The sequence below is a fragment of the Caulobacter sp. HMWF025 genome, from assembly GCF_003060965.1.
Classification (GTDB): Bacteria; Pseudomonadota; Alphaproteobacteria; order Caulobacterales; family Caulobacteraceae; genus Caulobacter.
The window spans coordinates 3,917-58,989 of record NZ_QAII01000029.1; the positions used below are offsets into that span (position 1 = coordinate 3,917).

The following is a 55,073-nucleotide window of genomic DNA, read 5'->3' on the forward strand; positions in this document are numbered from 1 at the left end:
TCCCTGAAGGCCGAAGTCCTGGGTCTTCAGCAGGAGAAGTGGCTGCTGGACGGCCTTTCGGCCTCAAAGGCCCGCTGGAACGTCCTGGCTCAGCAGATCATGGTCATGGATCTGGATCGCGATCCCAGTGAGAAGTCGGCCGTCAATCCTGACTCCTGGGCCGGTTACCGTTCACCCCGCAACCGGCTGCTCAAGCAGATCCGTGACCGCAAGATCGCAAACCCTGTCGTTCTGACGGGGGACGAGCATCAGAACTATGCCGGGGATCTATATCTGGATGGCGCGCATCCCACAGGTGCTCCCATCGGAACCGAGTTCGTCGTCACCTCGATTTCCTCGGGCGGGGACGGGGTCGATCAGCGCGATGACATGGCGAAGATTCAGGCGGTCAATCCGCAGCTGAAGTTCAACAACAGCCAGCGTGGCTATGCCATCTGCGATGTCACGCCCGAGCGCTGGCAGACCGAGTTCCGGGTCCTCGATGCCATCACCCGGCGCGACGGAAAGCTGACCACCCGGGCGAAGCTGGTGACTGAGGCCGGAAAACCGGGGATCGTCGCCGCCTAAGGCGTCGAATCGGCGCGCGGGTTTCTGCTAGGGTGAGGTTCACGCGTAACGAATCTCCCCATGAACAAACCTGTCCTACCTCCCGGCGGTCCTGGCGATCGCATTCTTGACGAGCCGCTGACCGAGGCCCTGTCGCGACGCTATCTGGCCTATGCGCTGTCGACGATCAGCTCGCGGGCCCTGCCGGACGTGCGCGACGGCCTGAAGCCGGTTCACCGTCGCGTGCTCTACGCGATGAACAACATGCGTCTGAACCCGGAATCCGCAGCGCGAAAGTGCGCCAAGGTGGTCGGGGAGGTGATGGGTAACTTCCACCCGCACGGCGACCAGTCGATCTATGACGCCCTGGTGCGCCTGGCCCAGGACTTCGCCCAGCGCATCCCGCTGGTCGAAGGGCAGGGGAACTTCGGCAATATCGACGGCGATAACGCGGCGGCCATGCGTTACACCGAGTGCCGGATGACGGAAGCAGCGACCCTGCTTCTCGACGGCATCGACGAAGACGCGGTCGACTTTCGCCCCACCTATGATGGTCAGGACGAAGAGCCGGTGGTCCTGCCAGCGGGCTTCCCCAATCTTCTGGCCAACGGTTCATCCGGCATTGCCGTCGGCATGGCGACCTCGATCCCACCGCATAATGCGGCCGAACTGATCGATGCCTGCCAGTTGTTGCTCGCGCGTCCGGATGCCACGACCGAGGACTTGCTCGAGCGCGTGCCGGGGCCGGACTTCCCGACCGGTGGCGTGATTGTCGAGCCGCGTTCCAGCCTGCTGGAGGTCTATGAAACCGGACGCGGCGGCGTCCGCGTGCGGGCCAAGTGGGAGAAGGAAGACACCGGGCGCGGCACCTACCAGATCGTCGTCACCGAGATTCCCTATCAGGTGAAGAAGTCTGATCTGGTCGAGCAACTGGCTGACCTGATCGAAAACAAGAAGGCTGCCCTCCTGGGCGACGTGCGCGACGAGAGCGCCGAGGATATCCGGCTGGTGCTGGAGCCGAAGTCCAAGAACGTCGAACCCGAAGTGCTGATGGAGAGCCTGTTCAAGCTTTCGGCGCTTGAGAGCCGGTTCCCGGTCAACATGAATGTTCTGGATGCCCGTGGCACGCCGGGCGTTATGGGGCTGAAACAGGCCCTGATGGCGTTCCTGGTGCACCGCCGCGAGGTTCTGACCCGCCGGGCCCGCCATCGCCTGGCCAAGATTGAAGCCCGTCTGCATATCCTGGACGGCCTGCTGATCGCCTACCTCAATCTCGATGAGGTCATTCGGATCGTCCGCTACGAGGACAAGCCGAAAGAGAAGCTGATCGAGACCTTCAAGCTCTCGGACATCCAGGCAGACGCGATCCTCAATACCCGCCTGCGCCAACTGGCCAAGCTGGAAGAGATGGAGATCCGCCGCGAGCATGCGGAACTCATGGAGGAGCGCGACGGCATTCTCGCCATGCTGGCCAGTGATACGCTGCAATGGAAGCTGGTCGGCGAGGGCCTGGCCCATGTCCGCGCCGCCCTGTTGAAGATCAAGCACCCGCTCGACAAGGGCGGGCGTCCGACCGGCGTCATGGGCCGTTCGATCTTCGCGGACGCGCCTCTGGTTGATGCCGATGCGGCGATGGAAGCGCTGATTGTTCGCGAGCCGATCACGATCATCCTGTCGGACCGGGGCTGGATCCGGGCCGCCAAGGGCAAGGTCGAGGATCCGTCCGAACTGAAGTTCAAGGAAGGCGACAAGCTCGGCTTCCTGGTCCCGGCAGAGACCACAGACAAGCTGCTGATCTTCTCCAGCGACGGCCGCTTCTTCACGATCGGATGTGACAAGCTGCCGAGTGCGCGGGGCCATGGGGAACCCCTGCGGATGATGATCGAGCTGGACGACAAGGTTAAGATCCTCGACGTCTTCCCGTTCAAGGCCGGCCGCAAGCGCATTCTGGCCTCGAAGCTGGGCTATGGCTTCCTGATGCCGGAAGAGGAAGCGCTGGCCAACCGCAAGGCCGGCAAGCAGGTTCTGACCGTTGACGAGGCTGGAGCCGCATTCTGTCTGGAAGCGACGGGTGATCAGCTTGCCGTGATCGGTGACAACGGCAAGATCCTGATCTTCCCGCTGGAGGAGCTCCCGGAAATGCCCCGAGGCAAGGGCGTGAAGCTGCAGGCCTATCGCGAGGGCGGTCTGCGCGATGCGCTATCCTTCAACGCTGAGACCGGCGGGTTCTGGATTGACCCTGCGGGCCGTCGTCGCGACTGGACCGACTGGCAAACCTTCGTCGGCAAGCGCGCCGGCGCTGGCAAGATGGTCCCGCGCGGCTTCCCCACCTCGAAGCGGTTCAGGCCCAAATGAGGACGGGACGGCTGAGGCGTCGGGCGATCGCATTTGTCGCCAGCCTGCTGGGCTGCGCCGCCGCCGGAGCCGCCTCGGCCGCGCCGTTTCCTCGGGTCCAGCCCGAGGCGGTGGGGTTCTCGAGCGAGAAGCTCCGCAAGCTGGATGAGGCGATGCAGGCCATGGTCGATCAGGGCCAGGTCGCCGGTGCGGTGACGGTGCTCGCGCGCCATGGTCAGGTCGTTCAGGCTGCGGCCTTTGGCAAACGCGGGCTGGAAGCCGGCGATCCTATGCCCATGGATGCGATCTTCCGGATCCGGTCCGAGACCAAGCCGGTCACGGGCGTGGCCATGATGATCCTCTATGAGGAGGGGCGCTGGAAACTGGACGACCCGGTCAGCAAGTATGTGCCCGAGTTCGCCAATCTTCGGGTCGCCAAGATGGACGCCGAGGGCCGGCCGGTGCTGTCGCCGATCTCGCGTCCGCCGACCATGCGCGAACTGATGACCCACACGGCGGGCTTTGCCTACGGCATCGCCGATGATCCCTCCAGCCCGGCCGACCAGGCCTACTACCGGGCCTCGGTCCTGCAGTCAGAGTCGCTCGACCAGATGGTTCGCAAGGTCTCGGACCTGCCGATGTTCGCAGAGCCGGGCACGCTTTGGCGCTACAGCATCGCCGCCGATATCCAGGGCTATATCGTCGAGAAGCTTTCCGGGAAGACGCTGCCGGTCTTTATGCAGGAGCGGATCTTTGCGCCGCTCGGCATGACGGATACGGCCTTCTATGTGCCGGCCGAGAAGGTGGGGCGTCTCGCAGCGCTCTATGATTCCGATGCCGCCGGTCGCCTGACACCGGTCCATGAGGCCGGATGGCGAGATGTGACACGGCCGCCGCTCGCCCCTTCCGGTGGCGGCGGGCTCGTCTCGACGGCCCATGATTTTGCCCGGTTTGCCCAGATGCTCCTCAATGGTGGTGACCTGGACGGGGTGAGGATACTCCAGCCTGAAACCGTGGCGCTGATGCGCCTCAACCAGTTGCCGGCGAGCTTTACGGTCACGACCAACGGGACGGCCAATGTCCTGACGACGGGCCAGAAAGCCTTCCCGTTTGCTGCAGGTATGGGCTACGGGCTCGACGTTGCCGTGGCGGTCGACCCTGCCGCTTCCGGCGCGCCCGTGGGCGTCGGGACCTTCAGTTGGGGCGGAAGTGCCGGAACCTGGTTCTGGATTGACCCGACCAACGATCTCTTTTTCATCGGCATGATTCAGCGCCTCGGCGGGGTGGGTTCAGGCCTTGATGCCACGACGAGGACTCTGGTCTACCAGGCCCTGGAACATCCGGATCAATAGGACGTCATGGCCATGGGCAAGGGACGCTTGGAAGCCTTCAGTGATGGTGTCCTGGCCATCGCGATCACGATCATGGTCCTCGAGCTGAAGGTTCCGCACCAGGCGGATCTGGCAGCTCTGTGGCCGATCCTACCTGTGTTCCTGAGCTACGTCCTCAGCTTCATCTATGTCGGCATCTACTGGAATAACCACCACCACATGCTGCATGCGGTGAGGTCGGTTTCGGGGCCGATCCTCTGGGCCAACCTCAACCTGCTGTTCTGGCTCTCCCTGGTTCCCTTCGTCACCGCGTGGATGGGCGAGAACCATCTGGCCCCCCTACCGGTCGCGCTTTATGGCGGTGTGATGCTGCTGGCAGCTTGCTCCTATACCCTGCTGACCCGGTTGATCATCCGGCATGAGGGCAAGGACTCGCCACTCGCCCTTGCGACGGGCGGCGATCTCAAGGGCAAGGTTTCCCTGCTTCTCTATGTTGTCGCCATACCGGTTGCCTTTGTGAGTGTCTGGCCGGCCATCGCCGCCTATGTGGCGGTTGCCGTAATCTGGTTCATCCCCGATCGACGCATCGAGCGCGTTCTCAAGGTCCAGTAGGCACGGTTCCGACACCTCAAACAGGTGTTTGCATCGTGCGGCCGAGCCAGTCATTCTGCCTTCCAAAATCAAGGGAGGGGCGCATGAACCCGGCGGCCGAATTCGACATTATCGTCTATGGCGCGAGCGGCTTTACCGGCCGGCTGGTGGCCGAGTATCTGGCCCGCCAGTATGGCGTCGGCGGGTCCGTACGCTGGGCGATGGCCGGCCGCAGCCTGGAAAAGCTGGCGGAGGTTCGCGACGAAATCGGGGCTCCGGGCGAAACGCCGCTGGTCGTGGCCGACGCCGGTGACGAGGCTTCGCTGGCGGCGATGGTTTCGCGGACCAAGGCTGTGCTGACGACGGTCGGTCCCTACCAACTCTATGGATCAGCCCTGGTCGCGGCCTGTGCGGCCGCCGGGACGGACTATCTCGATCTCTGTGGCGAGCCCGCGTGGATGCGTCACATGATCGATGCGCATCAGGCGACGGCCCAGCGGACCGGCGCGCGCATCGTCTTTTCGTGCGGCTTCGACTCCATTCCGTTCGAACTGGGCGTCTGGTTCGTCCAGGAGGCCGCCAGGCAGAAGCTCGGCGGACCCGTGCCCCGCGTGAAGGGCCGCGTGCGCGGCATGAAGGGCGGTTTTTCGGGCGGCACGGCCGCCAGTCTCAAGGCGACCATGGCTGCTGCGGCCAGAGACCCGTCGATCATTGCCCTGCTCAAGAATCCCTTCTCCCTCGTCCCGGGCTTTGAAGGCCCGGAGCAGCCTTCCGGAGCCAAGCCCCTGTTTGAAGAGGATCTGGGGTCGTGGTCGGCCCCGTTCGTCATGGCGGCGATCAACACCCGCAATGTCCATCGCTCCAATGCGCTGCTGGGCCAGAGCTATGCGGCCGATTTCGTCTATGACGAGATGATGCTGACCGGGCCCGGTGATCAGGGACAGCAGATCGCCGAGGCGATCGCGGGCGGTGCAGGCGGTCTGGGCGGAGAGGGCGGCCCCAAGCCCGGCGAAGGGCCCAGCAAGGAAGAGCGCGAGACGGGCTTTTATGATGTCCTCTTTGTCGGTATCGCGGCGGACGGCCAGCGTGTCATGGCATCGGTCAAGGGCGACAAGGACCCCGGCTATGGCTCGACGAGCAAAATGATCGCCGAAAGCGCGATTTGCCTCGTGACGGAGGCCGGTGAGGTTCCCGGTGGGATCTGGACCCCGGGCGCGGCGATGCAGGGAAAGCTGGTTGCGCGACTTGAGGCCAATGCCGGTCTCAAATTCACAGTGGAATAGGCCCCGTCAGCCCAAAGCCGACGGGGCAGAAAAACTGGCTGCGCAAGCGCCGTAAATCGACCTAAGGTCGCTTCAAACAAACGTTCGGGAGGGCGGTTATGGCTGTGCGTCAGTGGATGGGAGCCGCATTGGCGGTCGGGTTGCTGGCGGCAGCGCCGGCGTTTGCGGCACCGCGCAGTGGGCCGGCGGTCACCCTGGCGACAGCGGCACCCGAGAGCGTTGGCTTTTCGACCGAGCGGCTGAAGCGCCTCGATTCAGCCATGCAGGCCCTTGTGGACCAGGGACACCTGCCAGGCGTTACGACTCTCGTTGCCCGCCACGGCAAGATCGTCAGCTTCCAGGTTCACGGCAAGAAAGGCTTCGGCGGCCCCGCGATGACCCGGGACACCGTGTTCCGGATCTACTCCCAGACCAAACCTGTGACCGGCGTGGCCATGATGATGCTCTTTGAAGAGGGCAAATGGCGGCTGGACGATCCGGTCAGCAAATATATCCCGGAGTTCGCAAATCTGCGGGTCTTCAAGGGGCAGAACCCTGATGGCAGCTTCATCACCGAAGCGGCGGATCGACCGCCGACCATGCGCGAAATCATGAGCCATTCGGCGGGCTTTGCTTATGGCCTTGTTCCGGACAATCCCATCGACAAAGCCTATGTCTCAACCGGCGTTTTGGGTAGCCGCAGTGGCCAGGAGTTCATCGAGAAGGTCGCTGCGCTCCCCCTGGTGGGCCAGCCCGGCAAGCAGTGGAAATACAGCGCCTCGGTCGATATCCAGGGCTTCATCATTGAAAAGCTGTCGGGAATGTCTCTGCCCGATTTCATGCGTACACGGATTTTTGAGCCGCTGAAGATGGTCGATACCGGCTTCCATCTGCCGGTCGAGAAGTCCGACCGCCTGGCGTCTCTCTACCTGTGGAGCCCCAAGGACAAGAAGCTGGTGTCCGCCTCCGGCTTCATGGTCCTGGACATCACCAAGCCGCCGGCTGTCGCTTCCGGCGGCGGGGGTCTGGTCTCGACCAATGCCGACTATGCCCGTTTCGCCCAGATGATCCTGAACGGTGGCACCCTCGACGGAGCCCGGATCCTCTCGCCGAGCACCATTGCCCTGATGGGCTCCAATCACCTGTCCGATGACATCATGACCGGGCAGGAGGGCTCTTTCACAAATCGCCGCGGTCAGGGCTTCGGCCTTGATTTCATGGTCATCACCGATCCGGCCCGCGCCGGAACGCCGGCCGGCAAGGGGACAATCAGCTGGGGCGGAGCGGCCGGAACCTGGTTCTGGATCGACCCGGAGAATGATCTCTTCGTGCTGGGGATGATCCACGTGCTGAACAAGGACGGCGATCCGGCCCTGCGCAATCTCGATGATCTCAGCCAGCAGCTCATCTATTCGGCCCTGGTCGACCCTTCGAAATAACCGAACGAAAACAATAAGAAAATCAGGGAGCGAGCGCCATGAAGGCCGCCGTCTACTATGAAACCGGGAAGCCGGACGTCCTGCGCTACGAGGACGTCGAAGATCCAAAGTGCCATGCCTCCGGCGTGCTGATCCGGGTCGAGGCTGTCAGTATCGAGGGCGGCGACACTCTCAATCGCGGGGGCGGCGCGATGGCGGGTTCCCCCCACATCGTCGGCTACCAGGCTGCCGGTGAGATCGTCGAGGTCGGGGCCGATGTCACCCACCTGAAGGTGGGACAGAAGGTCGTCACCGTGAACGCCTTCGGCTCCCATGCCGAACTGCGCTCTGTTCCCGCCCGCAATGCCTGGCCGATCCCTGACGGCTTTGATCTGCTCAAGGCCTCGGCCATTCCCGTGCCGTTCGGCACGGCTCACGAGTGCCTGTTCGGCCATGGACTGCTGAAGTCCGGCGAGACGGTCCTGATCCAGGCCGGCGCCAGCGCGCTCGGCATCGCTGCCATCCAGCTGGCCAAGCGGGCAGGGGCGACGGTTCTCGCAACGGCATCCAGTGACGAGCGTCTGGAGCGGCTCAAGCCTTTCGGCCTCGATCACGGGATCAACTACAGCCGGGATGACACCGTCGAGCAGGTGATGAAACTGACGGGCGGCAAGGGCGTGGATCTGGTCGTCGACCCGGTCGGTGGCGCGACGCTGCAGTCGAGCCTGCTGTCCCTCGGCTATCGCGGCCGGGTTTCACTGGTCGGCAATGCCGGTCGGGAGCCGATGATGGTGGATGTCTCTTCCCTGATGGGCGGAAACCGCAGGCTGTCCGGCGTGTTCCTGGGGGCCGAGATCATGACCGACAGGGTGCATGACCTGATCCAGAGCCTGATCGAAGAAGCCGCGCGCGGCGACCTCACCGTCCTGATCGACAGGACCTTCCCCCTGTCCGAAGCGGCGGCGGCCCATGCCTATATCGAAAGCCGTCAGGCCGTTGGCCGCGTCCTGCTGATCCCTTGAGCGAAATGACCATGAACCGTGTTCTGGCCCATACGGGCGCAAGATATCCGATCATCCAGGCCCCTATGGGCTGGATCGCTCGCTACCCGCTGGCCTCGGCCGTTTCCCGGGCGGGAGGTCTGGGGATTATCGAGACCTCATCCGGTGAGACCGAAACCTGCAAGGCTGAAATCCGCAAGATGGCCGAGGCGGGCCTGCCGTTCGGTGTGAACCTGCCGATCCTGTTCCTGCGCGATGACTCCATGCTCAAGTTCGTCTGCGAGAGTGGAGTCAAGTTTGTCACCACCTCGGCAGGCAGCCCGGCCAAGTTCATCGGGCCGCTGAAGGATGCTGGCATTGTCGTCTATCATGCTGTGCCGACGCTCGATGCGGCGGTCAAATGCGCCGAGGCGGGGATCGACGGGCTTGTCGTTGAAGGTGCCGAGGGCGGCGGCTTCAAGAACCCCGAAGAGGTCTCGACCCTAGTTCTCCTGCAAGCGATCCGGGCGCGGGTTGATGTGCCGCTGGTGGCAGCCGGTGGCATCTGCGACGGACGCGGCATGGCGGCTGCGTTTGCGCTCGGAGCCGAGGCGATCCAGATGGGGACGCGTTTTGTCAGTTCGGCCGAGAGCCCCGTCCATGAGAACTACAAGGCGGCGATTACCGGCGGCAAGGAGACCGGCACCTGGATCCTCAACAAGAAGTCCAGTCCGTGCATTCGCGCCCTGAAGTCCGAGCGAACCAAGGTCATCTATGATGAGGGCCTCATGCCGCCGGATGCGCTGAAGGGCATTCTCGGCGTCTATTTCGGCGGCGATATGGAGGCGGCCCCCGCGCTCGCAGGCCAGACCGTAGGCCTGATCGATGAGGTCAAGACCGCCCAACAGATCATCGACGAGACCGTCAGTCAGTTCCACGACATCACCGGGCGTCTCGGCGCCCTGGCCGCTGCGCGCGGCTTCTAGGAGACTTCGACATGCAAAATCTTTTCTCGCTTGAAGGCCGGGTCGCGGTCGTCACCGGCGGCTCACGCGGTATCGGAGCCATGATCGCCAAGGGTTTCCTGACCTACGGGGCCAAGCGTGTCTACATCACGGCCCGCAAGGCCTCAGCCTGTGACGCTACCGCCGAAGCGCTGAGCGAGTTTGGTGAGTGCATCTCGCTGCCAGGCGATATCTCGACCATGGAAGGCATCGAAGGGCTCGCCAAGCGCATCATCGAGCGCGAGGACAAGCTCGACATCCTGGTCAACAACGCCGGGGCCGCCTGGGGGGCGGCCTTTGACGAGTTCCCGGAAAGCGGCTGGGACAAGACCGTGGACCTGAACATGAAGACGCCGTTCTTCCTGACCCAGGCGTTGATTGCGCCGCTGCGGGCCGCTGCCCAGGACCGGGTGGGCAAGGTCATCAACATCTGCTCGATCGATGGCCAGTCCGTCACCAAGGACGAAACCTATCCCTATGGGGCCTCCAAGGCTGGCCTGCTGCACATGACCAAGCGCATGGCCCTGCGACTGGCCTCGGACAACATCGCCGTATCGGCCATCGCGCCGGGTGCGTTCGCTTCGGACATGAACAAGGTGGCCCGCGACCATGCCGATGCCGTGGCGAAGGCCATCCCGGCGGGGCGTATCGGATCCGAGGAAGACATGGCCGGTGCCGCCATCTATCTGGCGTCGAGGGCTGGTGACTACGTCATGGGCGGTGCCGTCACGGTTGACGGCGGCGTGAGTTTCGCACGCTGATCTGACGATCGACCGGGCGAGGGTTATGCAACCGTCGCCCGGTCAAGCTCTCAGGCCGATACCCGCTTGCGCTGAGTGTCGATGATGCCGAGCGCCGTGCCGACTTCGGCGAAGACAGCCAGAACCTTGTCGATCTGTTCTTCGGTGTGCGCCGCGCTGACGCTCGTGCGCAGCAGGGGGCGGCTGTCCGGGGTCGCCGGCGGCAGGGCCAGGTTCAGATAGACACCGTTCTGCAGCAGCATGTTCCACATGCCGATCGCACTGGCCTGATCCGGCATGGTGATCGCCACAATCGGGCTGGCGGTCGGACCGGTGTGGAAGCCGAGTTCGGTCAGGCCTTCATAGAGGCGACGGGCATTGCTCATCAGCCGGTGGCGCAGGTGCGGCATCTCTTCGAGCCGCCGCAGGGCGGTCAGGGTCGAGCTGACCACCGCCGGCGGCAGCGAGGCGGTGAACATGTACGGGCGGCAGATGACGCGCATGACTTCGAAGTCGTCGAGGTTGCTGACGCAGAACCCACCGATCGCGCCCAGGCTCTTGGAGAAGGTGCCGACGATGAAATCGACATCGTCCTCAACGCCTTCCTGTTCAGCAAGACCCCGGCCGTGCTCACCCAGGACGCCCATGGAGTGGGCCTCGTCGACCAGCAGATAGCCACCGAGCTCGCGCTTTACCGCCGCGATTTCCTTCAGCGGTGCCGTGTCGCCGATCATGGAATAGATGCCCTCGACCACGATGAGGCGCTCACCGGGGACGTCCTTCATGCGCCGCAGGCGCTTGTAGAGATCTTCGGGATCATTGTGGCGGAAACGGATGACCTCGGCATGGCCCAGGCGCGAGCCGTCATAGATGCTCGCATGGCTGTCGGCATCGAGAATCAGGTGATCGCCGCGTCCGACCAGGGTCGACAGGACGCCAAGATTGGCCTGATAGCCGGTCGTAAAGACCATGGCATGCTTGCGATTGTAGAACCGGCCGAGCGCCGTCTCGAGTTCCACATGGGCTTCGAAACTGCCATTGGCGATCCGTGAGCCGGTGGTGCCCGTCCCGCGTTCCTGAACGGCCTTGACCGAGGCGGCTATGCTTTCAGGGTCAAAGGTGAGGCCGAGATAGTTGTTGGTGCCCAACAGGATCGTCGGACGGCCCTCAATCACGCCTTCGGTGGGTGAAATCACGGAGTCGAACCGGATATTGAAGGGATCTGCCCCGACCTGACGGATCGCCTGATAGGCGTCGCGATAGGCGAGGTGCTTGTCGAACAGCCCCATGTTTAGCCCTTGTTCCGAAGATCTTTAATCAGGTTGGACAGGTCGCCGGCGGTCTCGACAGAAGCCAGACGATCAAGCGGGATCGAGAGGTCGAACACGTCCTCAAGCTCCATGATGATGTTCATCAGGGCCAGGGAGTCGACCTGCAGGTCACGACCGATGTGGGTTTCGTCGGCGACCTCGACGGGGCGCCCGAGAACCGAGGTTGCCGCCTTGCCGATTTCCCGAAGAGTGAGATCCGTAACCGCTTTCATGCCGACTTGCCGAAACCCCCGTTTGCGGACCTGACTGACTCGAACTGTAACAGGGCTATTGTCGGATTCCTGACAAAATTGGCGGTTAACGTCATCAAACCGTAACTAAAAACTCCCGCTTTCGGTACCAGCTCACGCTATGGGAGAATCCTGCGTCGATCTGATATCGCGTCGCGAGAGCGCCGGGGACGCATTCGGCCTCCGAGAGGCTCCAGTTCCGGTGCAGGATCTCTCGCGCCTTGCCGGGGGTGAAAATAGAGACTGTGCCTGTGACGCGGGACCAGGTCTGTGACAGCCGGGCGATTGCCGTGATCAATCCGTCTGGAACCCGGATCAGACGGGGCTGTCTGCCGACCGCCCTCCCGGCCGACTGCATCACTTCGTCCCAACCATAGCCTTCGGACCTGGCGTCCGACAGCGCGAAGGTCCCGGGCCGCCAGTGGCGGGCCAGATCGGCAATCTGCGCGGCAGCATCCTCGACATGGATCAGGGCCATCCGCGCTCGGGCATCGAGGACCGGTAGCCACGGCGAGGTCTGCGCCAGACGAAAGAGATCGAGGGTCTCCATGTCGCCCGGCCCATAGATGGCCGGTGGCCTGACGACCGTCAGATGGCTGCCGACAATGGCCCTGACGGCGTCTTCGCCGCCGCGCTTGCTGGCGGCATAGTCAGAAAGCGCCGGGGACCGTGCCGCGAGGCTGGAAACGAGCATCACCCTGGCACCGGTCTTTTGGGCCGCGCTGGCCACCGCGCGAGCGCCAAGGACATTCACCCGATCGAACTCGTCGCGGGATTTCGCCTTGATCAGGCCAGCGGCATGAATGACCACATCGGCACCGGTGCAGAGGCGGTCCAGGCCTGCGGCAGAAGTGAGATCGCCGACGACCAGCTCTGGCTCAAGGCCTGCCCATTCCGGATCAACAATGTCTCGCCTGGCCAGGATGCGAACCGTCCAGCCGCCGTCAGCCATGGTCCTGACCAGGTGCCGGCCGAGGAACCCGGTTGCGCCGGTGATCGCGACCACACGCGAGGTCATGGCCTAGCCGCGATTAGCATAGGCACCGGCCAGGAAGGCCGCCCGGGCCTTAGAGCGGCTTAGTTTGCCTGACGATGTTTGCGGCAGGGCGTGAGCCCCGACCAGGTGGACCTGGACTTCAACACTATGGCGTACCCGCAGGACCGTTGCGACGGCCTCGGCCAGGGCCTTGCGGCTCTCGGCATCGCCGCCACGAGCCTGCACCAGGACGATGATGACGTCTTCGGTTTCGCCAGGCGTCGAAAAGGCCGCGACATCACCACTGCGCAGACCGTCGGTCTCGGCTTCGGCGGTCCACTCCAGATCCTGCGGCCAGATATTTCGGCCGTTGAGAATGATCAGGTCCTTGGCGCGCCCTGTGATCACGATCTCGCCCTCGACCAGGAAGCCAAGGTCGCCGGTATCAAGCCAGCCGCCTTCGGCCAGGACGCGGGCGGTCTCTTCAGGCTGCTCGAAATAGCCCTGCATCAGGCTGGGGCCGCGGGCAAAAATCCGTCCGACCTGCCGCTCCGCCAGGGGCAGGCCGTTTTCATTCCGGACTTCAAGCTCGTGGTGGGGAAGCACCGGACCGTTGCGGGCAAAGTCGCGCGCCCGGTCGCCGTCATCACTTTCAACGGCCAGGCCGTTCTCCAGTTGCTCGATATCCAGGCGCTCGACCTTAAGCCCACCACCAAGCGGAGCCATCGACAGGGCCAGGGTGGCCTCGGCCATCCCGTAGCTGGCGACAAAGGCCGTTTCCGAGAATCCAACCGCCTTGAATCGCTCGGCAAATGCTTTCAGCGGTCCGGTGCGGATCATGTCTCCGCCGAGGCCAGCGCTGCGCCACCGCGAGAGATCCAGATGGTCGATAGCTGCAGCTTCCGCGCGGCGGGCGCAGAGCTCATAGCCAAAGGTCGGGCTGTAGCTGATGGTGCCACCGTTCCGGGTCAAAAGGTCCAGCCACATCAGAGGGCGGCGAACAAAGGCCCCGGTCGGCAGGAGGTCAACCGACATCTGGCTGGTCATCGGGCTCAGGAGGAAGCCGATCAGCCCCATGTCATGATAGAGCGGCAGCCATGAGATGGCGCGATCTTCGGGGCGGACCTGCAGGCCGTCGCGCGTGATCGCCACGGCATTGGCCATCAGCGCCCTGTGTGTCACCACCACGCCGGTTGGAAAGCGCGTGCTTCCCGACGAGAACTGAAGATAGCAGGTCTGGTCTGGCTCAATAGCGGGCAGATCAATGCCGGAAGTCGGGGGCAGGTCTGCGAGGACCCCGGCGAATTTCAGGGGCGTCTGGGCAGCGATCTCGGGCAGCCAAGCGGCCATGGATGCCGGGCCGATCAGGATTGAGGCCCGGGCCGAGGCCAGCATCCGGGTGATCTGGTCGACATAGGCCGCGCGCCCTCCCAGCGGAGCGGGCAAGGGCAAGGGGGCCGGGGCAAGACCGGCATACTGGCACGCAAAAAAGGCGCGAACGAAGTCGGCGTCCGTTTCGGCAATCAGGCCAACGGTGCCACCCGGCACGGCCCCCGTCGCCAGCATCCGCCCGGCAAGGTCCATCGCCTGGGCTCGAAGGTCTGCATAGGGCAGGGCCTCGACCAGTTCACCGCGCAAAGAATAGAGGTTCACGCCGGTTTCGCCCGTGGCCGCAAAGTCGAGCGCGGCCGTCAGGGTCGGAAAATCGGCGAAGCGCACCGTTCGCCCGGCGCCTGTCGGTGTCATCATCATCATACGCCTTTGGCGTCGTTTGCGTCTTTCGCGCAAGAGGGTTCGTTGTCTCTGAGGACGGAGGGGCGCCCAAGTTGGGCCCTTAGGGTGAGGAACATGCCGGTCGCCATGGCAAGCGCTGCTCCGATCAGGGCAAGGCCTGCACCGCTCAGGCCCATAGTCCGGATCAGCGGCACGAGGGCGAGCAGAAACAGGCTGGAAACGACGATGCGTACCCTGAGGGCTGCCCCGGCAGCACGCATTGACACCAGCATCGGCTCCAGGGGCAGGGCCAGGATTCCGATCGCAGCAGCGGCAACCTGCCAGGTCATGATGCCGGCAGCGCCCACATAGGCCTTGCCCATGACCAGCGCCAGCAGGGGCTTGCCAGCCAGGGCGCTGAGCAGGAGCAGAGCGCCGGCGACTGCGCCGCCGAGCAGGGAAATCTGGATGGCCAGCTTCCGCATCGCGCCTTCCCCTTCTGTGACCCGAAGCTTGGCGAGTTCCGGATAGAGCGCCGGGATCAGCAGGCGAGCGGGCTTGGCCATGCCGTCGGCCACCTGACGTCCGATCCGCCAGAGTGCAGCCTGGGCCGGTCCAAGCAACCCTCCGACCATCAGGGTGATCAGATGGGTAAAGGCAACGTCCAGGGTGCTGCTGAAGTTCGTGGCCCAGGCAAACTTCCAGACGCCGGGCAATCCCTCCCCAACGGGACCGAACAGGGAAAAGCCCCGAAGCAGATCGCGCCGGCCCATCTCGCGCCAGGCGATCGTGCCGACGTAGCAGAACGAGGCAATCGGTCCGGCCGCCCAGGCCAGCAGATAGCCCCAGAGTGGGGCATTGAGCAGGAAGGCGAGGCCGGTACCGGCGAGACGGACCGTCGAGCTGACGGCCTGCTCTCCGGCCAGATATCGAAACTTGTCGAACAGTCGCAAAAGCCCGACGGAGGTGGCAGAGGTCATGACCGCAATGGTCAGGGAATAAAGCGCCGCGAGTGGGGCCACCTCGCTCGACCATCCAAGGATCGATCCAAAGAGCAGCGCGCCACCAATCCCCAGAATGACGCCGACGAGTCCGCTGCCCAGGTCGAGAACGAGCGACAGTCGAACCACCTGCTGGAACTCGGTGCGGTCGTGCTTGAGCAGGGGCTCGGCACCATACTGAAGGACCGTTTGCCAGGACTGGAACTTGACGACATCGCCCAGGAACTGGGCGAAGGCCGTGATGAGGGTCAGCACGCCCATCTGGGCAAGGCCCAGGCCCCGAGCTGAAAGGGCGAGGTAGCCAAGGCTGACAAGGGCATTGACGGTGCGACCACCCAACAGGGTTCCGGCATTGCTCAGGACGTGGGCGAAGACGGATCTCTGCTTGCTCATGCCGCTGCTATGCCGAGCTTCGCGGCTATGGCGGCGGCCGCCCGATGTGAGGACGGCGTCGCCGAAAGATCAAAGCTTTCGGCAAACCCGGTTTTCTGGGCCGCTAGATAGCTACCATGCCCCTGGCGTGCGGCCTCGATGGCGTCGACCAGATGATCGGCCGAGTCCAGAACGGGCCCGTATCCCCAGTGGTGGAAGCTCTCGTCACCTTGCCAGGCCGCATTTGAGGCATTGAGGAACAGGCACGGCTTGGGCGTGCGAAGGAATTCATAGACCTGACTGCTGACGTCGCCGAGGTAGATGTCCGCCGCGCGGGTATAGGTCATGTCGATTGCGGCCGGACCGCCAAGATCAATATGGATCCGTGGATTGTTCCGATAGGGCGCGAGACTTTGCAGCATCTCCTGGCTAGCCCCGTCGAACAGCCGGATATGCGGGGCGAAGATCAGGTTGAAGCGGTCGTCGTCGGCAAAGGCCTTGAGAACGTCCACGCCAAAGCGTGGCCAGGAGCCCAGGGTTGCGTGGAAATGCGGGTTGTAGACAACCACCGGCCGCGCCTCGGGAAACACGGGGAGGGGCGATCCCGGCAGGGCGTCGATCAGGTCAAACTTCGGATAGCCGACCATCGCGCAGTTTTCTGGGCGGACCCATCCGCCCTCGACCATGCGGTCTCTCTGCTTGGGGCCTGCTGCCATGACCAGGTCAAACTGCCTCAGCCGCGGTTCGAAAACACCCCCCCGATCGCCTGCGCCGTGCTGTGTGTAGACCAGCAGGGGCTTCTGGACTCCTAGCTTCCTGAGCAGGGCGCTGGTGCGTTCGGGTGTGACGATCGCGTCAAACCGTCCCAGCGCCCAGGCGTTCGCGGCGAGCATCAGGGCCTTTGGCGGCGTTGATGCCTCCTTGAACCGCAGGTTTCTCAGCCACTGCGGGCCAAGCAGGCTCATGGCCAGATCGGGGCCGTTCGAAGCCCGCAGTAACGCGCGGGCATAGTCGAGATGGTCCTGCGTCGTCGCCTGGACTTCCACAGACAACTCCGGCCAGCCCTTAGCGAGCGCTACGGCGATCGGCAGGCTGTGCAGGATCTGGTGGGTCTGGGCGATATAGAGAAAGCAGACCTTTGGCTTTCTGGAAGGGCTGTCCGGGGTCATCTGCGCGTCGGTGCCCGTTCACTGGCCCGGGTTGAGGCGAGTCTTCACGCGCCCCTTGAAGACCACCCGGTCGCCCTTGTCGGAAACGGCATAGCTGTCGGCCTGAACCTTGTTGCCCGACGCACTGGCACCGTTGATGCCCTCCTGACCGACGACGTCGCCTGTTCGCGTGTCGATCAGGGCTTGCTGAGTGGAAAAATCATAGCCATTGCCACTGTTGACCCGGACGTCGCCGGTCAGCTGAAGCAGGCCTTTGGCCTCGTCATAGACACCCTGTCGCGAGACAACCTGGGTCGGCTCCGGCGAGCCATAGCCGCGGGTCAAATGGGGGGCGTCGAGGGCAACACGGTTGGGGTCCACAGTATCGCGGACAGCACCTGTTGCCGTGATCAGGAACGTCCGGCCGTCCTTCATGAGGCCGGTAAAGCGCGGATTGTCCATCCGCAAGCCATTGCGATCTAGAGGCGTTTCAACCGCTTCCGTATTGAAGGCACCAAGGGCCGTCTGGGCGATGATGGCGACAAGGACAGACGCTGCTAGAGCGGGGAGGGCCAGACGAAGGATACGGACCGCCTTGCGTCGGCGAGGCCGTGTCTTGCGCCGGACGGCGACAGGTAGAGCGGTCGTGGTCATGGCGGCCAGGGGCTGACGACGTCGAAGGATTGGCTTAGTGCCGACTGCGCGATCTCCCAAGTGATAATCTTCGGGTCGGAAGCGGCAGGCGGCAGATACAAAAACGGCCGGCCAAGCGGTGAGGCTTGCCGGCCGTTCGTGTTCAAGCCTGAGGCTTAGCCGTTGACGGCGTCCTTCAGTTGCTTGGCAGGCGTGAAAGCGACCTTCTTGGAGGCTGCGATCTCGATGGCAGCGCCGGTGGCCGGGTTGCGGCCGGTGCGGGCCGGCTTGGCCTGGACCTTGAACTTGCCGAAGCCCGGGATCGAGACTTCTTCGCCCTTCACGGCAGCATCCGTCAGCGACTTGAAGACGCCGTCGATGATCGACTTGGCCTGAGCCTTGGTCAGCTTGTCGTCGGCAGCAACGGCGGCGTCGACCAGATCCGAAACGTTCATGATTTTAGCTCATCTCAAGTGGAATCAATGAGCGCCAACCCTGACGAACCCAAATGGGTTTGTCACCTCATCCCAGCAAATAGGGCGTTTGGCGTGATTTTGGGGCAAGGATCACCTCCCCGGGGCCGATGAAACCTGACACCATGCGCAACGGTTGCGCTCCGGGGCGGGTGACGGACAAGACTTGCCGTGGTAGCGGTAACGAAAATCAGGGGGAAAACATGGCGAAAGCCGGGAATCTGGGGGCGAAGGGCGGTGAAGTCGTCGGTCGCAAGGACGGTCTGGTCATTGGGGCCGCTTCGGTCGGCACCGTTTTCGAGTGGTACGACTTCTATCTGTACGGCTCTTTGGCGACCTATATCACGCACCACTTCTTCTCCGGCGTGAACGAGACAACCGGCTATATCTTCGCCCTCCTGGCCTTTGCGGCCGGCTTTGCGGTTCGTCCGTTCGGGGCCCTGGTTTTTGGTCGCCTGGGCGATCTTTGGGGGCGCAAGAACACCTTCCTGATCACCATGCTGCTGATGGGACTGTCGACCTTCGTGGTCGGCCTGCTGCCCAGCTATGACAAGATCGGGATCATCGCGCCCATAGCCCTGGTCATCATGCGCCTGATCCAGGGCCTTGCGCTCGGCGGCGAGTACGGTGGGGCCGCGACCTATGTGGCCGAGCATGCCCCTGCCAACCGACGCGGACTCTATACGAGCTTCATTCAGGTCACGGCGACCTTCGGTCTTTTCCTGAGTCTCGTGGTCATCCTGTTCACCCGCAATCTGGTGGGTGACGACGCGTTCAAGGCCTATGGATGGCGCATCCCGTTCCTGATCTCAGTGCTTCTGCTGGGCGTCTCGCTTTGGATCCGACTGCAGCTGTCGGAGAGCCCTTCTTTCCAGAAGATGGTCGACGAGGGCAAAGGCAGTAAACAACCGCTGACGGATTCCTTCGCCAAATGGGGCAACCTCAGGATCGTCATTCTTGCCCTGGTCGGGCTGACGGCTGGCCAGGCGGTGGTCTGGTATACCGGTCAGTTCTATGCGCTGTTTTTCCTGGAGAAAATGCTCAAGGTCGACGGCGGCCTGACCAATGCGCTTGTCGCGATCTCGCTGCTGATCGGTACGCCGTTCTTCGTCTTCTTCGGTTGGCTCTCGGATCGGATCGGACGCAAATGGATCATCATGGCCGGCTGCGTGCTGGCCTGTCTGACCTATTTCCCGCTCTTCAAAACCCTGACGGTAGCGGCCAATCCGCAACTGGCAGCCGCTGTTGCGTCGTCGCCCGTCACGGTGGTCGCGGACCCGGCTGACTGCTCCTTCCAGTTCGACCCCATCGGCAAGACGGTGTTCAACACCTCCTGCGATCTGGCCAAATCCTATCTTGCCAAGGCCGGCGTGACCTATGTGAACCAGGCCGCGCCTGCGGGCACCGTGGCCGAGGTCAGGATCGGTGCGGTAACGCTTCCGTCGTTTGCGGGCGAGACTCTCGACAAGGCTGCGTTCAAGGACCGGAAGAAGGCCTGGGAGGCGGAACTGGGGACGGCCCTGAAGTCGGCGGGCTATCCGGCCAAGGCCGACAGTGCGCTGGTCAACAAGCCGCTTGTCGTCGGCATCCTGACCCTGCTGGTCATCTATGTGACCATGGTCTACGGCCCGATTGCAGCCATGCTGGTGGAGATGTTCCCGACCAACATCCGCTACACCTCGATGAGCCTGCCGTATCACATCGGCAATGGCTGGTTCGGGGGCTTCCTGCCGACCACGGCCTTCGCCATGGTCGCTGCAACGGGCAACATCTACTACGGACTTTGGTATCCGATCGTCGTCGCCGGAATCACGGCCGTGATCGGCATCCTGTTCCTGAAAGAAACCAAGGACGTCGACATCGAAGCCTGAATGGGACCGATGGACGGCTTCTAGAGTCCGTCGAGAATTGCGGGCTGGGCATCGCTGATGTCCAGCTCGCTTCCGGCGGCTTCACCTTGTGGCGATAGTACCCTGGGGCTACGCGCGCCGCGTTCACGGGCCGACATCAACGCCCAGCCGCCGGGCTTGAGGATTTCGAGGGGGGAGAAGCGCGCCTTGTAGGCCATCTTCTCGCTGCCAGGGACCCAGTAGCCCAGATAGACGAACGGCAAACCCGTCTGCCGGGCCTGGACCAGATGATCCAGAATGATGAAGGAACCGAGGCTCCGCCGCCCCTCATCCGGATCATAGAAGCTGTAGACCAGCGACAGGCCGTCGGCGAGGACATCGACCAGGACGCAGGCAACAAGATCGCCTGGGCCTCGGTCCAGTGACTTGCGGCGGTACTCGATCAGATGGGTGCGGACCGCCGTATCCTCGACCATCGCCACATAGTCGGGCCAGGTCATTTCGGCCATTCCGCCGTCGGCGTGGCGGGTCAGCAGGTAGCGGCGCAGCAGTTCAAATTGCTCAAGCGTCGCCTCAGCCTCAACCAGATGCCGCTCCAGGTCCTCATTGCGTCCAAGAACGCGTCGCTCCGACCTTGAGAAGACATAGTCGACGACGGGGGCTCGCGCCGACTGGCAAGCGCGGCAGGTCTCGCAGGCCGGCCGGTAGGCGATGTTCTGAGAGCGACGGAAGCCGACCTGGGTGAGGCCGTCATTGACCGTGGGGCCGTCCGAGAGAGGGAGGTGGGCGAAAACCTTTCGCTCTTCCCGACCCGGCAGATAGGGGCAGGGCGTCGGCGCTGTCAGGAAGAACCGAAGCTGTCGCGTCGGAAAATGCTGAGTCACTGAAGCGCCCGTCCCCTTTCAGCGGCCCGAGGCCGATGAGCGATTAGGGGGCATGGCGCAGGTTTGCGCAAGCGCCAGAGTCGGACTGGCCGCTGCTGCGTTAAAGCCCATCAGGCAGGACCGGCTTTTCACGCAAAAGCACAATCGAGATGCGCCGGTTTCCGGCAAGCGTCGGGTCGTCCGCGTAGAGCGGCTCCGAATTGGCCTTGCCCGAAACCTGATAGATCCGGTCGTCATCGACGCCGGCATTGCGCAGCACGAGGCGTGAGGCATCAGCTCTTGCGGCGGAAAGAGACCAGTCACTGTCGCTCTTGCGGCCTTCGGCATTGGCGCTGGTATGGCCCGAAACAGTCACCCGGTTCGGGAGCTGATTGATCACCTTGGCAACGGCGCGCAGCAGGATCCGGGCTCGGTCATTGGGCTCGCGCGAGTTCTCCTTGAACATCGAGCGCCCTTCCTGGTCGATCAGCTGAATGCGCAAGCCTTCAGGCGTCTGATCGATCATGATCTGCTTGGACAGTTCCGCCAGTTCCGGCATGTCCTGCAGCGACTGCCGCAGGGACTGCGCTGCGGAGGCGAAGCTGTCCTGCTCCTTCTTTGCCAGAGCATCGCGCAAGGCTTGCTCACTGGCGGAATCAAGGCTCCCCGTGCTCGAGCTCTGACCTTCCTTGTTGGTTTCGTCCGGGGCTTCGGGAGCCATCTGCTGGATTACGGACATCTTGCCGTCGGCCTTGGCACCGTCATCACCCAGCGAGGTTCCGCCCAGGATCCCGCCCGAGCCGCTGGTAGTCGACGAAATCGAAGCCGGCGCGAAATAGTCCGCAATCCCCTGCTTTTGCTCGGGGCTGGTCGTGTTGAGCAGCCACATCAGCAGGAAGAACGCCATCATGGCGGTCACGAAGTCGGCGTAGGCGACTTTCCACGCGCCGCCGTGGTGGCCGCCGCCGACCACCTTCTTGACCTTCTTGATGACGATAGGCTGCTCGCCGCTGACGGCCATCGTGCTTAAGCCTGCTTAACTTTGACCCACGGAAGGTGAAGGGTGGACGTTAAGATGGGGTTGCCGTTCGGGCTCTGACGCGCGAAATCGCAGACCGAACAAGGAGTCACCGGCATGAAGACGGCATTTATCGGTCTGGGCGTGATGGGCTATCCCATGGCCGGTCATCTCAAGGGCGCCGGTCATGAGGTCTCGGTGTTCAACCGCAGCCCTGCCAAGGCGCAAGCCTGGGCCACGGAGCACGGTGGGGCGACCTTTGCGACCGTCGCCGAGGCTGTGGCGGGATGTGACCTGGTCTTGCTCTGTGTCGGCAATGACGACGATGTCCGTGCCGTCGTGGCCCAGTGCCTTCCGGCCATGGCGGACGGCGGGGTGATTGTCGATCACACCACGACCTCGGCGGTGGTTGCTCGCGAGATGGCGGTTCTGGCCCGGGAGGGGGGGCGTGACTTCGTCGACGCGCCGGTGTCGGGTGGTCAGGCCGGAGCGGTCAATGGCCAGCTGACCATCATGGCGGGTGGCGACGCGGCAGCCTATGCGCGGGTTGAGCCGGTGATCTCGGTCTATGCCAAGGCGGTGCGGCGGATGGGCGAGGTCGGAACCGGCCAGCTCACCAAGATGTGCAACCAGATCGCCATCGCCGGGGTGGTGCAGGGCGTGGCCGAGGCGCTGCATTTCGCCAAGCGCGCCGGCCTGCCGACCGATGACGTGCTGGCGGCGATCTCCAAGGGCAGTGCCCAGTCCTGGCAGATGGAAAACCGCTGGCCGACCATGGCGCGGGGTGAATTTGATTTCGGCTTCGCCGTCGACTGGATGCGCAAGGACCTGGGCATAGCCCTCGTCGAGGCAGACCGAAACGGGGCCAGGCTGGAAAGCACCGCGCTGATCGATCAGTTCTATGCCGAGGTTCAGGCCATGGGCGGCAATCGCTGGGATACGTCCAGCCTTGTGGCGCGACTGGAGAAGTAATCCGGCGTCATTTTGGGGGGAGAGGCAATGTCGGTAAATCTGACGGGCATCTGGCAGGGGCTCTATTCCTACCCTCAGGGTTATGAGCCGGTCGGTTTCACGGCCACGTTGCTCGAGAACGGCAAATGGCTGAGTGGCTCGATCCACGAAGTGGCTCTGGAACATGACGGCCTACCCGTCGAGGTATTCGCGACATTGCTGGGGAGCCGGCAAGGGCGCCAGGTCGATTTCGCCAAGACCTACGACGGTACGGGCGACTGGGCGCATCAGGTGTTGTACGACGGTTTGCTCAACGACGACGCCACCGAACTGACAGGGCGCTGGTCGATCCCGGGGGTCTGGTCGGGCAAGTTCCTCATGATCCGCCCCGAAGGACGCCGCGCCGGCGTCATTCGGGAAGTCTTCCAAGCCGTCTGAAGGTTAGGTCCATCGCCTTGTTTCGACATCTTGCAGCCGCCGTCGCACTGTCCCTCGCCTTAGCCACTACAGCCGCGGCCGCTCCCGCGGTCGCGCCAAAGGAGGGCGATTTCGTCGCTCGGGACTTCAGGTTCCGGTCAGGCGAGGTCCTTCCCGAGTTGAGGCTTCACTACACCACCCTGGGCGAGCCGAAGCGCGACGCCAGCGGCCGGGTCACCAATGCGGTGATGGTCCTGCATGGTACCGGCGGTACAGGGCGACAGTTTCTGAGCCCCCAGTTTGCCGACGAGCTTCTCGTGCCGGGCGGACTGCTGGATCCGGCCAAATACTACATCATCCTTCCCGACGGCATTGGTCACGGCAAGTCATCCAAGCCGAGCGACGGCCTGCATGCCCGGTTCCCGCAGTATGACTACGACGACATGGTCGCCGCCCAGCACCTGCTGCTCACCCAGGGGCTCAAGGTGGATCACCTGCGGCTGCTGATGGGTACCTCGATGGGCTGCATGCACAGCTTTGTCTGGGGCGAGGCCTGGCCGGATTTTGCAGACGCCCTGGCCCCGTTCGCGTGCTTGCCGAACGAAATCGCCGGTCGCAACCGCATGTGGCGCAAGCTGCTGATCGATGCGGTCCGGCAGGACCCCGCCTGGAAAGGTGGTGACTATGGCGAGCAGCCCAGGGAGGGCCTGCGCACGGCGCTGGGCCTTCTGATGGTGGCGGGCCTCTCGCCCTTGCCGACCCAGATGGCCGCGCCCACCCGCGCGGCCGCCGACAAGGCCGTGGATGACTATTTCACGGCTCGCATGCCGGCGCTGGACGCTAATGACCTGATCTATCAGGTGGCCGCGTCACACACCTATGACCCGTCGCCGAAGCTGGAGACGATCACTGCGCCGGTGCTGTGGATCAACTCCGCCGACGACTTCATCAATCCGCCGGAACTGGGGATCGCGGAGCCGCAGGCCCGGCGACTGAAGAACGGGACGTTTGTCCTGCTGCCGATCAGCGAAAAAACCAAGGGGCACGGAAGCCACACCTGGGCGGTGCTGTGGAAGGACCGGCTGTCGGCGTTCCTCAAGGCGACCGAGCGCTGAGGGATCGCCCTCTGAACCCGCGCCGGATCTATGGCCGGGCCGCAGCTGTCGTTCTCGCCATTGAGATCGGCATCGCGGTGTTCGTGGATGATGCGCTCATCCGTCCCTACTTCGGCGACGCCCTGGCGGTGGTGCTGGTGTATCTGGGGGCGCGTTGGCTGTTGCCTTTGAGGCCGGTTACCGCAGCGGCGGGGGCGCTCGCCCTGGCTGTAGCCATTGAACTGGCCCAGTACTTCCACATGCTTGCGGTGCTTGGCCTGGAGCACAATCGGCTGGCGCGAACCATCCTGGGCGGTGTTTTTGATCCGGTCGACCTGGTCGCCTATGCCTCAGGGGCCGCGGCCGCGCTGATCGTCGAGCGCGTCCGCGGCGAGCGCCTGTAGACTATTCCGCAGCGATCGCGGGCGCGAACTGGTCACGCACGGTGGCCAGTCGCTCACGGTTATCATGGTCCCACGGATGGAAACCCGGGCGATACCACGCCCAGTATTCCCGCGCGCAGCGGCGGAACAGGCCAGGCTGGCCGAACAGGAACCACAGGACCCTGGCGCGGGCGGCTCCCGGCTTCATGCCGTCGGCCTCGAGGAGCTTGCTGGCATAGACGGTGATGTTGCGGGTGAACATGATGCTGATCAGCACCATGACCCGGACACGCAGGCGGTAGCGCTGTAGGGGCTTCCAGCCCTTGGTGATCTCCTGGAAGACATCGAACGCCACGGCCTTGTGCTCGGTTTCTTCCAAGGCATGCCATTGCCACAGCCGCGTCATCTCGGGGTCGGTGTTGCGGAAGAGGTCGTCGCTGCGCATGAACGAGTCGGCCATCATCGAGGTAAAGTGCTCGAGGGCGATGGTTGCGCCCAGCATGGCCATCGGGCCACGGCCCCGAACCATGGTGGTGCGTTCTCTCACCTGGGCTTCGATCTCGGCCACAGGATAGCGGCTGCGATCCAGACCCCCATTCATAGCCACATGTTCGCGCGAGTGGATGGCTTCCTGGGTGATGAAGGCCTTGGCGTCATCGAGCAGCTTGCCCGACAGTTTGGGGCGATAGTGGCGGACCGCGTCCATGAACAAGCGCTCGCCGTCCGGGAAGGTCAGGGAGAGGGCGTTGAACACCGCCGTGCCAACCACATCACCGCCCAGCCATGCCCCCTTGCCGACAGCCTGGGTGTCGAAGTGGAGGTCGCGGGGGATGACGGTGACGTCGTCGGGGGTGCTGCGTGGCGGTGCCATGGTGTTTGATCCTGCCTCGGGATACGGATGGGATGTTCAAGTCTGACGATAGAATGGCGTTACCGACAAAAATGTCAATAGAGAATTCTGACTGCCGCATCCGGCACCGCCGTTCGCCCGAGGCGTCACGCGCCAACATCCTGGCCGCCGCAGAGGCGATCCTGCTGGCCTCAGGTCCACAGGATCTGAAGTTGGTCGAGGTGGCCAAGGGTGCCGGCGTGGCCAACGCCACCGTGCTGCACCACTTCGGTTCGATTGACGGTGTCCAGACCGCCCTGATGGAACGGATGATCCGGCAGCTGGTCGACAATGTGCTGTCCATCACCGTGGCAGAGGGGCAGGGCGCGGCCTTCGCCGGTGCAGGCATGCTTGCCCTGTTCGACGCCTTTGAGACCCAGGGCGCAGCGCGCCTGGCCGCCTGGCTGGCGCTGACCGGCGAGGCATCTCGGATGACGGGCGTCCGGGGCGCGGTTCAGGAGGTGATCGATGCGCGCATCAGCCAGATCGACGGCGTCTCCGCCGAGGTGATGGGCGACTTCATCTTGGGCTGCGTTACCTACGCCCTGGGGGTCGGCCTGTTCGGCGCGCCACTGGGCGAGCTGCTCGGCAAGCCGCCGGGCCGGGCGCGGGAAGTGGCCCTGGGCATTCTGCAGGCGCGACTGGACGCGGCGGCGCGCGGCGCCTAGAGCATTTTCCGACGAAGTGGAGGCCGGTTCGTCGTCAGAAAATGCGTTAAAACAAATGACTAGAGGGCCGCAAGCACCACACGCATAAGCGGCGCAAGACGGATCTCGCCCGGATCGGTGATGTCGATCCAGGCCATCTCCTCGATCTCGGCGCTCACGCCGATCTCGCCATCGACCTGAGCCAGATAGGTGGCGGCCCTGACCGTGAAGCCGGCTTCGTTGGCGGCCGGTGCCTCGAAATGCCCGAGCAGGTCCGCGCTCACCAACTTGCAGCCCAGTTCCTCGTCAAGCTCACGGGCGAGGGCGGTGATGTCATCCTCACCCGGCTCGAGTTTACCGCCAGGCTTCATGAAGATCGCCGTGCCACGCTTGCGGACCACCAGCATCCTGCCGCCGTCGTTGCGAATTACTGCGGTGACGATGTCGATGATGCCTTGCGTCACGCCCCCAGCGTCTCCGCTGCCCAGGGCGCAAAATAGGTGATGATCCCGGCGGCACCGGCACGCTTGAAGGCTGTGAGGCTTTCGAGCACGGCGCGGTCATGATCGATCCAGCCGTTCTGGGCCGCCGCCTTGATCATCGCGTACTCGCCCGACACCTGGAAGGCGTAGGTGGGCATGCGGAACTCGTCGACCAGGCGGCGCAGGATGTCGAGATACGGCATCCCCGGCTTGACCATGACCATGTCGGCACCTTCGGCGATGTCGAGGGCGACTTCGCGGATGGCTTCTTCGGTATTGGCCGGGTCCATCTGGTAGGTCTTCTTGTCGCCCTGGCCGGCCGAGAGCTTGGCCGAGCCGATGGCGTCGCGGTACGGGCCATAGAAGGCCGAGGCATATTTGGCGGCATAGGACATGATCATCACGTCCTGGAAATTGGCCCCCTCAAGGGCGGACCGCAGGGCCCCGATACGGCCGTCCATCATGTCGGACGGGGCCAGGATGTCGGCTCCGGCCTCGGCCTGCATCAGGCCCTGCTCGATCAGGCGCTCGATGGTCGGGTCGTTTAGGATCTTGCCCCCTTCGACCACGCCGTCATGGCCGTGGTCGGTGAAGGGATCGAGCGCCACGTCGCACATGATGCCGACCTCCGGCGCAGCGTCCTTCATGGCCTTGACCGCGCGCGGGATGACGCCGTCCGGATCGGCGGCGATCGAGCCGGTGGCATCCTTCCGGGCCCCGTCGATGTGCGGGAAGATGGCGATGGCCGGGATGCCCAGGTCGCGGGCCCGAACGGCGGCCTTTGCGGCTTCCTTGACCGATAGTCGCTCGACGCCCGGCATGGACGCCACCGGGATGACGCCTTCGCCCTCGTGCACGACCATCGACCAGATCAGGTCGGAGGGACGCACCTCGGTCTCGCGGACAAGTCGGCGCGTCCAGTCAGACTGACGCAGACGGCGAAGCCGGGTGGCGGGATAGGGCGCAAGAGGGGGCGTTGTCATGCCTCTGGTTTCGCGCGGGCGAGCCGGCGAGGCAAGGCACTTTGCCCCTTAAGGTGTCCGGTCGGCCACGGCGTAGGGCCCGTCAATGCGGGTCCAGACCTGGGACTTGCAGAGAAGATTGCCGATCACGCAGCCCTTGGCCCGAAGGGTCTTGCCGTCCAGAAGTTCGGCCGAGCCCTGGAAGGTCATTCTGAGCGTCGGGACATAGACCCGGCCGCTGAGCGATCCATTCTTCTGGGCTTCGAAGTTCCGCAGGATCCTCTGGCCGATGAGGCTCTCCGAGCCGCTGTTGCGGGCGTCCGCCTGAGCCTTGGCGCTGGCCCAGATCACGACGCCGCAAGTCTCGCCACCACAGTTCTTGATCTCGAGGTGGACGCTGTCCCGAGGATTGCGCCACACACCATAGGTGCGGGACACGTCATTGGGTTCGGCGGCATGGGCCGGCCCTTGGCCAAGGGCCGCCATGGCCGCCAGTGCGATATGGCCGGATCTGAAAATACGCATGTTGCCTGGATAGCGCCCCTTCAAGAGGGCGAGACTTGTGAAAAACGCCGCCGCTTTTCAAGGCTGGCGGCGTCCAAGGCGATTCAATCCATGTAACAGCAGATTTCAGGGCCATGCCTGGGCGACAACCGGGCGATTGCTGATCAAGCCTTCTGCATCACGTATAGTGGAAGGCTGCGACATCCAGATCGATGGCCGGAAGGGCGTCCTTCTCGGCCCAGTAGTCCTGGGTATGTCGCCATTCAGGCTTGTCGCCGGCCTTGGGCAGGAGGTGGAGGCCACGCATCAGATAGCCGGGATTGAAGTTTTCGGGGTCGATCCAGGGGCCCAGCTTCATGTCCTTGTCCTCCGGTCGAAGCGCGACCGAGACCTGGCTGGCTCCCCTGGCCTCCATGTGGGCGAGAAGGCGGCACACGAAGTCGCCGATCAGGTCGGCCCTCAGGGTCCAGCTGGCGCGGAAATAGCCGAAGACCCAGATCATGTTGGGAACGCCGGTGAACATCATCCCCCGGTAGGTGATCGTGTCCGAGAAGGTGAGGGGCTTTCCGTCGATCTCGAACGCGATGTCGCCGAGGACGTTCAGATTGAACCCGGTGGCGGTGACGATGATGTCGGCTTCAAGCGTTTCGCCGGATTTCAGCAGCAGCCCCTTGGGCGTGAACCGCTCGATCTCGTCGGTCACGACCGAGGCCTGGCCTGAGGCGATGCCCTGGAACAGGTCGCCGTCCGGGACGAAGGCGATCCGCTGCCGCCAGGGGCGATAGCGCGGCGTGAAATGCTTCTCGATGTCGAAGTCCTCACCGAGGAAGGCCTTCACACCCTCCAGGAGTTCGGCCTTTACGACGTCAGGTTCCGCGACCGCTCGGTGCGTGAACATCTCCTGATCAAACAAGGCCTTGCGCCGCACGATCTCATGAATCCAGGTCTCGTCGATCTGGATTTCCCGCAGCGTGTTGGCGAGGTCGTTCTCGTTGCGACCGGGCACGAAATAGGTGGGGGAGCGCTGCAGCAGCGTGACGTGGGCGCAGTCGCCGGCGATGGCCGGGACCAGGGTGGCGGCGGTCGCGCCCGATCCGATGACCACGACCCGTTTGCCGCTGTAGTCGAGACCTTCGGGCCACTCCTGGGGATGGATGATCTGGCCTTCATAGTCACCCATGCCGGGCCATTCTGGCGTGTAGCCCTGCATCTGCCGGTAGTAGCCCTGGCACATCCACAGGAAGTTCGTCGTGAAGGTCAGGATCTTTCCGTCGCTCCGGGTCACTTCCAGTGTCCAGAGCTTCTGGCTCGATGACCAGCGGGCATGGGTGATCTTGTGGCCATATCGAATGTGGCGGCCCAGATCGTTTTCCTCGATCACTTCGCCCATGTAGCGCAGGATTTCCGCAGCGCTGGCGATAGGCGGACCAACCCAGGGCTTGAAGCGATAGCCGAAGGTGTAGAGGTCGCTGTCCGACCGGATGCCGGGATAGGTGTGGCTGCGCCAGGTGCCGCCGAAATCGCCGAGGGCGTCGAGCACGACAAATCGGGTGCCGGGCCGCTGCCGGGTCAGGTGGTAGGCTCCGCCGACACCCGAGATTCCGGCCCCAACGATGATGACATCGAAGTGCTCGACCCCTGTCGCATCTGCTGGCCTGGCGAGTGTGGCTGTCTCTGTCATTGGACCCGACTCCTGCTGGCGGCGGGCCTGACGGCCGCGTCGCGTTTCTCTCCCGGTGACGCCTCTTTCGGACGCCTAACTAATCATTGTAAAGTTGAGGCTGATCCTGTGTTTGATCGGGATCAAGCGGATTCTGACATTCACCGGGCCAAAGCCTGTGCGCGACGCTGGCGCATTGACACAGGGCCTGCCGCACGGCAGTTCAACGTTCAAGAAGGCTGGGGCGGTTCTGCCCTGCACGGGAGGATATCGCGCATGGATTTCTCGCTCAGCGATGATCAACTGGCCATCCAGGACGCGGCGAAAGCCTTCGCTGTGGGACAGCTTGCCCCGCACTCGTCCCGTTGGGATGAAGAGAAGTTTTTTCCGGTCGACGTGCTTCGCGAGGCGGCCCAACTTGGGTTTGCCGGGATCTATGTGAACGAGGATGTCGGCGGCACAGGGCTTTCCCGGCTTGATGCGTCCATTATCTTTGAAGCGCTCAGCTACGGCGATGTCCCCACAGCGGCCTATCTGACCATTCACAACATGGCGTCGTGGATGATCGACCGGTTTGCTTCGGAAGCGCTGCGTCAGAAATACCTGCCGCGCCTGACGACCATGGACCTGATCGCGAGCTATTGCCTCACCGAGCCCGGTTCAGGTTCGGACGCCGCCAACATGCGAACCTCGGCGCGCCTCGACGGCGATCACTATGTGCTCAACGGCGGCAAGGCCTTCATCTCCGGCGGCGGGGTCTCTGACATCTATGTTGTCATGGCCCGAACGGGAGGCGAGGGTGCCAAGGGCGTTTCGGCCTTTGTCGTCGAGAAGGGCACGCCAGGCCTCAGCTTCGGGGCCAATGAACGCAAGATGGGCTGGAACGCCCAGCCCACGGCCCAGGTGAACTTCGACGACTGCCGGGTGCCGGTTGCCAACCGGATCGGTCAGGAGGGCGAGGGCTTCCGGTTTGCCATGATGGGGCTGGACGGCGGACGCCTGAATATCGCCTCCTGCTCGCTGGGCGGGGCCCAGTTCGCGCTGGATACGGCCAAGGCCTATATGGAGAGCCGGAGCCAGTTCGGGCGGCAGTTGAAGGAGTTTCAGGCTCTGCAGTTCAAGCTGGCGGATATGGCCACCGAACTGGAGGCTGCGCGGCTGATGGTTCGTAACGCGGCCCACGCCCTCGACAACCGTCACCCTGAGGCCACCAAGCTCTGCGCCATGGCCAAGCGGTTTGCGACCGACGCCGGCTTCCAGGTTGCCAACGACGCCCTGCAGCTTCATGGCGGCTACGGCTACCTGCAGGACTATCCTCTGGAACGGATCGTACGAGACCTGCGGGTGCACCAGATCCTGGAAGGGACCAACGAGATCATGCGCGTCATCATAGCGCGCGAGATCTTTCGGCAGTAGAGCCACGTCCAGCCTCCGCCGAACCCAGGACCAGACGTGATCTATCTCTGCCGCCATGGCCAGACCGAGTGGAACCGCGACCGCCGCCTGCAAGGGCAGGCCGAAGCCGACCTGACGCCGCTGGGCCGCCTGCAGGCCGCTGCGATGGCCGACCTGCTGTTCGACCTTCTCGCCCGCGAGCCGTCAGCGGACTGGCGGATCGTCGCTAGCCCGCTCCGGCGGACCCGCGATACCGCCCAGGCGATCGCCGACCGGCTCGGCCTGGATCTGGCCTTCGATGATCGGCTGATGGAACTGACGGTCGGGGCGTGGGAAGGGCGGCTCTATGCCGACGTGCAGCACGAAAATCCCGAGGCCTTCAAAAGCCCCGAATGGTTCTTCACTGCGCCAGGCGGCGAGACCTACGAGCAGGTCATGGCGCGTGTCTCCGACTGGCTGACCGGGCAGGTCGCCGAGCCTGACCGTCGGCTGATCGTGGTCAGCCACGGCATTGCCGGCCGTCTGCTGCGCGGTACCTATGCCGGGCTGTCGCGCGAGGAGACCCTGGCCCAGGACGTGCCGCAAGACGCGGTGTACCGATTGAGCGGTGGCCAGATCGACCGCCTGGACTGCGAACCCGTCGAGGAACCCGCATGCTGAACGATACGGCCGAAATCATTGTCCGCGTTCAAAAAAACGTTGGCCGGATCACCCTCAACAGGCCCAAGGCGCTGCACGCCCTGACCTTGGGCATGTGCGAGACCATGATCGACACCCTACTGGAATGGCAGGGCGATCCCGAGATCGACATGGTCATGATTGACCATGCCGGCGAGCGCGGCTTCTGCGCGGGTGGTGACATCCGGATGCTGGCCGAGAGCGGCGCTGGAGACGGTGTAGCGGCGCGGCAGTTTTTTCATACGGAATATAGACTTAACCACCTACTGTTCACCTATGATCGCCCCGTTGTGGCGATTATGGATGGCGTCGTGATGGGCGGTGGTGTCGGAATCTCGATGCCGGCCCACTACCGGATCGCGACCGATCGAACGACCTTCGCCATGCCCGAGACCGGGATCGGTCTGTTCCCGGACGTCGGCGGGGGCTGGTATCTGCCGCGCCTGCCCGGCAAGGCCGGGCTCTGGCTGGCTCTCACGGGGGCGCGGATCAAGGCCGCTGATTGCCTCCGCCTCGGGATTGCCACTCATTTCGTCGAGTTCGGCGCGATCGAAGGTCTGAAGAAGAAGGTGATCGCGGATCATCGCCGGATCGATGAAACCCTGCGGATGTATCGGGCGGATGCCGGTAAGGCTCCGCTGGCCAGCATCGAGCAGGACCTGAACCGGCTTTTCGTCGGCGAAAGCGTCGAGGAAATCTTCGAATTCCTGGAAATGGACTCCAGCGACTGGGGCAAGGCGCAACTTGCCGTGCTCAAGACCAAGTCGCCCCAGACCCTCAAAGTGGCGTTCCGGCAACTGCAGAGCGGGGCGCTGGCCGAGGATTTCGCCGAGCACATGGCGCTGGAGTATCGCATCGGCGCGAGGGTGGTGCAAAAGCCCGACTTCATCGAGGGCGTCCGGGCCGTCATAGTTGACAAGGACAATGAACCGAGATGGTCACCCGCAGATCTTGCCGGGGTAACCGAGGCGATGCTCGACGAGATTTTTGCGCCCCTGCCGGCGGCCGATGAGTGGACGCCGCTGACGTAGCGGATTGCCTGCGCTAACGTGTGCGCAATCAAGAACATGTCCGGTTCGGAAGGAATGCCATGCGCAAGCCGCTTCTCAGTCTCGTTGCCGTGCTCGGCCTTGCCGCCTGCGCCACGACGCCCATGGGACCGCCGCCTCCGCCGCCACCGCCTTCGGGCGCATCGGTCGTCCAGATTCCCGGCAATATCGCCGTCGCCATCAGCGATCCCGCCCGTCCGGCTGCGGACATGGCGCGCGATGCAGACAGGATGCCGGCAGAGGTCCTGGCCTTTGCTGGGGTCAAGACGGGCGCAAAGGTGGCCGACCTGATTCCGGGGGGCGGTTACTTCACGCGGATCCTGTCAAAGGCCGTCGGCCCCAAGGGGCGGGTCTTCGCCTATGTGCCGGACGAGTTGACCAAGCTGGCCAAGCGCGAGCCGGCGGTGAACGCCATCGCCCGCGATCCGGCCTTCCACAATGTCACCGTGATCCTGAACACGCTGCCGAGCTTCTCCGCACCTGAAAAGCTGGATCTGGTTTTCACCGCCCAGAACTATCATGACATGCACAACAAGTTCATGGGCCCCGCTGACCTCGGCGCTGTGAATAAGGCCGTGTTTCGGGCCCTGAAGCCGGGCGGCGTTTATCTGGTGATCGACCACTCTGCTCAGCCGGGAAGTGGTCTGAGGGATACCGAAGGTTTCCACCGCATTGATGCTGCCGTCGTCAAGTCTGAGGTTACAGCCGCCGGCTTCATTTTTGAGGGCGAGAGCAAGGTCCTTCGAGACCCCGCCGACAAGCGCGATGTCAGTGTTTTCGATCCGTCAATTCGCGGCAAGACCGATCAGTTCATCTACAAGTTCCGCAAGCCGGGCGGCGCACGTTGACGTCCGGCACCTCATCCAGTGCCTGCAGTGGCGCAGGGCAGTCCTGTTTTGGGGTGACGAAGGACCTGTTGCTGTTGTCTAAGTAGTGGTCCTTATGTGGACAGCATCGTCCGGCACATGCGAAACGCAGGGTATCGAGAAGGGACCGATTGTCCGGCGGCGAGGGTCGTCAGGCGGTCGAGCAAGAACACCATGGACTACAAATCCGCGTTCAGCGCCGCCATTGGCCAGATCCGTGAAGAGGGTCGCTACAGGGTGTTCGCCGATCTGAAGCGCCATCGCGGCGCTTTTCCGCGTGCGACCTGGACCGGCCCCGAGGGCCGGGAAAACGAAGTCGTTGTCTGGTGTTCGAACGACTATCTGGGCCAGGGCCAGAACCCGGTTGTTCTTGATGCCATGCATGCGGCGATCGATCAGCATGGCTCTGGATCGGGTGGCACCCGCAACATCTCGGGCACCAACCATCATCACGTCGAGCTGGAGGCCGAACTGGCCGACTTGCACGGCAAGGACGCGGCCCTCCTGTTCACCTCGGGATACGTTTCGAACGAAGCGAGCCTTAGCGTTCTCTACAAGATCCTGCCCGGCCTGATCATCTTCTCGGACGAGCAGAACCACGCCTCAATGATTGCGGGTATCCGCAACGGCGGCGGAAAGCGGCACATTTTCCGCCACAACGATCTGGCGCACCTGGAAGAACTGCTGGCGGCCGCTCCGGTTGATGCGCCGAAGCTCGTGGCCTTCGAGAGCGTCTATTCGATGGACGGCGACATCGCCGATGTCGGCGCGACAGCGGCCCTGGCCAAAAAGTACGGGGCCATGACCTATCTGGACGAAGTCCATGCGGTCGGCATGTACGGCCCGCGCGGTGGCGGCGTCGCCGAGCGCGACGGCGTCATGGACCAGATCGACATTATCGAGGGGACGCTCGGCAAGGCCTTCGGCGTGATGGGGGGATACATCACCGGCGATTCCGAAGTGATCGACGCCATCCGACTGATGGCATCGGGCTTCATTTTCACGACCTCATTGCCGCCGGCCCTGACGGCGGGGGCACTGGCGAGCGTGAAGTGGCTCAAGCAGCAGCCTGCCGTTCGCGACTCGCATCAGGAGCGCGCCAGGGTCCTGAAGTCCATGTTCAAGGCTGCGGGCCTTCCGGTCATGGAAAACGACAGTCATATCGTGCCGGTCCTCGTTGGGGATCCCAATCACACCAAGCTGATCAGTGACATGCTGCTGGCGGACTACGGCATCTATGTGCAGCCGATCAACTATCCGACGGTTCCGCGTGGTACAGAACGTCTGAGGTTCACGCCGACGCCGTTCCATACCGACGACATGATGCGCAAGCTGGTCGGCGCGATGGAGAAGCTCTGGGCCCATTGCAATGTGGCGCGGATGGGTGGCCACGCGGCCTAGCGGCCAGTTGGTGCTCTTCCTGGGCGTCAGCCCGAATGAGAGCTTCGCCGTTGCCCTGAACGGCTATCAACAGGGCAACGGCTGTTCCTGCACATGGACTAGCGTCCGCGCCTAACGCCTTTTCCCAGTCCTATCTGCTTTGCAAAATCAGAGCGTCGCGCCGCATAGGCGGGCGCGACCATCGGATAGTCCGGTGGCAAGCCCCATTTGCGCCGGTAGTCCTCAGGGCTCATGTCATAGTGAGATCGAAGATAGCGCTTCAGCATCTTGAGGTGCTTACCGTCCTCGAGACAGACGATGTAGTCGTGATGCAGCGAGCGCGAGACGGGCACCGCAGGCTTTGCCTTCTCGGGCGTTCGGATCAGGTCGTTTGCCGCGAGGCCGGCCAGCGCCTGGTGTACCGTCCGGATCAGGTCGGGGATCATGGTCCGCGATACCGTGTTCTGGCCGAGATAGGCCGAAACGATGTCGGCACTGAGCGCCAGGAAATCAGGAGAGCGTCCGGAATCTGAAGCTCTCTCGCTGCCTTGCATCGCCATCGCGTGTGTCTCTTCTGCCGCGGGTTCAAGTTGATCCCGAACGGCAACACCGCCCGGTCATGTCCCGAACGTGCAGGGTTGATTTGGGTTCCATCATTGATCGCAGCGCGCAGGCGGTTAAAGAGAGCGCAACTGACTCCCCGCAGCGCTTGGAGAGCGTCCATGACCGCACCCAATTCGAACCTGAACGCCTTCTTTGGCGCGGATCTCGCAACAACCGATCGTGACATCTTTGACCGGATCGGTCTGGAGCTGGGGCGTCAGCAGAACCAGATCGAGCTCATTGCCTCCGAAAACATCGTCTCCAAGGCCGTTCTGCAGGCTCAGGGCTCGATCCTGACCAACAAGTATGCCGAGGGCTATCCGGGCAAGCGCTACTATGGTGGCTGTGAGTTTGTCGACGAGATCGAGACCATTGCGATTGAGCGCGCCAAGGCCCTCTTCGGTGCCGGCTTTGCAAACGTTCAGCCGCACTCGGGTTCGCAGGCCAACCAGGCCGTCTTCATGGCGCTGCTGCAGCCGGGCGACAATTTCCTGGGCATGGACCTCGCTGCCGGCGGCCATTTGACTCACGGGTCACCGGCCAATCAGTCGGGCAAGTGGTTCAAGCCGGTGTCCTACTCGGTCCGCCAGCAGGACCATCTGATCGACTACGACAGCGTCGCCGAGATTGCCCAGCGCGAGAAGCCGAAGCTGATCATCGCCGGCGGCAGTGCCTATAGCCGCGAGATCGATTTCGCCCGTTTCCGCGAGATCGCCGACAGCGTCGGGGCCTATCTGATGGTCGACATGGCCCACTTCGCGGGTCTCGTCGCCGGTGGTGTGTATCCAAGCCCGATTCCGCACGCCCACATCGTCACGACGACCACCCACAAGACCCTCAGGGGACCTCGCGGTGGCCTGATCCTGACCAACGACGAAGCCATCATCAAGAAGGTCAACTCGGCAGTTTTCCCCGGTCTGCAGGGCGGCCCGCTCGAACATGTGATTGCGGCCAAGGCCGTCGCTTTCGGCGAAGCCCTCCAGCCGGCGTTCAAGGACTATGCGCGTCAGATTGTCGCCAATGCCCGCGCCCTGGCTGAGGCTCTGGGCAAGTCCGGCGTGAACATCGTGTCAGGCGGAACCGACAGCCACCTCATGCTGGTGGATCTTCGCCCCAAGTCCGTCACGGGCCGAGACGCCGAGCACAGCCTCGAGCGTGCCAACATGACCTGCAACAAGAACGGCGTCCCCTTCGACACCGCACCGTTCACCGTGACTTCAGGGATCCGTCTCGGCACGCCCGCCGGCACGACGCGGGGCTTCCAGGAAGCCGAGTTTGCCCGGGTTGGCGAACTGATTGGCGAAGTGATCAACGGCCTTGCCGCGAACGGTGCCGACGGCAACGGTGCGGTTGAAGACAAGGTCCGTGAGGAAGTCCTGGCCTTGACGGCACGCTTCCCGATCTACAACTAATAGGTTCGACGCAGCCGGAGGGGGCTAGATCATGCGATGCCCGTTCTGTGGACACGCTGAAAGCCAAGTCAAGGACAGCCGCCCGTCGGAAGATGGTGCGGCGATCCGGCGCCGTCGCGCCTGTCCCGAGTGCGGTGGGCGTTTCACCACGTTCGAGCGCGTTCAACTGCGTGAGCTGACAATTCTCAAGCGGTCCGGGCGTCGCTCGCCGTTTGATCGTGAGAAGCTGGTCAGATCAATTTCTCTGGCGATGCAGAAGCGTCCTGTGGACGCCGAACGAATTGACCGCATGATCAATGGAATCGTTCGACAGCTCGAAAGCATGGGCGAGACGGAACTTCCTTCGTCTACTGTGGGGGAGATGGTCATGAAGGCGCTGAAGGCGCTCGATGACGTGGCCTATGTCCGCTATGCGTCGGTCTATCGCGATTTCAAGGAAACTAGCGATTTCGCAAAGTTTCTGGGTGAAGAAGGTCTGAGTGACGTCGCAGAAGACGAGACTTAGGCACAGTTTGGTTTTGGTGGGTCTTGAGTTTGTCGGCGAACGGTCGGCCTCGGCCCTGGAGTTCGAGCTTGATGGTTGAAGACAAAATCCGCCTGCTGATCGTGGAGGGCCGAAGCTATTCGGGGATCTCCGACGAACTGCTGCGCGGGGCCGCCCAGGCCATTGAGGCTTACGGGGCGGATTACGATGTGATCACCGTCTCGAGTGCCCTTCAGATCCCTGGCGCGGTGGCTCTGGCGGAAGAGGCCGGACACAAGCCGGTCGGTGTTCGCTATGACGGCTATGTCGCCCTGGGCTGCGTGATCCGTGGCGAAACCTATCATTTCGAGATCGTGGCCAATGAGACGGCTCGTGGTCTGCAGGACCTGTGCATCGGCAAGCGTCTTGCCATTGGCTTTGGGGTTCTGACGGTTGACGAGGAAGACCAGGCCTGGACGCGAGCCCGCGTTAGCGAAGGTGATCGTGGCGGCGCGGCGGCCAAGGCCTGCCTGGAGACCGTAGCCCTCAAGCGTCAGTTGCTGGGGCAAACCCGATGAGCAAGGCCCAACGCATTCAACCGCGGTCTGTGGCGCGGCTCGCCGCGGTGCAGGCGCTGTACCAGATGGAAGTCTCGGGCGTTGGTGTCGAGGCTGTGGTTCGCGAGTTCTCGGAACACCGGTTTGACCGCGACGTCGACGGCCAGCAGATGGCCGCCGCCGACGAGACCTTTTTTGCCGAATTGGCCAAAGGGGTCGTCGGCCATCAATCCGAGATCGATCAGGCTATCGTGAAGCGACTTGCCTCCGGCTGGCGTCTGGACCGGCTGGATGCGACTGCCCGGGCGGTTCTGCGCGCCGGGGCCTTTGAACTCATCCATCGTCGCGATGTGCCGACCGAAGTCGTCATCGACGAATATGTTGAAATCGCCAAATCCTTCTTCGAAGGACCGGAGGCCGGATTCATCAATGGCGCCCTCGACGCGATTGCCCGCGATGCACGAAGCTGACGGCGAAGACGACTGGTTTGCAGATGATGGCCCGTCAGAGCAGACGGCGCCAGCCAACGAGTTCGACCATATAGCACGCTTGCTGCGTCCGCTGACCCGGGGTGACCCTGCTGCCCTGGATCTGCTCGACGATGCCGCCGTGCTGCCGTCGCGGCCGGGCCACGACCTGGTGATTACCAAAGACGCCATGGTCGCCGGCGTTCACTTCCTGACCGGAGAGGCTCTTGATGTTGTGGCCCGCCGGCTGCTGAGAACCAACCTCTCTGACCTGGCGGCCAAGGCGGCCGAACCTTATGGCTATTTCCTCGCGGTCGGTTGGCCCTCGGGTACCACCGTCGCGGACCGCGAACTCTTTGCCTACGGTCTTGCAGAAGACGGCGCGCTCTACGATGTCAGCCTTCTCGGAGGCGATACCGTCACGACATCCGGTCCGCTTGTCGTTTCGGCGACCTTCCTTGGGTGGGCCCCCAGCGGCGATGCCGTGCTGCGCAGAGGGGCCCGTGTCGGCGACCGTCTCATGGTCAGCGGCACCATTGGTGACGGCTGGCTGGGCCTTCTGGCTCATTGGGGCGAGGTCGAGGACCCGGGTGGTGGCCTGGCCCGCCGCTACCGGATGCCGCCGCCGCGGCTCAGCATCCGCGATGCGCTAAGGGCTTATGCCCGCGCGGCCGCCGACGTTTCCGACGGCTTGCTCGCAGACGCCGGGCATGTGGCCAAGGCCAGTGGCCTGAGGGTCAATGTTGACCTTGACCGTCTTCCCCTTTCACCCGGTGCCCGTCACTGGCTTAGCGCTCAGCCGGAGGCCGGCGAGGCGCGCATGTCTCTGGCTTCGGGCGGGGATGACTATGAGATCGTCTGTGCCGTTGATCCAGGCGATGTAGCCGCTTTCCAGGCCGCCGCCATGGCGAGCGGCGTGCCGGTTCGCGATATAGGCGAGTTCGTCGAGGGCGAAGGGGTTTGTGCGCTCTTCAAGGGCAAGGACATTACGCCTGAGCAACTTGGCTGGCTGCACGGCTGACCACAGCCCGTCGGTAGCGAAGGCTCAAGGCTTTTTCGCTAGTCTAGTCCGATGACCGGTTTTTCCATCCCGACGCGCCGCGCCTTGCTCGGCCTCATGCTTCTTGCCTCCGCAAGCCCGGCCTGGGCGAACTCGGAGAAGAAGAAGGAAGGCGAGGGGGCTCCTCCTGATCCTACGGTCAGAATCCAGCCGTTTGCCGTTCCGATCATCGATGGCGGCAAGTTGGTGAACTATGTCTTCGTCAATCTGACCCTCAGGATGGCCACTGATGTGCCGGTCACGGTTCTGGCCAATCAGGAGCCGATCCTGCGGGATGCGATTGTCCGAGCCGCCCATCGCACGCCTTTTACCAAGTCCGACAGCTACAATGAGGTCGACTCTGCCAAGCTGCAGGCTGCGGTTCTCAAGGAGGTCGCGGCGCTCGTCGGCAAGGGCAAAGTCGCTTCGGTTGAGATTTCCAAGCAGATTCCGCGCAAGCAGGTCCCCCATCCTTCCGGCGTTCGCAGACCCTCGATGATCGTGCAGATGGGCTCCGTCGTCAGGCCCTAGCCCAGTCTGGACAAAGCCCCGTGGCCCCGACCTTGATCCCGGTTCGGGTTGCGCAGCCCCAATCCATTTGGCAGTGTTCTCCTCTTGGCGCCGATCGTGCGTCAGGAGGGAGCATCGAGGGGGCATGAGGTCATAAGACCCGCCCGTCGTATCGTACGGCCTTTTGATCGTCATCAAGGGCAAGGTACCGAAACGGCGACCCTCTCGTGATTGGAAGCGCGAAGGGGCAATTACCTAATGAGTCTTTGGCTTACACTGGCCATAGCGGCCGGGCTGCTGGCGGTGCTGTATGGCGCCGTACAAACGGCCAGCTTGATGCGGGCATCGCCCGGGAATGCAAAGATGCAGGAGATCGCTGCGGCGATCCAGGAGGGCGCTCAAGCCTATCTGCGTCGTCAATATCTCACCATCTCTGTCGTCGGTGCCGTCATTCTGGTCGGCGTCTATCTGTTGATCGGCGCCTGGGCCGCCGGTGGATTCCTGGTTGGAGCCGTGCTGTCGGGAGCCGCCGGCTTTGCCGGCATGCTGATCTCGGTCAGGGCCAATGTGCGAACAGCCCAGGCCTCGTCCGAAGGGCTGGCCAAGGGCCTTTCCCTGGCCTTCACGTCCGGTGCCATCACCGGCATGCTGGTGGCCGGCTTCGCCCTCCTCGGCGTTGCGGGATACTATGCGGTCCTGACCGTTGGCCTCGGCCTTGAAGCGACCAGCCGGCCTGTCGTCGATGCACTTGTCGCCCTGGGCTTCGGTGCCTCGCTGATCTCCATCTTTGCCCGTCTGGGGGGCGGCATCTTCACCAAGGGTGCTGATGTCGGCGGCGATCTGGTCGGCAAGGTTGAAGCAGGCATCCCGGAGGATGACCCCCGCAACGCGGCCACGATCGCCGACAATGTCGGCGACAATGTCGGTGACTGCGCCGGTATGGCGGCTGACCTGTTCGAAACCTATGCGGTGACCACGGTCGCCACCATGGTTCTTGCCGCGATCTTCTTCCGCGGCACTGAGGCGGTGACCTCCATGATGTTGCTGCCGCTCGCTATCTGCGCGGTGTGCATCGTTACGTCGATCGTCGGTGCCTTCTTCGTGCGCCTGGGCAAGAGCCAGAACATCATGGGAGCGCTCTACAAGGGCCTGATCGTGACGGGCGTTCTGTCCATTCCGGCTGTCTGGTATGTGATCAACCAGCTGGTCCCTGCCGCCGTTACGGTCGGCGACAAGACCTTTGATGCCAACAGCCTGTTCTATTGCGGTCTGGCCGGTCTGGCCGTGACCGCCCTGATCGTGATGATCACCGAGTACTATACGGGCACGAACTTCCGCCCGGTGAAGTCGGTGGCGCAGGCCAGTGTCTCGGGTCACGGCACCAATGTGATCCAGGGCCTGGCCATGTCTCTGGAATCGACCGCGCTGCCCGCGCTGACGATCATCGTCGGCATCCTGGTCACCTATAACCTGGCGGGTCTCTTCGGTATCGCCATCGCCACCACGACCATGCTGTCCCTTGCCGGCTTCATCGTCGCGCTCGACGCGTTCGGACCGGTCACCGACAATGCCGGTGGTATCGCTGAAATGGCGGGCCTCCCGCCGGAAGTCCGGGTCACGACCGACGCTCTTGATGCGGTCGGCAACACGACGAAGGCTGTCACCAAGGGCTATGCCATCGGTTCGGCTGGTCTTGGGGCCCTGGTTCTGTTTGCAGCCTATACCGAAGATCTGAAGTTCTTCTCGGCCAATGCAGCGCCGGGCAGCTTCTTTGAAGGCATGGGGCCGGTCACTTTTGACCTGTCCAATCCCTATGTCGTGGTCGGCCTGTTGTTCGGCGGTCTTCTGCCGTTCCTGTTCGGCGGCATGTCCATGACGGCAGTTGGCCGCGCAGCCGAGGCTGTCGTTGCTGAAGTCCGCCGCCAGTTCCGCGAGAACCCCGGTATCATGACCTATGAGGTCAAGCCGGAGTACGGCAAGGCGGTGGATATCCTGACCAAGGCCGCTATCCGCGAGATGATTGTGCCGAGCCTCTTGCCGGTTGTTTCACCCGTGGTTCTGTTCTTCGTGATCAAGGCCATCGCAGGCAAGGTCGATGCGTTTGCATCGCTCGGAGCCATGCTGATGGGTGTGATCGTGACCGGTCTGTTCGTTGCGATCTCGATGACCAGTGGCGGCGGTGCGTGGGACAATGCCAAGAAGGTCATCGAAGAAGGCTTCACCGACAAGGACGGCGTCCTGCACAAGAAGGGTTCGGAGGCTCACAAGGCCGCCGTCACCGGCGATACCGTCGGCGACCCCTACAAGGACACCTCGGGTCCGGCCGTGAATCCGATGATCAAGATCACCAACATCGTCGCTCTGCTGCTGCTGGCTGTTCTGGCTCACAGCGCCTGATCACGACTGGCGATTGAACGGCAACGCCCCGGAGGGAGACCTCCGGGGCGTTTTTCTTTTGGGTCGAAGCGGCCAGACCGCCGGGCAGCGTTCTCCCGGCGTGAAGGATTCTAGTAGACGTCTTCCGGATCGAAAGGCTCGTCGCCTTCAGGCGCACCCCGTCGCTCTTCGCCGACGAACTCATGATCGATGCGTCGCCGCCGGCACGGGCCAAAGTAGTCACTGACTTTCACAAACGGGCGTGGATTGTGGATCACCTCATTGATCCGGTGCATCACACCGCGCGCTGTCAGGGGTTTGGCCAGGAACTCGGTTACGCCGGCCATGCGCGCTTCGTTCAGGGTCCGTTGGGTCGCGTGGCCCGTGATCATGATAATCGGGGCGAAGACCGATCGGCTGGCCGATGAGGTTCTGATCCACCGAATGAGGGCCAGGCCGTCCACGGGCTGCATCATCAAGTCGGTGAAGATGATGTCGATCTCGAGGGTCGTTACAATCTTCAGGGCGCTGAGCCCGTCCTCGGCCTCGTGAATTTTGCGCAGCCCAAACGAACGGAGCATCGCCCCGAGGATCTTCCGCATGTTTGCGTTGTCATCGACGACAAGCACAGACAGCGGAGAGAGATCCATCCCGTTCAAGTTCGGCCCCCGGACTTCCAGATGCTCTCAGCAACCCAAGCAAAGGTTGCCGACTGTTGGGGCAGTGTGGCTCGTACCGGGTTTCCGAAGTGTTGCGATGTCGCTCACGGAGAAGGCATCTTTGCCCTGTCAGGCCTGCACAGGGCCAAAGTGTCGCACCAGCCATGCCTTTCGAAGGCGACTTTGTCTTGAGCCAGCGGCGTCAAGACATGGCTGGTCGTCGTTGCGTGCCGGTTCTCTAGCGGCGATCACCGGGACGGGTGCCAGGAACACCTTCATTGTCCTGGGGCAGGAGGCCGCCGCGGCCGACGTTACCCAGAAGCTGCTCGAGGATGGTCATCTCGCGGCCACGCGTCGGGGTCTCACGGCCGTTGTAGGCAATCACCTTGCCGTCCTTGAGCGTGTAGGTATTGATCGAGGCTACTTTTTCGTCGGCCGGATTGAACTTGATGGCCACCACGTCGCGCTTGATCACCCGGGGCTGATAGAAGGCCACCCGGTCAGTCGTCTGAGAAATATAGTACCAGGTGTTGGGGTCGAAGGTCGAAACGGTCGAAGGCGAACCCAGCTTTTCCATCAGGGTCGACTTGCTGTCTTCTCCGACTTTCATGTCGACCGGCTTGGCCTCAATGGCCTGGAAACCGGAATAGCTCGTCAGCGGTGTGCAGCCGGACACCACAGCGGACAGACCGAGGGCGGCTGCGACGAAAACGGCAGGACGAAACATGCGGGCTCCGGGACCGGAAGAATGCTGGACTTTGACCTATCGTCCGCGGGGGCTTAGTTCAATGGTCCGCGTCGATCGGTTGCCGATCTACGTCCGGGTCGCGGCGAAATAGAGGCGTTGAATGATTCTGGATCGGCTGTTGAAGCCAAGGCCCGCCAAGGTTGCGGGTGGAAGGCTCTATGCGGGTGCCGTGGCACAGGCTCGCCTTGCACCGCTGTACGTGCAGTTCGGTGTCCGCGATTCGCTCGAGGGGCGCTTTGAGCTCTTCTCGCTTCATGTCGTGCTGCTTCTGGAGCGGCTGAAGGGACAGGGGTCATTGGCGGAGGAAACGTCCCAGGCCGTTTTCGACGCCTATGTTCGGGGACTGGACGACGCATTCCGTGAAATCGGTGTCTCAGACACTGCGGTCGGAAAGAAAATGAAGAAGCTGGCCGGAGCCTTCTATGGTCGATTGAAGGCCTTCGACGAAGTGATCGCATCATTGCCCGATACTCAGCCGCTGTCTGACCTCCTCGGCAGGACGGCACTCGAAGAACGCGGCGATGGCGACGTCTTGGGCCTGACAGCCTATGTGCTCAGTGCCCGCGAGTCTTTTGCGGCGCAGTCGCTGAACGATTTGCTGGATGGAGAGGCGAAATGGCCGAACCTGTAGAGACGGCCTGGCCCTGTCAGGTCAGCCTCGGTCGCATTGATCGTGGTGGTGTAAGCGTTCGTCTTTCACCCGACGACAAGCAGCGAAAGACCCTGGCCCGGCAACTGGGCCTTGTGTCCATCGAGACGCTGGAGGCGGAGGTCTATCTGACCCCCTGGCTCGACGGGGCGGAAGTGTCCGGTCTAATTCGGGCCCGGGTAGTTCAGACCTGCAGCGTGACGGCGGATGATCTGGAAAGCACGATCGACACGCGCTTCAAGCTTCACGTGATCTCCGGTGACAGTGATCAGGCCCCCCAGGATGATGGCGGCGAGTTGGCCCTGGATCCCGAGGCCGATGATCCACCCGATATTCTCGAGAACGATATGGTGGACGTATCAGGCTACGTGGTCGAGCATCTGGCGCTGGAACTGGATCCCTTTCCGCGGAAGCCGGGGGCCGTTTTCGAGCCGCCGCAGCCGACTGCGGAGATTTCGCCGTTTTCCGCGCTGAAAGCGCTTAAGGTAAAAGGTGAAGAGGACTGAGCCAGTCCGACTCGCCGCTTTTGCGTGTTAGACACGCCAAAATATCACTGACTGTCCCGTCGGGATGTCAGGATCGTCCAGGAGCTGACGGCGCCAAAGTGTCCCAATCCATCGTAATCTCCATCGACGCCATGGGCGGTGACCATGGCCCGTCGATTGTCGTGCCTGGCATTGCCAAGGCGGCTGCCGCTCATTCTGGCGTGCGTTTCCTGCTGCATGGCGACGAGAGCCAGATCAATGCCGAGCTCGCCAAGGTTCCGGCGGCTCGCGCTGTCTGTGATGTTCGTCACACCGAGAAGTTCATCGCCATGGACGAGAAGCCTGCCCAGGCCATGCGCCGGGGCAAGGGGTCCAGCCTTTGGAACGCGGTTGAATCGCTGCGCGCCGGCGAAGCACAAGCCTGTGTTTCAGCAGGCAATACCGGCGCTCTGATGGCGATCTCCAAGCTGATCCTCCGCATGGGAGCTGATCTCGAACGCCCTGCCATCGTTGCCAGCTGGCCGACGATGAAGGGGATTACAGCGGTGCTGGATGTCGGGGCCAATGTCGAAAGCGATGCGGCCCAACTCGTTGAGTTTGCCATCATGGGAGCCGCCTTCCATCACGCGGTCCATGGGTCAACGCGGCCGACGGTCGGCCTGCTGAACGTTGGCTCGGAGGAACAGAAGGGCCATGAGGAAGTGCGGGAAGCGCATGCCATTCTCAGGGAAGCCCAGCTTGATTTCGACTATCGGGGGTTTGTCGAGGGCACGGACATAGCCTACGGCACCGTCGACGTGGTCGTGACGGATGGCTTTACCGGAAACGTGGCCCTCAAAACCGCCGAAGGCCTTGCGCGGTTCTTCTCCAATGAGATCAAGACGACCCTGACCTCGGGCCCCTTGGCCATGTTGGGGGCCGTGATCGCTTCCGGTGCCTTGAAGAAGATGCGGGCGCGACTGGATCCAGGCCGGGTCAATGGTGGACCGCTGCTCGGACTCAATGGGATTGTCGTCAAAAGCCATGGTGGTGCTGACTCGAGCGGCTTTGCTTCTGCCATCCGGGTCGCTGTCGATCTGGCGCGCAGCGACTTTACGGCTCAGATCGCCCGCAATCTGAAAAGCCTGACGGCGTCGTCCGCGCCGGAGCCGGTTTGTAGCGGTAATGAGGGAGCGACAGCGTGAGTGTCGTCCGAAGTGCCGTGACGGGTGTCGGGGCCTATCTGCCGTCCAGGATCGTGACGAATGACGACCTGGCCAAGTTTGTCGACACCAGCGATGCCTGGATTGTCGAGCGGACCGGGATTCACCAGCGCCACCAGGCCGATGACGACCAGGCGGTATCTGATCTCGCGGTCGAGGCGGCCAGGGCTGCCCTCGAGAAGGCCGGAAAGACGGCCGCTGATGTTGACCTGATCATTGTAGCGACGACGACGCCGGACCTGACCTTTCCGGCAACCGCGACGATTGTTCAGCGCAAGCTGGGTGCCCCCGTCGGTATCGCGTTTGACATCCAGGCTGTCTGCTCGGGCTTTGTCTATGCGCTGAGCGTTGCCGACGGCTTCGTGGCGCGCGGCCATGCGCGGTGCGCCCTGGTGATCGGGGCAGAGACCATGACCCGTTTGATGGACTGGACCGACCGTGGAACCTGCGTTCTGTTCGGCGATGGAGCCGGGGCCGTTGTCCTCGAGCCGCGCGACGGGCAGGGGACAACCGCCGACCAGGGTCTGCTCAGCTTCGCCCTTCGGGCGGACGGCACCAAGCAGGACCTGCTGTATGTAGATGGCGGCCCATCGAGCACTGGGACGGTCGGCAAGCTGCGGATGCTGGGGAACCAGGTCTTCAAGCACGCGGTCGTCAATATCTCAGAGGCCATACGCGCGGCTTCGGCCAAGGCCGGCATTGAGATTGCGGATGTCGACTGGTTCATTCCTCACCAGGCCAATCAGCGGATTCTTCAGGGTGTCGCCCATCGGGTCGGGCTGGACGAGGACAAGGTGATCTCCACGGTCGCCATTCACGCCAATACCTCGGCCGCTTCAATTCCTCTAGCGTTTGCCCATGGCGTGGCCGACGGCCGCATCAAGCCCGGGCAGTTACTTCTGCTGGAGGCCATGGGCGGTGGTTTGACCTGGGGTGCCTGCCTTCTGCGCCTCTAGTCTCGGGCTCTGCCCACTCAGCGGGCGCGGGTTAGGTCTTGGCCTTGAGGCTTTGACTTCATGCGATATTAGCGTCATGCAGTCGGAGTTAACTGTGAGCGTTCTCAGGGTGATGGGCGCGCCCCGTTTCTGAGTGATACAGGTGTGTTCAATCTGGCGCGGTCCCGTGGGGCCCGCCTAAGCGCGTGGGGGGGGGCGTCATGAAGGGCGCGACTTTGACTCGGGCTGACCTCTGCGAGGCAGTTCATGAAGAGGTTGGTCTGACTCGCCAGGACTGTGCTGGCCTGGTTGAACGGACCCTCGACCTTGTGGCTGAAGCGCTTGAGACCGGTGAAACCGTCAAGCTCTCCGGTTTTGGCGTATTCCAGGTGCGCGACAAGCGCGCCCGTATGGGCCGTAACCCCAAGACGGGTGAACCTGCCGAGATCGAGCCGCGCCGCGTCATCGGTTTCCGCGCGTCGCAGGTCATGAAGGCGCGCATTGATCGCGCGCTCGGCGGCTAAGGTCCATATCGCGGTGGCGAAAGGACCCAATGCCTTCCGCACCATCTCCGAAGCGGCTGACGTGCTGGGCGTTCCCCAGCATGTCCTGCGCTTTTGGGAGACCCGATTCTCGTTTATCCGCCCCATGAAGCGAGCGGGCGGTCGCCGCTTCTACCGGCCCCAGGATGTCGCGGTTCTGACGGGTGTTCGTGCCTTGCTTCACGGTGCCGGCCTGAGCATCAAGGATGTCCAGGCTCTCCATCGTGAGCAGGGTTTGAGCTCTGTTATCGCTGCGGGGCTGGGGTTACCTGCAGTCCGGGGCGCTGGCCCGCCTGCGCCCGACCTCAAGGTCGCCGGTACAATCGATGCGGTTCATCGGGGGCGTCTTGTCGCGTCACTGAACGAGCTCACCGCCTCGAAGGCGAGGCTGGACCTGCTTTTGGATCATCCCCAGCAGTGATTGAAATTCCCCGCAATTCCGGTTGCGGAGGTCAGGAGCGGCGCCTATAAGAGCGCCTCTTCCGTCGGAGCGTGGCGCAGCCTGGTAGCGCACTTGACTGGGGGTCAAGGGGTCGCAGGTTCAAATCCTGTCGCTCCGACCATTTCCGAAAGGGAATAGACGGAAGAATGGAAAGGCCGCCCTTCGGGGCGGCCTTTTTCAGTTTCGGGGCTGAAGGTCTCGACGCCCTAGAACTTCATGGGCTTGTCGGCCTTGCCCATCCACGACATCAGCGGCATCAGCGGCAGGCCCCAGCCCATTCCAACAACGATGAAATAGATCAGGTGGATGGCTCGGTTGTCGGGCAGGAAATCGTAGAGGCTGGTACCCGCCCAGATATAGACGGCGAGGAAGACCATTATGCCGATGCCGCCAATCAGTTTGCGCAGTCGGGCGGGGATTAGAGGCGTACTCAAGCGGGTCTCCGAACAAGGCCGAGGACGGCCAGAAAAAGCACAGCCCCGACGGCGGACACCAGAAGTCCGCCCCAGAATCCCTGCAGGGGTAGCCCCAGTCGCTGGGCGATGAAGGCACCGATGAAGGATCCGATCACGCCGATCAGCAGCTTCGCGAACAGCGAATGCCGCTGCGCTACGGCGATGTCCGCAACCCAGCCGGCCAGAATGCCGATGATGGCGGCCGAGAACACGCCGATACTGCTCATCTGGACCTTCCTCACGCACAGTCAAGGACTGCAGGTCGGATCATCGCACGAACCCTTACGTACGTCATGGCCCATGGACGTGGAAGCGCGGCGGGAGTACGGACGACGCGGCCCAATTTCGGCCAAGAACAGGCGCTCTCTCCGTCGTCATGACGTCATTTCTGCGTTCAGACCGTTCCCGTCCCGTGGCCCTCTGGCTGTTCGCCGTGGCCGCGCTGGTGTTTGCAATGGTGGTTGTCGGCGGTGCAACGCGCCTGACCGACTCGGGCCTGTCCATTACCGAATGGAAGCCGATCATGGGGGCGTTGCCGCCCATGTCGGAGGCTGCCTGGCAGGCAAATTTCGCGCTCTACAAACAGATCCCGCAGTACCGGCTGGTCAATGCCGGAATGACGCTTGAGGCCTACAAGACGATTTTCTGGTGGGAGTGGGGACATCGACTGCTGGGCCGGGTCGTCGGTGCCGCCTTCGCCATTCCCTTTGTCTTCTTCCTGATCCGGGGAATGATTCCGCGTCGTCTGATCTGGCGCTGCGCGGTCATGCTGGGCCTGGGTGGCCTGCAGGGCGCAATCGGCTGGTGGATGGTGTCCAGTGGCCTTTCGGAAAGGGTATCTGTCGCGCCCGAGCGCCTGATGACCCATCTCGGCCTGGCCCTGAACCTGTTTGTGTTGCTGCTCTGGACGGGTCTTGATGCCTGGGCGGGAGCGCCGCGAATCGAGCAGCAATCGCCCTGGCGCGGCTGGGCGCTCGCCTTCCTTGGCTTTGTCTTCTTTCAGTGTCTTCTCGGAGCCCTGGTCGCGGGGAATGACGCTGGCTTGGTCTATAATGACTGGCCGCTGATGAATGGTGCGCTGCTACCGGATGCTTACTGGGGCAAGGGGCTGTGGAGCACCCTGGCGCACAGTCAGGGCGCGGTTCAGTTGCACCATCGTATCGTCGCTTATGCGCTGTTTGTGGCGGCGCTTGGCCTGGCCTTCATGGCCCGCCGGTCACGGCACCTCCCCGGAGAGGCCAAGGTCATGGCCTTTGGTGTCGCCGGCATCGTAACCCTGCAGGCGGGTCTGGGGATCTGGACTCTGATGGTCCATGTGCCGGTCTCGCTCGGGGTCGTGCACCAGGCGGGAGCCGCCGTGCTGCTCGGAACGGCCGCGCTGTTCGCCTGGCGGGTCCGGCGCGTCTGAGTGAAATTCCCCGGGCCGGCGTCCGTACCGGAAAAAGTGTCACAGGGTTGAAGCAAAGCAGGCCGGTACCTTCAGGAGCGTCCGGCTGTGATCCGCAACACCTCTCTGGCCCTTGCCCTTTCGTTTCTGGCGTCCGGCGCGTTTGCCCAGACCCCGTCTGATCCCTATTTCAAGGCGGGTGAAGCCGCGCTGGCGCGGTCCCTGGCCGTGACGCCCAATACCGGACGCGCCAAGAACATCATCCTGTTCATCGGCGACGGCATGGGGATTTCGACCGTCGCAGCGGCCCGGATCTATGAGGGGCAGATGCGGGGCGTGGACGGTGAGTCCAACAGCCTCTCGTTCGAAAAGCTGCCCTGGACCGCCCTGTCCAAGACCTACAGTCACGACACCCAGGTCACTGACAGTGCCGCGGGCATCACAGCGATCACCACCGGCGTTAAAACCCGGAACAAGGTCATTGGTCTGACGGGCGCGGCGGTTCCCGAGCAGTGCGCCAGCGAAAAAAGCACCCGGGTTCGGACCATCGCCGAACTGGCCAAGGCCCATGGCCTCGCCGCTGGTGCCGTGACCACGACCCGCGTCACCCACGCCACGCCGGCGGGTGTGTATGCGCACACCGTCTATAGGGACTGGGAGAGCGATGCCGACATGCCCGTCGAGGCGCTCCAGGCCGGCTGCAAGGACATCGCCAGGCAACTGCTTGAAACGCCCGCAGGCCTTCGACTCGATGTCGTGATGGGGGGAGGGCGGTCGCGCTTTCTTCCGGAGGGCGCAGGAGGGCGGCGCGGTGACGGCCGCGACCTTACGACCGAATGGCGCAAGGCTCCCGCTTCAGCCTATGTCACGACGGCGGATCAGTTGCAGGCTCTGGATCCTGCCGCAACTGGACCCGTCCTTGGTCTCTTTGCCAATGAGCATCTTCCCTATGAGGTCGAGCGAGCCGCGCTGGGGCAGGATGTCCCGACCCTGGCGGCGATGACCAGCAAGGCGATTGATCTGCTGGCCCGCAATCCGAAGGGCTATTTCCTGCTCGTCGAGGGCGGCAAGATCGACATGGGCAGCCACCTCAACAATGCCAAACGGACCTTGACCGAGACGATCGAGTTCTCGAAAGCCGTCCAGGCGGCCCTCGATAAGGTGGACCTCAAGGACACGCTCGTGATCGTGACGGCCGACCATAGTCATGGCCTTGTGATCTCCGGCTATGCCGCACGCAACGCGCCGATCCTCGGCCTCGCCGGCAATGAAGGCGAGCCGATCAGGGCCGGCGACGGAAAGCCATACACGGTCCTGAGTTTCGCGACGGGTCCCGGCGGCCCGGAGGGGCAGGACCTGCGAGCTGATCCGTCCCGGGAAAACATGGAAGATGTCGACTATCACCAGCAGGCGCTGGCCAATCTGCCGAGCGCGGCCCATTCCGGTGAAGATGTCGGCGTCTTTGCCGATGGGCCCGGAGCTTATCTCGTCCGGGGCGTCGTCGAGGAGTCCTACATCTTCCAGATCATGCGCCATGCCTTCGGGTTTGAGGCCGGAACAGCAAAATAGGCACGGTCTCTGACACCCAATGCAGCCCCCTGGCCGCCGTTCATCGCCGGCGGCCAGGGTGGGCCTTAGGGCTAGAGTTTGAGGCTTCCCCAGGGGCCCTTCACAGCGAGCGTGATGCCCGGGTTCTGGATGTTGACGAACAGGGTCGAACCATCAGGCGAGAAACAGGCCCCGGCGAACTCGGAATTCCCGGTGAAGACATTTCGCCCAACCGTGTAGACCTTGCCGTCGGGGGACACGCCGCGCAGATGGTTGCGATCGACATCTGAATAGCGATCCTCGCACAGGATGATGTGGCCCCAGGGCGCGACGACCAGATTGTCCGCATAGTCCAGAACTTGGGTGTCGGCGCTTTCGACAAAGAGTTGAAGGCGGCCGGGCTGGTCGCGTTCGCCCGCCTGGCCTTCGACGGGGCTGGGGACATAACGGAAGATCTGACCGGCAGCGATCGCCCCTCCAGCTGTGCAGGCAAAATAGAGTTCACCTTTTCCGAAATAGAGGCCCTCGCCGCGCGAAAACAGGGCGGCACCCCGCTCATGACCGCGGCGACGAATGTCATCATTGGGATTGTCGACCCCGTCCAGATCGATCCAGCGAACCGATTTCCAGCTGCGTGGCGCGAAGCTCAGCTCTTCGAAATTGCGCGTGTCGCCCCCCTCCGGCGCATCGACGAGGCCCAGGGCCTGCAGCCGGCCGCCGGCCGCAAGGTTGCGCCGGTCATTCGGAAGAAACCGGTAGAAGAGCCCGTCGGCGACGTCTTCCGTCATATAGACCACACCGGAGCGCGGATCGATGCAGGCGGCTTCGTGCTTGAAGCGTCCCATCGCCTTCAGTGGCAGGCCGGGAGCCAGTGTCGTGGAAGCGCTTGGGACCTCGAACACGTAGCCATGATCCTTGCCGACTTCGAGACCGCTCGTCAGGGTGGACTCTTCACAGCTTAGCCAAGAGCCCCAGGGCGTGGTCCCGCCGGCACAGTTTACAGTCGTTCCGACGAGGCTCAGGTGTTGGCGCAGGGTCTGGCCCGATTTCAGGTCGTACAGGATCGTCGTCGTGCCGCCGGGCAGGGGCATACCGCTTTCATGGATATCGTAGGCCAGTGACCGGTCGAGACGAGAGGCAAGGCGTCCACCCAATCCGAATGGGCCGTAGTCCATTTCAGTGACCGAGAGTTCGTGATTGCGAACCAGCAGGACCTTGCCGTCACCAGCTTCAAAACAGCCCATCCCATCGGCCTTGTAAGGCACGAGGAAGCCGTCAGTCATAGTTTCTCCGGCCTGGGAGATGATCTGGTAGCTAAAGCCGGCGGGCAGATCGAGCATCCGGCGCGGATCCGGGATCAGCGGACCGTAGCCCTCTACCTCGTTCCGATAGGTCTCGGGGTCTTGCCCGGCATCCTGGGCTCGCGCGGCGAGACCCGAGAAGGCGATGCTGGTTGCGACTGAGGCCACAAAGCCTCGACGGGAGATCGGCATGATGGACTCGGCTGTTAATCTATAACGGCATTCCTATGCCAAGGGCCCATGACGAACTTAAGACAGTTGTGAGGTAATATAATACCGTATCTTCCAATCCCTTGCTCCATAAGGGTTTTTGGATATTTCTCACGTCTAATGTTGACAGGTTCGACGCCCTCACGTATCTGCCGCCCCTCACGCGAACGGATCTGCTTTCTTGGATCCCGACGCACAAGGAATACGGATCAATCCCATGCAAAAGACCACGGCTTCCCTGAAGCCCGCCGAGGTCGAGAAGAAGTGGATCGTGGTCGACGCCCAGGACGCCGTTGTCGGTCGTCTGGCGACGTTCATCGCCATGCGTCTTCGCGGCAAGCACCGTCCCGACTACACCCCGAACGTTGACTGCGGCGACTTCGTTGTCGTCATCAACGCCGACAAGGTGAAGTTCACCGGCAAGAAGATGGACGACAAGGTTTACTACCGCCACACCGGTCACCCGGGCGGCGTCAAGTCGACCACCCCGCGCAAGCTGCTGGAAGGCCGCTTCCCGGAACGCGTCCTCGAAAAGGCCGTCGAGCGCATGCTGCCCAAGGAGAGCCCGCTGGCTCGCAAGCAGCTGACGCATCTGCTCATCTACAACAACGGTGAGCACCCGCACCAAGCGCAAAGCCCCGAAGCGATCGATTTCGCCTCGCGCAATGCCAAAAACACCCGGAGCGCCTAAGTCATGTCTGAAGCTCAAGGCTTTGACGCGCTGGCCAGCCTGTCCAGCAACCCGGAAGCAGCTGCCCCGGCCGAACCCAAGATCGACGCCCAGGGCCGCGCCTACGCGACCGGCAAGCGCAAGAACGCGATCGCTCGCGTCTGGATCAAGCCCGGCAAGGGCCAGATCATCATCAACGGCCGCGAGCAGGAAGTTTACTTCGCTCGTCCGGTTCTGCGCATGATGATCGCCCAGCCTCTGGAAGTTACCGACCGCCTGGGTCAGTTCGACGTGACCGTGACCGTTGAAGGTTCGGGCCTGTCGGGCCAGGCCGGCGCGATCCGTCACGGCCTATCCAAGGCTCTGACCTACTACGAACCCTCGCTGCGCCCCGTCCTGAAGCCGCACGGCTTCCTGACGCGCGACAGCCGCGTGGTTGAACGCAAGAAGTACGGCAAGGCCAAGGCCCGCCGCAGCTTCCAGTTCTCGAAGCGCTAAACGCGGTTCGCCGTGTTTGGAAAAGGGCGCTTCGGGAAACCGGAGCGCCCTTTTTCTTTGTCCCTCTGTCCGGGTTGATGGGAGTCTGCATGACGCCGAAGGTCTTCATCGATGGCGAAGTCGGTACCACGGGTCTGCAGATCCGCGAGCGCCTGGTCGGGCGTACCGATCTTCAGCTGATCTCGATCGATCCCGACAAGCGCAAGGACCCGGTCGCAAGAGCGGCCATGCTGAACAGCGCCGATGCGGTGATCCTGTGCCTGCCCGACGAGGCCTCGAAGGAGGCCGTGGGCCTGATCGAGAATCCGGCCGTCAAGGTGATCGACGCTTCGACCGCCTATCGCACGGCCGCGGACTGGACCTATGGTTTCGCCGAACTGGACGGCGAGCAGCGCGGCAGGATCGCTGCCGCAAAGCGGATTTCCAATCCGGGCTGCTATGCGACCGGCGCGATCGCCCTGGCCCGTCCGCTGGTCTCGGCCGGGATCCTGCCCGGAGATCTCGCCGTCTCGTTCAACGCCATCTCGGGCTACACCGGCGGCGGCAAGGCGATGATCGCCGAGTTTGAGGACGAGACCGCCGCTAACCACACCAGGGTGCCTTACCGCATCTATGCCATGGGCCTGCAGCACAAGCATGTGCCGGAGATCCAGCAGCATGGCGGGCTTTCGACCCGGCCGATCTTCACACCGGCAGTCGGGCGCTATGCGCAGGGCATGCTGGTTGAACTGCCGCTTCACCTCG

The 55,073-nt window shown here is 63.2% G+C and carries 58 protein-coding genes, 1 tRNA gene and 1 pseudogene (1 of these 60 cut by a window edge); 39 read left to right on the plus strand and 21 right to left on the minus strand.

Features of this window, described 5'->3' with window-relative positions; genetic code table 11:
- From DBR10_RS19660 to DBR10_RS03500, 9 genes are all read left to right on the plus strand, one after another.
- A partial coding sequence (locus tag DBR10_RS19660) for an alkaline phosphatase D family protein (RefSeq protein ID WP_233243244.1) occupies positions 1 to 567 on the plus strand: 567 nt, incomplete at its 5' end.
- A 60-nt stretch (positions 568 to 627) separates the two neighbouring features.
- Positions 628 to 2,901, plus strand: coding sequence for a DNA topoisomerase IV subunit A (parC, locus tag DBR10_RS03465; protein WP_108556142.1), 2,274 nt, complete (start codon positions 628 to 630; stop codon positions 2,899 to 2,901).
- Entirely contained in the window at positions 2,898 to 4,232 is a 1,335-nt protein-coding gene (locus tag DBR10_RS03470; protein ID WP_108556143.1) for a serine hydrolase domain-containing protein, read from the plus strand. The genes parC and DBR10_RS03470 overlap by 4 nt, the downstream gene beginning before the upstream one ends.
- A 12-nt stretch (positions 4,233 to 4,244) precedes the next feature.
- Complete coding sequence (locus tag DBR10_RS03475; protein ID WP_108504976.1) at positions 4,245 to 4,823, plus strand: TMEM175 family protein; 579 nt, start codon at positions 4,245 to 4,247, stop codon at positions 4,821 to 4,823.
- 83 nt (positions 4,824 to 4,906) lie between these two features.
- Positions 4,907 to 6,085, plus strand: coding sequence for a saccharopine dehydrogenase family protein (locus DBR10_RS03480; RefSeq protein ID WP_108556144.1), 1,179 nt, complete (start codon positions 4,907 to 4,909; stop codon positions 6,083 to 6,085).
- A gap of 98 nt (positions 6,086 to 6,183) precedes the next feature.
- Positions 6,184 to 7,503: a serine hydrolase domain-containing protein gene (locus DBR10_RS03485; RefSeq protein ID WP_108556145.1), complete on the plus strand. Its 1,320-nt coding sequence runs from the start codon at positions 6,184 to 6,186 to the stop codon at positions 7,501 to 7,503.
- Between the two features lie 38 nt (positions 7,504 to 7,541).
- A complete protein-coding gene (locus tag DBR10_RS03490; protein WP_108504967.1) occupies positions 7,542 to 8,504 on the plus strand; it encodes a quinone oxidoreductase family protein in 963 nt (320 codons plus the stop codon).
- A gap of 11 nt (positions 8,505 to 8,515) precedes the next feature.
- The gene (locus tag DBR10_RS03495; RefSeq protein WP_369831694.1) at positions 8,516 to 9,448 is read left to right on the plus strand and encodes an NAD(P)H-dependent flavin oxidoreductase; all 933 of its coding nucleotides are present in this window, start codon (positions 8,516 to 8,518) and stop codon (positions 9,446 to 9,448) included.
- A gap of 11 nt (positions 9,449 to 9,459) precedes the next feature.
- Complete coding sequence (locus DBR10_RS03500) at positions 9,460 to 10,227, plus strand: SDR family NAD(P)-dependent oxidoreductase (protein WP_108504968.1); 768 nt, start codon at positions 9,460 to 9,462, stop codon at positions 10,225 to 10,227.
- 50 nt (positions 10,228 to 10,277) lie between these two features.
- Here DBR10_RS03500 and spt read toward each other — a convergent pair whose 3' ends face one another.
- The 8 genes from spt to DBR10_RS03540 all read right to left on the minus strand — a co-directional run bounded on the left by spt (position 10,278) and on the right by DBR10_RS03540 (position 18,065).
- On the minus strand, positions 10,278 to 11,495 hold the full coding sequence (gene spt / locus DBR10_RS03505) for a serine palmitoyltransferase (RefSeq protein WP_108504969.1): 1,218 nt from the start codon (positions 11,493 to 11,495) through the stop codon (positions 10,278 to 10,280).
- A 2-nt stretch (positions 11,496 to 11,497) separates the two neighbouring features.
- Positions 11,498 to 11,749: an acyl carrier protein gene (locus DBR10_RS03510; RefSeq protein ID WP_108490302.1), complete on the minus strand. Its 252-nt coding sequence runs from the start codon at positions 11,747 to 11,749 to the stop codon at positions 11,498 to 11,500.
- Between the two features lie 94 nt (positions 11,750 to 11,843).
- Positions 11,844 to 12,785 (minus strand): NAD-dependent epimerase/dehydratase family protein, encoded by a 942-nt coding sequence (locus DBR10_RS03515; protein WP_108504970.1) that lies wholly within the window; start codon positions 12,783 to 12,785, stop codon positions 11,844 to 11,846.
- A 3-nt stretch (positions 12,786 to 12,788) separates the two neighbouring features.
- Positions 12,789 to 14,492: a fatty acyl-AMP ligase gene (locus DBR10_RS03520; RefSeq protein ID WP_108504978.1), complete on the minus strand. Its 1,704-nt coding sequence runs from the start codon at positions 14,490 to 14,492 to the stop codon at positions 12,789 to 12,791.
- Between the two features lie 2 nt (positions 14,493 to 14,494).
- Entirely contained in the window at positions 14,495 to 15,850 is a 1,356-nt protein-coding gene (locus DBR10_RS03525) for a lipopolysaccharide biosynthesis protein (RefSeq protein WP_108504971.1), read from the minus strand.
- Complete coding sequence (locus DBR10_RS03530; protein WP_108504972.1) at positions 15,847 to 16,998, minus strand: glycerophosphotransferase; 1,152 nt, start codon at positions 16,996 to 16,998, stop codon at positions 15,847 to 15,849. The genes DBR10_RS03525 and DBR10_RS03530 overlap by 4 nt, the downstream gene beginning before the upstream one ends.
- A gap of 18 nt (positions 16,999 to 17,016) precedes the next feature.
- Positions 17,017 to 17,631, minus strand: coding sequence for an LPS export ABC transporter periplasmic protein LptC (gene lptC / locus DBR10_RS03535; protein ID WP_108504973.1), 615 nt, complete (start codon positions 17,629 to 17,631; stop codon positions 17,017 to 17,019).
- A gap of 155 nt (positions 17,632 to 17,786) precedes the next feature.
- A complete protein-coding gene (locus tag DBR10_RS03540; RefSeq protein ID WP_108504974.1) occupies positions 17,787 to 18,065 on the minus strand; it encodes an HU family DNA-binding protein in 279 nt (92 codons plus the stop codon).
- Positions 18,066 to 18,286: 221 nt separating this feature from the next.
- On the opposite strand from DBR10_RS03540, the gene DBR10_RS03545 reads away from it, so the two are divergent.
- Entirely contained in the window at positions 18,287 to 19,954 is a 1,668-nt protein-coding gene (locus DBR10_RS03545; RefSeq protein ID WP_108504975.1) for an MFS transporter, read from the plus strand.
- Between the two features lie 20 nt (positions 19,955 to 19,974).
- On the opposite strand, the gene DBR10_RS03550 is transcribed toward DBR10_RS03545, so the two are convergent.
- Positions 19,975 to 20,817 (minus strand): arginyltransferase, encoded by an 843-nt coding sequence (locus tag DBR10_RS03550; protein WP_108556146.1) that lies wholly within the window; start codon positions 20,815 to 20,817, stop codon positions 19,975 to 19,977.
- 100 nt (positions 20,818 to 20,917) lie between these two features.
- Positions 20,918 to 21,817 carry a flagellar motor protein MotB gene (locus tag DBR10_RS03555; RefSeq protein ID WP_108506110.1) on the minus strand — a complete coding sequence of 300 codons (900 nt, stop codon included), beginning with the start codon at positions 21,815 to 21,817 and terminating at the stop codon, positions 20,918 to 20,920.
- A 102-nt stretch (positions 21,818 to 21,919) separates the two neighbouring features.
- Between DBR10_RS03555 and DBR10_RS03560 the strand changes: the two are divergent.
- The 4 genes and pseudogenes from DBR10_RS03560 to DBR10_RS03575 form a co-directional block, all read left to right on the plus strand.
- A pseudogene (locus DBR10_RS03560) lies at positions 21,920 to 22,786 on the plus strand (NAD(P)-dependent oxidoreductase); the annotation flags it as partial.
- 27 nt (positions 22,787 to 22,813) lie between these two features.
- A complete protein-coding gene (locus DBR10_RS03565) occupies positions 22,814 to 23,203 on the plus strand; it encodes a hypothetical protein (protein ID WP_108506112.1) in 390 nt (129 codons plus the stop codon).
- A gap of 17 nt (positions 23,204 to 23,220) precedes the next feature.
- Complete coding sequence (locus tag DBR10_RS03570; protein ID WP_108506113.1) at positions 23,221 to 24,297, plus strand: alpha/beta fold hydrolase; 1,077 nt, start codon at positions 23,221 to 23,223, stop codon at positions 24,295 to 24,297.
- 83 nt (positions 24,298 to 24,380) lie between these two features.
- On the plus strand, positions 24,381 to 24,680 hold the full coding sequence (locus DBR10_RS03575) for a ribosomal maturation YjgA family protein (protein WP_233243247.1): 300 nt from the start codon (positions 24,381 to 24,383) through the stop codon (positions 24,678 to 24,680).
- A 1-nt stretch (position 24,681) separates the two neighbouring features.
- Here the strand turns inward: DBR10_RS03575 and DBR10_RS03580 are convergent, their stop codons facing one another.
- Positions 24,682 to 25,530, minus strand: a complete 849-nt coding sequence (locus DBR10_RS03580; RefSeq protein ID WP_108506114.1) for a metal-dependent hydrolase — start codon at positions 25,528 to 25,530, stop codon at positions 24,682 to 24,684.
- Positions 25,531 to 25,601: 71 nt separating this feature from the next.
- On the opposite strand from DBR10_RS03580, the gene DBR10_RS03585 reads away from it, so the two are divergent.
- Positions 25,602 to 26,216 (plus strand): TetR/AcrR family transcriptional regulator, encoded by a 615-nt coding sequence (locus DBR10_RS03585; RefSeq protein WP_233243249.1) that lies wholly within the window; start codon positions 25,602 to 25,604, stop codon positions 26,214 to 26,216.
- Between the two features lie 59 nt (positions 26,217 to 26,275).
- Here the strand turns inward: DBR10_RS03585 and DBR10_RS03590 are convergent, their stop codons facing one another.
- From DBR10_RS03590 to DBR10_RS03605, 4 genes are all read right to left on the minus strand, one after another.
- The gene (locus DBR10_RS03590) at positions 26,276 to 26,659 is read right to left on the minus strand and encodes an NUDIX hydrolase (protein ID WP_255579975.1); all 384 of its coding nucleotides are present in this window, start codon (positions 26,657 to 26,659) and stop codon (positions 26,276 to 26,278) included.
- Positions 26,656 to 27,660 carry a porphobilinogen synthase gene (gene hemB / locus DBR10_RS03595; RefSeq protein WP_108489889.1) on the minus strand — a complete coding sequence of 335 codons (1,005 nt, stop codon included), beginning with the start codon at positions 27,658 to 27,660 and terminating at the stop codon, positions 26,656 to 26,658. Before hemB ends, DBR10_RS03590 begins: the two co-directional genes overlap by 4 nt.
- A 48-nt stretch (positions 27,661 to 27,708) precedes the next feature.
- Positions 27,709 to 28,164 (minus strand): DUF2147 domain-containing protein, encoded by a 456-nt coding sequence (locus DBR10_RS03600; protein WP_108489795.1) that lies wholly within the window; start codon positions 28,162 to 28,164, stop codon positions 27,709 to 27,711.
- Positions 28,165 to 28,321: 157 nt separating this feature from the next.
- On the minus strand, positions 28,322 to 29,824 hold the full coding sequence (locus DBR10_RS03605; RefSeq protein ID WP_108489794.1) for a flavin-containing monooxygenase: 1,503 nt from the start codon (positions 29,822 to 29,824) through the stop codon (positions 28,322 to 28,324).
- Between the two features lie 255 nt (positions 29,825 to 30,079).
- Between DBR10_RS03605 and DBR10_RS03610 the strand changes: the two genes are divergently transcribed.
- From DBR10_RS03610 to hemA, 5 genes are all read left to right on the plus strand, one after another.
- A complete protein-coding gene (locus DBR10_RS03610) occupies positions 30,080 to 31,219 on the plus strand; it encodes an isobutyryl-CoA dehydrogenase (protein ID WP_108506115.1) in 1,140 nt (379 codons plus the stop codon).
- A 36-nt stretch (positions 31,220 to 31,255) separates the two neighbouring features.
- Entirely contained in the window at positions 31,256 to 31,858 is a 603-nt protein-coding gene (locus tag DBR10_RS03615; RefSeq protein WP_108506116.1) for a histidine phosphatase family protein, read from the plus strand.
- Positions 31,852 to 32,907: an enoyl-CoA hydratase/isomerase family protein gene (locus DBR10_RS03620; protein ID WP_369831758.1), complete on the plus strand. Its 1,056-nt coding sequence runs from the start codon at positions 31,852 to 31,854 to the stop codon at positions 32,905 to 32,907. Before DBR10_RS03615 ends, DBR10_RS03620 begins: the two co-directional genes overlap by 7 nt.
- A gap of 59 nt (positions 32,908 to 32,966) precedes the next feature.
- Positions 32,967 to 33,773, plus strand: a complete 807-nt coding sequence (locus tag DBR10_RS03625) for a class I SAM-dependent methyltransferase (RefSeq protein ID WP_108506117.1) — start codon at positions 32,967 to 32,969, stop codon at positions 33,771 to 33,773.
- 192 nt (positions 33,774 to 33,965) lie between these two features.
- Positions 33,966 to 35,192 carry a 5-aminolevulinate synthase gene (gene hemA, locus DBR10_RS03630; protein ID WP_108506118.1) on the plus strand — a complete coding sequence of 409 codons (1,227 nt, stop codon included), beginning with the start codon at positions 33,966 to 33,968 and terminating at the stop codon, positions 35,190 to 35,192.
- 98 nt (positions 35,193 to 35,290) lie between these two features.
- Here hemA and DBR10_RS03635 read toward each other — a convergent pair whose 3' ends face one another.
- The gene (locus tag DBR10_RS03635) at positions 35,291 to 35,731 is read right to left on the minus strand and encodes a MucR family transcriptional regulator (RefSeq protein WP_108487503.1); all 441 of its coding nucleotides are present in this window, start codon (positions 35,729 to 35,731) and stop codon (positions 35,291 to 35,293) included.
- 162 nt (positions 35,732 to 35,893) lie between these two features.
- Here DBR10_RS03635 and glyA point away from each other — a divergent pair, with 162 nt between their 5' ends.
- From glyA to DBR10_RS03670, 7 genes are all read left to right on the plus strand, one after another.
- Positions 35,894 to 37,186 (plus strand): serine hydroxymethyltransferase, encoded by a 1,293-nt coding sequence (glyA, locus tag DBR10_RS03640; protein ID WP_108506119.1) that lies wholly within the window; start codon positions 35,894 to 35,896, stop codon positions 37,184 to 37,186.
- A gap of 31 nt (positions 37,187 to 37,217) precedes the next feature.
- Entirely contained in the window at positions 37,218 to 37,691 is a 474-nt protein-coding gene (gene nrdR / locus DBR10_RS03645; RefSeq protein ID WP_108490134.1) for a transcriptional regulator NrdR, read from the plus strand.
- Between the two features lie 71 nt (positions 37,692 to 37,762).
- Positions 37,763 to 38,227: a 6,7-dimethyl-8-ribityllumazine synthase gene (ribH, locus tag DBR10_RS03650; RefSeq protein ID WP_108490133.1), complete on the plus strand. Its 465-nt coding sequence runs from the start codon at positions 37,763 to 37,765 to the stop codon at positions 38,225 to 38,227.
- A complete protein-coding gene (nusB, locus tag DBR10_RS03655; protein WP_108506120.1) occupies positions 38,224 to 38,676 on the plus strand; it encodes a transcription antitermination factor NusB in 453 nt (150 codons plus the stop codon). Before ribH ends, nusB begins: the two co-directional genes overlap by 4 nt.
- The gene (gene thiL / locus DBR10_RS03660; RefSeq protein WP_108506121.1) at positions 38,636 to 39,694 is read left to right on the plus strand and encodes a thiamine-phosphate kinase; all 1,059 of its coding nucleotides are present in this window, start codon (positions 38,636 to 38,638) and stop codon (positions 39,692 to 39,694) included. The genes nusB and thiL overlap by 41 nt, the downstream gene beginning before the upstream one ends.
- 51 nt (positions 39,695 to 39,745) lie before the next feature.
- Entirely contained in the window at positions 39,746 to 40,243 is a 498-nt protein-coding gene (locus tag DBR10_RS03665) for a hypothetical protein (RefSeq protein WP_108489958.1), read from the plus strand.
- A gap of 237 nt (positions 40,244 to 40,480) precedes the next feature.
- On the plus strand, positions 40,481 to 42,619 hold the full coding sequence (locus tag DBR10_RS03670) for a sodium-translocating pyrophosphatase (RefSeq protein ID WP_108506122.1): 2,139 nt from the start codon (positions 40,481 to 40,483) through the stop codon (positions 42,617 to 42,619).
- Positions 42,620 to 42,729: 110 nt separating this feature from the next.
- On the opposite strand, the gene DBR10_RS03675 is transcribed toward DBR10_RS03670, so the two are convergent.
- Together DBR10_RS03675 and DBR10_RS03680 are read right to left on the minus strand one after the other, a co-directional pair.
- Positions 42,730 to 43,257, minus strand: a complete 528-nt coding sequence (locus tag DBR10_RS03675; protein ID WP_177486169.1) for a response regulator — start codon at positions 43,255 to 43,257, stop codon at positions 42,730 to 42,732.
- A 238-nt stretch (positions 43,258 to 43,495) separates the two neighbouring features.
- On the minus strand, positions 43,496 to 43,984 hold the full coding sequence (locus DBR10_RS03680; protein WP_108489930.1) for an outer membrane protein assembly factor BamE: 489 nt from the start codon (positions 43,982 to 43,984) through the stop codon (positions 43,496 to 43,498).
- Between the two features lie 121 nt (positions 43,985 to 44,105).
- Here DBR10_RS03680 and DBR10_RS03685 point away from each other — a divergent pair, with 121 nt between their 5' ends.
- The 7 genes from DBR10_RS03685 to DBR10_RS03715 all read left to right on the plus strand — a co-directional run bounded on the left by DBR10_RS03685 (position 44,106) and on the right by DBR10_RS03715 (position 48,381).
- On the plus strand, positions 44,106 to 44,636 hold the full coding sequence (locus DBR10_RS03685) for a ubiquinol-cytochrome C chaperone family protein (protein WP_108489931.1): 531 nt from the start codon (positions 44,106 to 44,108) through the stop codon (positions 44,634 to 44,636).
- Entirely contained in the window at positions 44,621 to 45,160 is a 540-nt protein-coding gene (locus DBR10_RS03690; RefSeq protein ID WP_108506123.1) for a DUF177 domain-containing protein, read from the plus strand. Before DBR10_RS03685 ends, DBR10_RS03690 begins: the two co-directional genes overlap by 16 nt.
- Before the next feature lie 98 nt (positions 45,161 to 45,258).
- A complete protein-coding gene (plsX, locus tag DBR10_RS03695; RefSeq protein ID WP_108490245.1) occupies positions 45,259 to 46,323 on the plus strand; it encodes a phosphate acyltransferase PlsX in 1,065 nt (354 codons plus the stop codon).
- Positions 46,320 to 47,297, plus strand: coding sequence for a beta-ketoacyl-ACP synthase III (locus DBR10_RS03700; protein WP_108506124.1), 978 nt, complete (start codon positions 46,320 to 46,322; stop codon positions 47,295 to 47,297). Before plsX ends, DBR10_RS03700 begins: the two co-directional genes overlap by 4 nt.
- A 200-nt stretch (positions 47,298 to 47,497) precedes the next feature.
- Entirely contained in the window at positions 47,498 to 47,800 is a 303-nt protein-coding gene (locus tag DBR10_RS03705; RefSeq protein ID WP_035047822.1) for an integration host factor subunit alpha, read from the plus strand.
- Positions 47,801 to 47,813: 13 nt separating this feature from the next.
- Entirely contained in the window at positions 47,814 to 48,239 is a 426-nt protein-coding gene (locus DBR10_RS03710) for a MerR family transcriptional regulator (RefSeq protein ID WP_108490046.1), read from the plus strand.
- Between the two features lie 65 nt (positions 48,240 to 48,304).
- Positions 48,305 to 48,381: transfer RNA gene (locus DBR10_RS03715), tRNA-Pro, on the plus strand.
- Between the two features lie 85 nt (positions 48,382 to 48,466).
- On the opposite strand, the gene DBR10_RS03720 is transcribed toward DBR10_RS03715, so the two are convergent.
- Positions 48,467 to 48,694, minus strand: a complete 228-nt coding sequence (locus DBR10_RS03720) for a DUF2842 domain-containing protein (protein ID WP_108490045.1) — start codon at positions 48,692 to 48,694, stop codon at positions 48,467 to 48,469.
- Complete coding sequence (locus tag DBR10_RS03725; RefSeq protein ID WP_108490044.1) at positions 48,691 to 48,942, minus strand: GlsB/YeaQ/YmgE family stress response membrane protein; 252 nt, start codon at positions 48,940 to 48,942, stop codon at positions 48,691 to 48,693. The genes DBR10_RS03720 and DBR10_RS03725 overlap by 4 nt, the downstream gene beginning before the upstream one ends.
- 149 nt (positions 48,943 to 49,091) lie before the next feature.
- Between DBR10_RS03725 and DBR10_RS03730 the strand changes: the two genes are divergently transcribed.
- Positions 49,092 to 50,123, plus strand: a complete 1,032-nt coding sequence (locus tag DBR10_RS03730) for a COX15/CtaA family protein (protein ID WP_108506125.1) — start codon at positions 49,092 to 49,094, stop codon at positions 50,121 to 50,123.
- An 87-nt stretch (positions 50,124 to 50,210) separates the two neighbouring features.
- Positions 50,211 to 51,671, plus strand: a complete 1,461-nt coding sequence (locus DBR10_RS03735) for an alkaline phosphatase (protein WP_108506126.1) — start codon at positions 50,211 to 50,213, stop codon at positions 51,669 to 51,671.
- A gap of 71 nt (positions 51,672 to 51,742) precedes the next feature.
- Here DBR10_RS03735 and DBR10_RS03740 read toward each other — a convergent pair whose 3' ends face one another.
- Positions 51,743 to 53,143, minus strand: a complete 1,401-nt coding sequence (locus tag DBR10_RS03740) for an alkaline phosphatase PhoX (protein WP_108506127.1) — start codon at positions 53,141 to 53,143, stop codon at positions 51,743 to 51,745.
- Positions 53,144 to 53,378: 235 nt separating this feature from the next.
- On the opposite strand from DBR10_RS03740, the gene rplM reads away from it, so the two are divergent.
- The 3 genes from rplM to argC form a co-directional block, all read left to right on the plus strand.
- Positions 53,379 to 53,852, plus strand: coding sequence for a 50S ribosomal protein L13 (rplM, locus tag DBR10_RS03745; RefSeq protein WP_056444711.1), 474 nt, complete (start codon positions 53,379 to 53,381; stop codon positions 53,850 to 53,852).
- Between the two features lie 3 nt (positions 53,853 to 53,855).
- The gene (rpsI, locus tag DBR10_RS03750) at positions 53,856 to 54,329 is read left to right on the plus strand and encodes a 30S ribosomal protein S9 (RefSeq protein WP_108506128.1); all 474 of its coding nucleotides are present in this window, start codon (positions 53,856 to 53,858) and stop codon (positions 54,327 to 54,329) included.
- A gap of 89 nt (positions 54,330 to 54,418) precedes the next feature.
- On the plus strand, positions 54,419 to 55,073 hold the 5' portion of the coding sequence (gene argC / locus DBR10_RS03755; protein WP_108490416.1) for an N-acetyl-gamma-glutamyl-phosphate reductase. It continues 293 nt past the right edge of the window; the window shows 655 of its 948 coding nt (coding positions 1-655); its start codon is at positions 54,419 to 54,421; the stop codon falls past the right edge of the window.

Bases quoted from the DNA above. Each gene is read 5' to 3' on its own strand.
- DBR10_RS03510 (WP_108490302.1), bottom strand. From the start codon at position 11,749: ATGAAAGCGGTTACGGATCTCACTCTTCGGGAAATCGGCAAGGCGGCA.
- hemB (WP_108489889.1), bottom strand. From the start codon at position 27,660: ATGACAACGCCCCCTCTTGCGCCCTATCCCGCCACCCGGCTTCGCCGT.
- DBR10_RS03475 (WP_108504976.1), top strand. From the start codon at position 4,245: ATGGGCAAGGGACGCTTGGAAGCCTTCAGTGATGGTGTCCTGGCCATC.
- DBR10_RS03685 (WP_108489931.1), top strand. From the start codon at position 44,106: ATGATTCTGGATCGGCTGTTGAAGCCAAGGCCCGCCAAGGTTGCGGGT.
- DBR10_RS03525 (WP_108504971.1), bottom strand. From the start codon at position 15,850: ATGAGCAAGCAGAGATCCGTCTTCGCCCACGTCCTGAGCAATGCCGGA.
- DBR10_RS03665 (WP_108489958.1), top strand. From the start codon at position 39,746: ATGACCGGTTTTTCCATCCCGACGCGCCGCGCCTTGCTCGGCCTCATG.
- parC (WP_108556142.1), top strand. From the start codon at position 628: ATGAACAAACCTGTCCTACCTCCCGGCGGTCCTGGCGATCGCATTCTT.
- DBR10_RS03555 (WP_108506110.1), bottom strand. From the start codon at position 21,817: ATGGCCGTCAGCGGCGAGCAGCCTATCGTCATCAAGAAGGTCAAGAAG.
- thiL (WP_108506121.1), top strand. From the start codon at position 38,636: ATGGCGCCCTCGACGCGATTGCCCGCGATGCACGAAGCTGACGGCGAA.
- DBR10_RS03470 (WP_108556143.1), top strand. From the start codon at position 2,898: ATGAGGACGGGACGGCTGAGGCGTCGGGCGATCGCATTTGTCGCCAGC.
- glyA (WP_108506119.1), top strand. From the start codon at position 35,894: ATGACCGCACCCAATTCGAACCTGAACGCCTTCTTTGGCGCGGATCTC.
- DBR10_RS03680 (WP_108489930.1), bottom strand. From the start codon at position 43,984: ATGTTTCGTCCTGCCGTTTTCGTCGCAGCCGCCCTCGGTCTGTCCGCT.
- DBR10_RS03490 (WP_108504967.1), top strand. From the start codon at position 7,542: ATGAAGGCCGCCGTCTACTATGAAACCGGGAAGCCGGACGTCCTGCGC.
- nusB (WP_108506120.1), top strand. From the start codon at position 38,224: ATGAGCAAGGCCCAACGCATTCAACCGCGGTCTGTGGCGCGGCTCGCC.
- DBR10_RS03495 (WP_369831694.1), top strand. From the start codon at position 8,516: ATGAACCGTGTTCTGGCCCATACGGGCGCAAGATATCCGATCATCCAG.
- DBR10_RS03515 (WP_108504970.1), bottom strand. From the start codon at position 12,785: ATGACCTCGCGTGTGGTCGCGATCACCGGCGCAACCGGGTTCCTCGGC.
- DBR10_RS03620 (WP_369831758.1), top strand. From the start codon at position 31,852: ATGCTGAACGATACGGCCGAAATCATTGTCCGCGTTCAAAAAAACGTT.
- DBR10_RS03520 (WP_108504978.1), bottom strand. From the start codon at position 14,492: ATGATGACACCGACAGGCGCCGGGCGAACGGTGCGCTTCGCCGATTTT.
- spt (WP_108504969.1), bottom strand. From the start codon at position 11,495: ATGGGGCTGTTCGACAAGCACCTCGCCTATCGCGACGCCTATCAGGCG.
- rpsI (WP_108506128.1), top strand. From the start codon at position 53,856: ATGTCTGAAGCTCAAGGCTTTGACGCGCTGGCCAGCCTGTCCAGCAAC.
- DBR10_RS03585 (WP_233243249.1), top strand. From the start codon at position 25,602: ATGTCAATAGAGAATTCTGACTGCCGCATCCGGCACCGCCGTTCGCCC.
- DBR10_RS03605 (WP_108489794.1), bottom strand. From the start codon at position 29,824: ATGACAGAGACAGCCACACTCGCCAGGCCAGCAGATGCGACAGGGGTC.
- nrdR (WP_108490134.1), top strand. From the start codon at position 37,218: ATGCGATGCCCGTTCTGTGGACACGCTGAAAGCCAAGTCAAGGACAGC.
- DBR10_RS03580 (WP_108506114.1), bottom strand. From the start codon at position 25,530: ATGGCACCGCCACGCAGCACCCCCGACGACGTCACCGTCATCCCCCGC.
- DBR10_RS03610 (WP_108506115.1), top strand. From the start codon at position 30,080: ATGGATTTCTCGCTCAGCGATGATCAACTGGCCATCCAGGACGCGGCG.
- hemA (WP_108506118.1), top strand. From the start codon at position 33,966: ATGGACTACAAATCCGCGTTCAGCGCCGCCATTGGCCAGATCCGTGAA.
- DBR10_RS03500 (WP_108504968.1), top strand. From the start codon at position 9,460: ATGCAAAATCTTTTCTCGCTTGAAGGCCGGGTCGCGGTCGTCACCGGC.
- DBR10_RS03480 (WP_108556144.1), top strand. From the start codon at position 4,907: ATGAACCCGGCGGCCGAATTCGACATTATCGTCTATGGCGCGAGCGGC.
- DBR10_RS03545 (WP_108504975.1), top strand. From the start codon at position 18,287: ATGGCGAAAGCCGGGAATCTGGGGGCGAAGGGCGGTGAAGTCGTCGGT.
- ribH (WP_108490133.1), top strand. From the start codon at position 37,763: ATGGTTGAAGACAAAATCCGCCTGCTGATCGTGGAGGGCCGAAGCTAT.
- DBR10_RS03530 (WP_108504972.1), bottom strand. From the start codon at position 16,998: ATGACCCCGGACAGCCCTTCCAGAAAGCCAAAGGTCTGCTTTCTCTAT.
- DBR10_RS03730 (WP_108506125.1), top strand. From the start codon at position 49,092: ATGACGTCATTTCTGCGTTCAGACCGTTCCCGTCCCGTGGCCCTCTGG.
- DBR10_RS03485 (WP_108556145.1), top strand. From the start codon at position 6,184: ATGGCTGTGCGTCAGTGGATGGGAGCCGCATTGGCGGTCGGGTTGCTG.
- DBR10_RS03625 (WP_108506117.1), top strand. From the start codon at position 32,967: ATGCGCAAGCCGCTTCTCAGTCTCGTTGCCGTGCTCGGCCTTGCCGCC.
- rplM (WP_056444711.1), top strand. From the start codon at position 53,379: ATGCAAAAGACCACGGCTTCCCTGAAGCCCGCCGAGGTCGAGAAGAAG.
- DBR10_RS03740 (WP_108506127.1), bottom strand. From the start codon at position 53,143: ATGCCGATCTCCCGTCGAGGCTTTGTGGCCTCAGTCGCAACCAGCATC.
- DBR10_RS03690 (WP_108506123.1), top strand. From the start codon at position 44,621: ATGGCCGAACCTGTAGAGACGGCCTGGCCCTGTCAGGTCAGCCTCGGT.
- DBR10_RS03565 (WP_108506112.1), top strand. From the start codon at position 22,814: ATGTCGGTAAATCTGACGGGCATCTGGCAGGGGCTCTATTCCTACCCT.
- DBR10_RS03670 (WP_108506122.1), top strand. From the start codon at position 40,481: ATGAGTCTTTGGCTTACACTGGCCATAGCGGCCGGGCTGCTGGCGGTG.
- DBR10_RS03600 (WP_108489795.1), bottom strand. From the start codon at position 28,164: ATGCGTATTTTCAGATCCGGCCATATCGCACTGGCGGCCATGGCGGCC.
- lptC (WP_108504973.1), bottom strand. From the start codon at position 17,631: ATGACCACGACCGCTCTACCTGTCGCCGTCCGGCGCAAGACACGGCCT.
- DBR10_RS03725 (WP_108490044.1), bottom strand. From the start codon at position 48,942: ATGAGCAGTATCGGCGTGTTCTCGGCCGCCATCATCGGCATTCTGGCC.
- DBR10_RS03635 (WP_108487503.1), bottom strand. From the start codon at position 35,731: ATGGCGATGCAAGGCAGCGAGAGAGCTTCAGATTCCGGACGCTCTCCT.
- DBR10_RS03705 (WP_035047822.1), top strand. From the start codon at position 47,498: ATGAAGGGCGCGACTTTGACTCGGGCTGACCTCTGCGAGGCAGTTCAT.
- DBR10_RS03540 (WP_108504974.1), bottom strand. From the start codon at position 18,065: ATGAACGTTTCGGATCTGGTCGACGCCGCCGTTGCTGCCGACGACAAG.